This is a genomic window from Pseudoalteromonas marina (genome assembly GCF_000238335.3).
Lineage (GTDB): Bacteria > Pseudomonadota > Gammaproteobacteria > Enterobacterales > Alteromonadaceae > Pseudoalteromonas > Pseudoalteromonas marina.
The window spans coordinates 1,787,815-1,845,485 of record NZ_AHCB03000005.1; the positions used below are offsets into that span (position 1 = coordinate 1,787,815).

The 57,671-nt window shown below is 40.0% G+C and carries 45 protein-coding genes (2 of these 45 only partly in view); 28 read left to right on the forward strand and 17 right to left on the reverse strand.

Translation table 11 applies throughout. The features are described 5' to 3' along the window. Both PMAN_RS08260 and rluC read right to left on the reverse strand, forming a co-directional pair. Positions 1 to 648 carry the 5' portion of an HAD-IA family hydrolase gene (locus PMAN_RS08260; protein WP_010557309.1) on the reverse strand. It extends 3 nt beyond the left edge of the window, so only the first 648 of its 651 coding nucleotides appear in the window; it begins with the start codon at positions 646 to 648; its stop codon lies beyond the left edge, outside the window. A gap of 3 nt (positions 649 to 651) precedes the next feature. Then, positions 652 to 1,614, reverse strand: coding sequence for a 23S rRNA pseudouridine(955/2504/2580) synthase RluC (gene rluC / locus PMAN_RS08265; protein ID WP_006792311.1), 963 nt, complete (start codon positions 1,612 to 1,614; stop codon positions 652 to 654). A 778-nt stretch (positions 1,615 to 2,392) separates the two neighbouring features. On the opposite strand from rluC, the gene rne reads away from it, so the two are divergent. Continuing rightward, the gene (rne, locus tag PMAN_RS08270; protein ID WP_010557308.1) at positions 2,393 to 5,551 is read left to right on the forward strand and encodes a ribonuclease E; all 3,159 of its coding nucleotides are present in this window, start codon (positions 2,393 to 2,395) and stop codon (positions 5,549 to 5,551) included. Positions 5,552 to 6,386: 835 nt separating this feature from the next. Here the strand turns inward: rne and yejK are convergent. Next, positions 6,387 to 7,403, reverse strand: coding sequence for a nucleoid-associated protein YejK (yejK, locus tag PMAN_RS08275; RefSeq protein ID WP_010557306.1), 1,017 nt, complete (start codon positions 7,401 to 7,403; stop codon positions 6,387 to 6,389). 62 nt (positions 7,404 to 7,465) lie between these two features. On the opposite strand from yejK, the gene PMAN_RS08280 reads away from it, so the two are divergent. The 7 genes from PMAN_RS08280 to PMAN_RS08310 all read left to right on the forward strand — a co-directional run bounded on the left by PMAN_RS08280 (position 7,466) and on the right by PMAN_RS08310 (position 13,841). Further along, on the forward strand, positions 7,466 to 7,678 hold the full coding sequence (locus PMAN_RS08280; RefSeq protein ID WP_006794656.1) for a YejL family protein: 213 nt from the start codon (positions 7,466 to 7,468) through the stop codon (positions 7,676 to 7,678). Positions 7,679 to 7,682: 4 nt separating this feature from the next. After that, positions 7,683 to 9,176, forward strand: coding sequence for a DUF3413 domain-containing protein (locus PMAN_RS08285; RefSeq protein WP_010557305.1), 1,494 nt, complete (start codon positions 7,683 to 7,685; stop codon positions 9,174 to 9,176). 97 nt (positions 9,177 to 9,273) lie between these two features. Beyond that, complete coding sequence (locus PMAN_RS08290; RefSeq protein ID WP_010557304.1) at positions 9,274 to 9,759, forward strand: DUF4124 domain-containing protein; 486 nt, start codon at positions 9,274 to 9,276, stop codon at positions 9,757 to 9,759. Positions 9,760 to 9,900: 141 nt separating this feature from the next. Beyond that, positions 9,901 to 11,619, forward strand: coding sequence for a bifunctional isocitrate dehydrogenase kinase/phosphatase (gene aceK / locus PMAN_RS08295; RefSeq protein ID WP_010557303.1), 1,719 nt, complete (start codon positions 9,901 to 9,903; stop codon positions 11,617 to 11,619). 16 nt (positions 11,620 to 11,635) lie between these two features. Then, positions 11,636 to 12,574 carry a LysR family transcriptional regulator gene (locus PMAN_RS08300; RefSeq protein WP_006794660.1) on the forward strand — a complete coding sequence of 313 codons (939 nt, stop codon included), beginning with the start codon at positions 11,636 to 11,638 and terminating at the stop codon, positions 12,572 to 12,574. A gap of 175 nt (positions 12,575 to 12,749) precedes the next feature. Then, positions 12,750 to 13,193 carry a ferritin-like domain-containing protein gene (locus PMAN_RS08305; protein ID WP_008126367.1) on the forward strand — a complete coding sequence of 148 codons (444 nt, stop codon included), beginning with the start codon at positions 12,750 to 12,752 and terminating at the stop codon, positions 13,191 to 13,193. A 252-nt stretch (positions 13,194 to 13,445) separates the two neighbouring features. Next, positions 13,446 to 13,841 (forward strand): ExbD/TolR family protein, encoded by a 396-nt coding sequence (locus PMAN_RS08310; protein ID WP_006794662.1) that lies wholly within the window; start codon positions 13,446 to 13,448, stop codon positions 13,839 to 13,841. Between the two features lie 88 nt (positions 13,842 to 13,929). Here PMAN_RS08310 and PMAN_RS08315 read toward each other — a convergent pair whose 3' ends face one another. Genes PMAN_RS08315 through PMAN_RS08325 form a run of 3 tightly spaced genes read right to left on the reverse strand, consistent with a single transcriptional unit; the run spans position 13,930 to position 18,620 of the window. Next, complete coding sequence (locus tag PMAN_RS08315; RefSeq protein WP_010557302.1) at positions 13,930 to 16,965, reverse strand: TonB-dependent receptor plug domain-containing protein; 3,036 nt, start codon at positions 16,963 to 16,965, stop codon at positions 13,930 to 13,932. A gap of 9 nt (positions 16,966 to 16,974) precedes the next feature. After that, complete coding sequence (locus tag PMAN_RS08320) at positions 16,975 to 18,051, reverse strand: FecR family protein (RefSeq protein ID WP_010557301.1); 1,077 nt, start codon at positions 18,049 to 18,051, stop codon at positions 16,975 to 16,977. Further along, a complete protein-coding gene (locus PMAN_RS08325; RefSeq protein WP_006794666.1) occupies positions 18,048 to 18,620 on the reverse strand; it encodes an RNA polymerase sigma factor in 573 nt (190 codons plus the stop codon). Before PMAN_RS08325 ends, PMAN_RS08320 begins: the two co-directional genes overlap by 4 nt. A gap of 120 nt (positions 18,621 to 18,740) precedes the next feature. Between PMAN_RS08325 and PMAN_RS08330 the strand changes: the two genes are divergently transcribed. Further along, positions 18,741 to 19,256, forward strand: a complete 516-nt coding sequence (locus tag PMAN_RS08330) for a DUF2937 family protein (RefSeq protein WP_010557300.1) — start codon at positions 18,741 to 18,743, stop codon at positions 19,254 to 19,256. On the opposite strand, the gene PMAN_RS08335 is transcribed toward PMAN_RS08330, so the two are convergent. Beyond that, on the reverse strand, positions 19,236 to 20,123 hold the full coding sequence (locus tag PMAN_RS08335; RefSeq protein ID WP_010557299.1) for a LysR family transcriptional regulator: 888 nt from the start codon (positions 20,121 to 20,123) through the stop codon (positions 19,236 to 19,238). The two genes, PMAN_RS08330 and PMAN_RS08335, sit on opposite strands and share 21 nt — an antisense overlap. A 124-nt stretch (positions 20,124 to 20,247) precedes the next feature. Between PMAN_RS08335 and PMAN_RS08340 the strand changes: the two genes are divergently transcribed. The 8 genes from PMAN_RS08340 (at position 20,248) to PMAN_RS08375 (ending at position 29,114) form a co-directional block, all read left to right on the forward strand. Further along, the gene (locus PMAN_RS08340) at positions 20,248 to 20,898 is read left to right on the forward strand and encodes a peroxiredoxin-like family protein (RefSeq protein WP_010557298.1); all 651 of its coding nucleotides are present in this window, start codon (positions 20,248 to 20,250) and stop codon (positions 20,896 to 20,898) included. Then, complete coding sequence (locus PMAN_RS08345; protein WP_010557297.1) at positions 20,898 to 21,659, forward strand: haloacid dehalogenase type II; 762 nt, start codon at positions 20,898 to 20,900, stop codon at positions 21,657 to 21,659. Before PMAN_RS08340 ends, PMAN_RS08345 begins: the two co-directional genes overlap by 1 nt. Positions 21,660 to 21,826: 167 nt before the next feature. Then, complete coding sequence (locus tag PMAN_RS08350) at positions 21,827 to 22,432, forward strand: PilZ domain-containing protein (protein WP_010557296.1); 606 nt, start codon at positions 21,827 to 21,829, stop codon at positions 22,430 to 22,432. A gap of 106 nt (positions 22,433 to 22,538) precedes the next feature. Continuing rightward, positions 22,539 to 23,594 carry an agmatine deiminase family protein gene (locus tag PMAN_RS08355; protein ID WP_033035889.1) on the forward strand — a complete coding sequence of 352 codons (1,056 nt, stop codon included), beginning with the start codon at positions 22,539 to 22,541 and terminating at the stop codon, positions 23,592 to 23,594. Further along, positions 23,591 to 24,484: a carbon-nitrogen hydrolase gene (locus PMAN_RS08360; protein WP_010557294.1), complete on the forward strand. Its 894-nt coding sequence runs from the start codon at positions 23,591 to 23,593 to the stop codon at positions 24,482 to 24,484. The genes PMAN_RS08355 and PMAN_RS08360 overlap by 4 nt, the downstream gene beginning before the upstream one ends. A 49-nt stretch (positions 24,485 to 24,533) precedes the next feature. Continuing rightward, the gene (mfd, locus tag PMAN_RS08365; RefSeq protein WP_006794674.1) at positions 24,534 to 28,007 is read left to right on the forward strand and encodes a transcription-repair coupling factor; all 3,474 of its coding nucleotides are present in this window, start codon (positions 24,534 to 24,536) and stop codon (positions 28,005 to 28,007) included. Further along, positions 28,007 to 28,843, forward strand: a complete 837-nt coding sequence (locus PMAN_RS08370) for a peptidoglycan binding protein CsiV (protein WP_010557293.1) — start codon at positions 28,007 to 28,009, stop codon at positions 28,841 to 28,843. Before mfd ends, PMAN_RS08370 begins: the two co-directional genes overlap by 1 nt. Positions 28,844 to 28,862: 19 nt before the next feature. Further along, the gene (locus PMAN_RS08375; RefSeq protein ID WP_008126398.1) at positions 28,863 to 29,114 is read left to right on the forward strand and encodes a hypothetical protein; all 252 of its coding nucleotides are present in this window, start codon (positions 28,863 to 28,865) and stop codon (positions 29,112 to 29,114) included. Between the two features lie 48 nt (positions 29,115 to 29,162). On the opposite strand, the gene PMAN_RS08380 is transcribed toward PMAN_RS08375, so the two are convergent. From PMAN_RS08380 to PMAN_RS08390, 3 genes are all read right to left on the reverse strand, one after another. Continuing rightward, a complete protein-coding gene (locus PMAN_RS08380; protein ID WP_008126399.1) occupies positions 29,163 to 30,515 on the reverse strand; it encodes a hypothetical protein in 1,353 nt (450 codons plus the stop codon). Between the two features lie 133 nt (positions 30,516 to 30,648). Then, positions 30,649 to 33,093, reverse strand: coding sequence for a TonB-dependent receptor (locus PMAN_RS08385; protein ID WP_010557292.1), 2,445 nt, complete (start codon positions 33,091 to 33,093; stop codon positions 30,649 to 30,651). Positions 33,094 to 33,877: 784 nt separating this feature from the next. Further along, the gene (locus tag PMAN_RS08390) at positions 33,878 to 34,303 is read right to left on the reverse strand and encodes a hypothetical protein (protein ID WP_010557291.1); all 426 of its coding nucleotides are present in this window, start codon (positions 34,301 to 34,303) and stop codon (positions 33,878 to 33,880) included. A gap of 337 nt (positions 34,304 to 34,640) precedes the next feature. On the opposite strand from PMAN_RS08390, the gene ccoN reads away from it, so the two are divergent. The 11 genes from ccoN to ttcA all read left to right on the forward strand — a co-directional run bounded on the left by ccoN (position 34,641) and on the right by ttcA (position 44,669). Continuing rightward, positions 34,641 to 36,074: a cytochrome-c oxidase, cbb3-type subunit I gene (gene ccoN / locus PMAN_RS08395; RefSeq protein WP_006794295.1), complete on the forward strand. Its 1,434-nt coding sequence runs from the start codon at positions 34,641 to 34,643 to the stop codon at positions 36,072 to 36,074. Between the two features lie 12 nt (positions 36,075 to 36,086). Further along, the gene (gene ccoO / locus PMAN_RS08400) at positions 36,087 to 36,761 is read left to right on the forward strand and encodes a cytochrome-c oxidase, cbb3-type subunit II (RefSeq protein ID WP_010557290.1); all 675 of its coding nucleotides are present in this window, start codon (positions 36,087 to 36,089) and stop codon (positions 36,759 to 36,761) included. A 5-nt stretch (positions 36,762 to 36,766) separates the two neighbouring features. Next, a complete protein-coding gene (locus tag PMAN_RS08405; protein ID WP_006794297.1) occupies positions 36,767 to 36,952 on the forward strand; it encodes a CcoQ/FixQ family Cbb3-type cytochrome c oxidase assembly chaperone in 186 nt (61 codons plus the stop codon). Beyond that, complete coding sequence (locus PMAN_RS08410; RefSeq protein WP_010557289.1) at positions 36,949 to 37,983, forward strand: c-type cytochrome; 1,035 nt, start codon at positions 36,949 to 36,951, stop codon at positions 37,981 to 37,983. The genes PMAN_RS08405 and PMAN_RS08410 overlap by 4 nt, the downstream gene beginning before the upstream one ends. Before the next feature lie 149 nt (positions 37,984 to 38,132). Beyond that, entirely contained in the window at positions 38,133 to 38,624 is a 492-nt protein-coding gene (locus PMAN_RS08415) for a FixH family protein (protein ID WP_006794299.1), read from the forward strand. Between the two features lie 8 nt (positions 38,625 to 38,632). Beyond that, positions 38,633 to 41,008: a heavy metal translocating P-type ATPase gene (locus PMAN_RS08420; protein WP_010557288.1), complete on the forward strand. Its 2,376-nt coding sequence runs from the start codon at positions 38,633 to 38,635 to the stop codon at positions 41,006 to 41,008. Further along, positions 41,005 to 41,172, forward strand: a complete 168-nt coding sequence (gene ccoS, locus PMAN_RS08425) for a cbb3-type cytochrome oxidase assembly protein CcoS (RefSeq protein ID WP_006794301.1) — start codon at positions 41,005 to 41,007, stop codon at positions 41,170 to 41,172. The genes PMAN_RS08420 and ccoS overlap by 4 nt, the downstream gene beginning before the upstream one ends. Beyond that, positions 41,165 to 41,836, forward strand: a complete 672-nt coding sequence (locus tag PMAN_RS08430) for a sulfite exporter TauE/SafE family protein (RefSeq protein WP_010557287.1) — start codon at positions 41,165 to 41,167, stop codon at positions 41,834 to 41,836. Before ccoS ends, PMAN_RS08430 begins: the two co-directional genes overlap by 8 nt. A gap of 67 nt (positions 41,837 to 41,903) precedes the next feature. After that, complete coding sequence (locus tag PMAN_RS08435; RefSeq protein ID WP_006794303.1) at positions 41,904 to 42,635, forward strand: FNR family transcription factor; 732 nt, start codon at positions 41,904 to 41,906, stop codon at positions 42,633 to 42,635. Positions 42,636 to 42,735: 100 nt separating this feature from the next. Then, entirely contained in the window at positions 42,736 to 43,662 is a 927-nt protein-coding gene (uspE, locus tag PMAN_RS08440) for a universal stress protein UspE (RefSeq protein ID WP_010557286.1), read from the forward strand. 95 nt (positions 43,663 to 43,757) lie between these two features. Continuing rightward, positions 43,758 to 44,669 (forward strand): tRNA 2-thiocytidine(32) synthetase TtcA, encoded by a 912-nt coding sequence (ttcA, locus tag PMAN_RS08445; RefSeq protein ID WP_008126427.1) that lies wholly within the window; start codon positions 43,758 to 43,760, stop codon positions 44,667 to 44,669. A gap of 46 nt (positions 44,670 to 44,715) precedes the next feature. On the opposite strand, the gene PMAN_RS08450 is transcribed toward ttcA, so the two are convergent. The 7 genes from PMAN_RS08450 to recC form a co-directional block, all read right to left on the reverse strand. After that, positions 44,716 to 45,780: a hypothetical protein gene (locus PMAN_RS08450; RefSeq protein WP_010557285.1), complete on the reverse strand. Its 1,065-nt coding sequence runs from the start codon at positions 45,778 to 45,780 to the stop codon at positions 44,716 to 44,718. A gap of 54 nt (positions 45,781 to 45,834) precedes the next feature. Further along, positions 45,835 to 46,902 (reverse strand): hypothetical protein, encoded by a 1,068-nt coding sequence (locus PMAN_RS08455; protein ID WP_010557284.1) that lies wholly within the window; start codon positions 46,900 to 46,902, stop codon positions 45,835 to 45,837. Between the two features lie 403 nt (positions 46,903 to 47,305). Next, positions 47,306 to 48,628: a methyl-accepting chemotaxis protein gene (locus tag PMAN_RS19215; protein WP_010557283.1), complete on the reverse strand. Its 1,323-nt coding sequence runs from the start codon at positions 48,626 to 48,628 to the stop codon at positions 47,306 to 47,308. 243 nt (positions 48,629 to 48,871) lie between these two features. Next, positions 48,872 to 49,093 carry a hypothetical protein gene (locus PMAN_RS08465; RefSeq protein ID WP_010557282.1) on the reverse strand — a complete coding sequence of 74 codons (222 nt, stop codon included), beginning with the start codon at positions 49,091 to 49,093 and terminating at the stop codon, positions 48,872 to 48,874. A gap of 4 nt (positions 49,094 to 49,097) precedes the next feature. Next, a complete protein-coding gene (gene recD / locus PMAN_RS08470) occupies positions 49,098 to 51,113 on the reverse strand; it encodes an exodeoxyribonuclease V subunit alpha (protein WP_010557281.1) in 2,016 nt (671 codons plus the stop codon). After that, positions 51,110 to 54,676, reverse strand: a complete 3,567-nt coding sequence (gene recB, locus PMAN_RS08475; RefSeq protein WP_010557280.1) for an exodeoxyribonuclease V subunit beta — start codon at positions 54,674 to 54,676, stop codon at positions 51,110 to 51,112. The genes recD and recB overlap by 4 nt, the downstream gene beginning before the upstream one ends. Beyond that, positions 54,663 to 57,671, reverse strand: the 3' portion of a protein-coding gene (gene recC, locus PMAN_RS08480) for an exodeoxyribonuclease V subunit gamma (RefSeq protein ID WP_010557279.1). Its footprint extends 288 nt past the window's final position; the window shows 3,009 of its 3,297 coding nt (coding positions 289-3,297); the start codon falls outside the window, past its right edge — the gene reads right to left on this strand; its stop codon occupies positions 54,663 to 54,665. Before recC ends, recB begins: the two co-directional genes overlap by 14 nt.

The following is a 57,671-nucleotide window of genomic DNA, read 5'->3' on the forward strand; positions in this document are numbered from 1 at the left end:
GCCTATTAAAACCTGTTGCAACTGTTGGTAGCTATCGACTGTTGCAATTGGGTCATACTCACTTAATTGCTGTGCATTGTGTACACCCATAGTAACGCCTATTCGGTCCATGTTTGCTGCCCTACCCATTGCCATATCAATTTGTGTATCACCTATCATTACAGCTTCGTTGGCACTTACGCCAAGCTCCACTAATAATTGATAAAGCATATCGGGTGAGGGTTTAGACTGTGCGTCGTCACTTGTGCGGGTGGCACTAAAAAAATGCCTCAGCTGGCTTTGATCTAATAAGCGTTCTAAGCCGTCTCTTCCTTTACCTGTTGCAATAGCAAGTACTGCCCCGTTTTGTTTAAGGGCATTGAGGACGTTTGCTACATCATCAAATACAGGTGTAGGTGTTGGGTCAACTTTATAATGTGCCTTGTATGCATTAATTAGTGCGGTTTGCTTTGTTGGGTAACTGGGGAATAGCACCTCCATTGCCTTTTCAAGCGACAGCCCAATAATATTTTTTATTGCGGTGTCGCTTGGCGGTGCAATATTTAAAGATTGTGCACTGCATTTAATACAGTTAACTATTTTGCCAATTGAGTCCATGATGGTGCCGTCCCAATCAAAAATAACTAATTTGTATTGATTACTGGCCATACATTAAGACTCTTTAGCTGCGCGTAACTTTAATAAGCAATTGCTAAGGGCTTTATCAAGGGGTGCTTCTACACGCATAGTGGTTTCGTTTTTAGGGTGATAAAAACTTAAATCGTGCGCATGTAAAAATAAGCGATTTAAACCTACTTTGCGCATTCCTGCGTCAAACGCTTGGTCACCGTATTTATCGTCGCATGCAATTGGATGCCCTTTGCATTGGGTGTGTACACGAATTTGGTGTGTTCGCCCTGTTACTGGCGACGCTTGTACAAGTGAACATTCGTTGAAACGCTCTAGTACTTTAAAACGAGTATGCGACGGTTTGCCTTCAACATTATCTACACGTACAACGCGCTCGCCTGATTTAAGCGTGTTTTTGCGCAGGCCTTCGGTTACGTTTTTAGTTTTACCATCCCACTGGCCGTCAACTAACGCCCAATAGTTTTTTTCCATGGTTTTTTCACGAAGTTGCTCGTGTAACGATGTTAAAACTGAGCGGCGTTTTGAAATGAGTAAACACCCCGATGTATCGCGGTCTAGCCTGTGCACTAGCTCAAGGTTGCGCTCTTCTGGGCGAAGTACGCGCAGCGCTTCTATTAAGCCATAACTTAAACCACTGCCACCATGAACAGCCATGCCTGATGGTTTATTTATAACAATGAGGTATTTGTCTTCAAATAAAATATCGTCTTCAAGGCGCGTTACTTTATCTAGTTTTGAAGGCACAAACTCTTCGCGCTCTGCCACTTTTATAGGTGGGATACGAATGATGTCGTCTAACTGTAATTTATATACTGGCTTAATACGTTTTTTATTTACACGCACCTCGCCTTTACGAAGAATTTTGTAGATTGCGCTTTTAGGCACCCCTTTTAAATGGGTAATAAGAAAGTTATCAATTCGCTGACCTAAATGGTCTTCGTTGATTGTGACAAAAGATACTTGTAAGCCGGTTTTTTCTGACATTGCCTAATCACTGATTTAAGTAAAATAATTTAGTTGCTAACACTGTTATAATAGTGGGATAATCAGCAGCGCAAATATTTAGTATTTGCAAATAACAACGGTGCTTTTTAACTTAACACATTAAAACATTCGTGATGCACATTCTGGGTAGCCGATCATACAGATCCGAGTTAAGTTTTCCAAAGCTTTTATACATACCTAGTAAACACGTGCGGTCAACTAACAGCAATGCGCGTAATATATTGCAGGTTAAGTTTGAACATGAAGTGGTTTTTAATGCGATTGAAAAAGCAATGAACAGATAATTTGTCTGATAGTGACGGCGTAAAAAGCGCCGTTCAGCAACTGCTCAATTATTGTAGTACCGCAAAGCAGCTTATTTAGAACTAAAAAAATCTAATAAATAAGTATTCATTAACATCGGCAGCGAATTTTGCTCTTAAACCAGGATTTAGCGATACATCACACTGTATTGCTCACCCACTTAATGAGCCCTACGCGCCTAATATGAATGACATTTAATAAGATTGATATGACAGGCCGACTTCTGGGTAAAACTTGTAGACGTAGCTGAAAAGCCGACAGTTTTAACACCATTAAGAATTTAATAGCGTTTAGTACGCTATTGTTTGCCAGCATTTAAAAAATACTGCTTACGAAAATACAGAGCCGTTCCGTTAAAGACCCAGTCGTGAGGCTGCACATTCTAAAAATAGGAACAACTGAACAGGCGAGAAAACATCGTCATGTCAGCGACATAATTTAATAGAGTAACAATATGAAACGTATGCTAATCAATGCAACGCAGCAAGAAGAAATGCGCGTAGCACTGGTTGATGGCCAGCGCCTATATGATTTAGATATAGAAAGCCCAGGTCACGAACAGAAAAAAGCCAATATATATAAAGGCAAAATCACACGCATTGAACCATCTTTAGAAGCAGCATTTGTTGATTACGGTGCTGATCGTCATGGTTTCCTTCCTTTAAAAGAAATTGCCCGCACTTACTTCCCTGCTGGTTACACCTTTAATGGTCGTCCGAATATTCGTGACGTGATCAAAGAAGGCCAAGAAGTAATCATTCAGGTTGATAAAGAAGAACGTGGCCAAAAAGGCGCAGCGTTAACAACTTTTATTAGTGTTGCTGGTAGTTACTTGGTACTTATGCCTAACAACCCTCGTGCTGGCGGTATTTCTCGCCGTATTGAAGGTGATGAGCGTACCGAACTTAAAGAAGCACTCAGCCGTTTAGAACTACCTAAAGGTATGGGCTTAATTGTGCGTACTGCGGGTGTTGGTAAATCGTTTGAAGAATTAAATTACGATTTAAAAGCGTTATTAGTTCACTGGGAAGCTATTAGACAAGCTGCCGACAGTGCTAAAGCGCCGTTTTTAATTCACCAAGAAAGCAACGTAATTTTCCGTGCGATTCGTGATTATTTACGTCGTGATATTGGCGAAATTTTAATTGATAAGCCACGTGTTTTTGAAGAAGCTAAAGCTCACATTGAGCGTTTTCGTCCTGACTTTATGAGCCGCGTTAAGCTTTACCAAGGCGACACACCGTTATTTACGCATTACCAAATTGAAAGCCAAATTGAGTCTGCGTTCCAACGTGAAGTGCGTTTACCATCAGGCGGTTCAATTGTTATTGACCCTACTGAAGCACTTACGTCTATCGATATCAACTCGTCTAAAGCTACAAAAGGCGGCGATATTGAAGAAACAGCACTTAATACTAACCTTGAAGCAGCTGACGAAATTGCACGCCAATTACGTTTACGCGACTTAGGTGGTTTGATTGTTATAGATTTCATCGATATGACACCGCCACGTCACCAGCGTGAAGTAGAAAACCGCTTAAAAGACGCTGCGCGCCCAGATCGTGCTCGTGTACAAATTGGTAAAATTTCTCGCTTTGGTTTACTTGAAATGTCGCGTCAGCGCCTACGCCCTTCATTAGGTGAAGCAAGCCAAGGTGTGTGTCCTCGTTGTAGTGGCCAAGGTACGGTTCGTTCTAACGAGTCTATTGCTCTATCTATTCTTCGTTTAATTGAAGAAGAAGCAATTAAAGACAACACTTCTCAAGTAAATGCACAAGTACCTGTTGCTGTTGCCGCCTACTTGTTAAACGAACAACGTCGTAGTGTTCACCGTATTGAAAAGCATCACAAGTGTGACGTAGTGATTATTCCTAATCAACACATGGAAACACCACACTACGAAGTAATGCGCTTACGTAAAGACGAAACACTTGAAACGGTAAGTTACGAGCAAGTTGTTGCGCCTGAACCAGAAGCGTTTGAAATGTCAAAATCGCCTGCAGCACCTGTTCGTGAAGAGCCTATGCTAAAAGGTGTTGTTATGCCTTCAAGCCCTGCTCCACAAGCAGCGCCAGCTCCAGCAGCCAAGCCTGCAGCGGTAGCCGCTAAAGAAGAAGCGGGTTTATTTACTGCACTTGCTAACTGGTTTAAATCTATTTTTGCTAGCGAAACACCTGAGCAGAAAAAAGAAGCCGTTGAAAAGCAGCAAGAAGAAGCACGTAATAATAAGCGCCGTGGAAACGATAATCGCCGTCGTAATAACAATCAACGTCGTCGCAATAACCCACGCTCTAAACAACGCACAGACCGCAATACTGATGAAGTAGAAACAAAAACTAATTCACCGGTAGCAAACGAGAACCAAGAGAAGAACGAAAACCGCAACAAGCGTCGTCGTAATTCTAACTCTCGTAAGCGCCCTGAGCACAAAGCAGATAAAGATCAAGTTAAAGTGGCAGATGCGCCTGCAAAAGCAAATGCTGATACGAATGCTGCAGAAGCACCTAAAGAGCACAAGCCTAAGGTTCGTCGTCAACGTCGTAACGTTCGTAAGAAAGTACGTATTCAAGACGAAAATGCTGAGCAACTACAAGCAACTGAACAAACTCCTGTTGAAACAGCTGCAGTAGAAGAAAAGCCGCAGGTTCAAGCAAAGCCTGAAGCTCAAGAAAAGCCAGTAGCCGCTGAAAAGCCTACACCTGTAAAAGAAGAAAAAGTTGAGACTGTTGAGTCGAAAGATGAAACTGTAGCAACTGAAGAAGAGCAAACGCGTACACGTTCGCGTCGTTCTCCTCGCCATCTTCGTGCATCAGGTCAGCGTCGTCGCCGCCCTGAAGGTGAAAGTGCTGAAACTAAATCTGATGAAGCCCCTGCTTTTGTACCGGTTGCTGACCAAGCTGCTGCAGAGTACGAAGCAGAACTTAAAGCAAAATCGGAAGAAAAGGCTGTTGACGCTTCTGAACAGGTTGAACAAGCAGTTGCTGTTGAAGATTTAGCTAAAGTTGAAGTTGCTCAAGAGCAAGTAAAAGCTGAAGAACCAGTTAAAACTGAAGAACCAGTTAAAGCTGAAGAGCCAGTGCAAACTGAAGAGCCAGTGCAAACTGAAGAGCCAGTGCAAACTGAAGAGCCAGTGCAAACTGAAGAACCAGTAAAAGCTGAAGAACCAGTGCAAGCTGAAGAACTAGTGCAAGCTGAAGAGCCAGTGCAAACTGAAGAACCAGTGCAAGCTGAAGAACCAGTGCAAGCTGAAGAGCCAGTTAAAGCTGAAGAACCAGTGAAAGCTGAAGAATCAGTTAAAGCTGACGAACCAGCTTTAGAAGCTGAAGTGGTACCGGTTGAGACTACAGAGACGCCTGTAGAAGCTAAAGAAGCACCAGTAGTTGAAAAAGCGGCTGAGGCAACTTTAAATTCTAAAACAGTGATCACTAAAGGACACGCAAGTGCGCCAATGGCACAACCTGCTCCAGCAGCAGATAGTGAAGTAAAACATGTACCAGTGGCTATGGCTCACGATAAACGTGAACTTATCCCTGATAGTGGTTTACGCCCGGGTTCAATTAAACCTGCTGGTCGTGCAAGTTCTGCGATGACAAAAACATTAAGCGCTGATTAGTAAATAACGCTTAATTTAAAAGCCCCGCTATTTTAAATAGCGGGGCTTTTTTGTTTTAAGTGAAGGAGAAGCTAAGAAGAAGTGACTATCAAATTACTAACGTCTTCTCTGTGAAGCGCGAAGCGCCTCGGTGCTCTCGGTGGTCCTATTTTATTTATAAAAAATAAGAAACTTCGCTTATAACTTGAGAAAGCTCTTAGTCTACAAATAAATATCAAACTTTCCCCCTAGGCGGCTGCTTGCTGGCTTTAAATGCTAGATTTATATCCTTAAAAACAAATATGCACAAAGAGATTAAGAGACGCTGCGCTTTTAGAGAAGTGAAAATGCGGCTTAAATTTTTTTGTCTGCTCATTTTCTCCTCATTCACTTCTCTTTGTGCAATTAAGATCTTTAAAATTTGAAGCTGCGCTTCTAACGTGATCAAGTTCAACGTCTAAAAAATCAACTTACACTTTACCCTGTAGGCGTGAAGCTTGCTCACGCAAAATTTTTTAAAAAAAGTGATATTGTCACCACCGAGAAGTGAAGGAGAAGCCAAGGAGTAGTGATTTAAGGGTTATTGTCTTCTCTGTGAAGCGCGCAGCGGCTCAGTGTTCTTGGTGGTAATATTATATTTATAAGAAACTGCACTTAAGAAAAATGAAAAAAGGCTGAATTTTACTTGTCTGCTCATTTGCCCCTCATTCACTACTCTTTGACAATTAAGATCTTTAATCTATTTGTAGATACGAAATTAGCAGCTAGCTTTAAATTAACTATTGGCGTGACAGGCAATAAAAAAGCGCGATATAAATATCACGCTTTAAATCTCTTTATTGTGGGAACGCTTGGCTTATTCGCCTTCACTTTCCATAAAGCGTTGCAGTTGATCTTTAAGGTTTGGTGGAATACCTTTAATTACTAACGTATCTGTTGCTTCGTTGTAGGTTACACGCTCACCTAAATGCTTGCGCTCAAAGCTTACACTCACACCGCCGCCTAAGCCTGAAAATTTAACCATACTGGTCACGGTTTTTTTATCGACTGGGAACGTTTCTTCTAAATCGTAACTTTGGTCCTTGCAAAAGCTGTCAAACGGACTGTCATCGCCTTTTGAAATAGCCGCTGATAGTTCGGTTACGCTTGCTTCTTCACCTGTCGTTACACAATCGTTACAGTAATCAAAAACCTGCTTACGTAAATCGTCTTTTTCTGATTTATCAAACTGCTGCTCAGATAGGTAATCTTCTACTGCATTTAGCATAACTTGGCTTTGTTGTTTAGGATCAACACCTTCTTCACAGCCTAAAAAGTCTAAGAAAAAGTCAGCAACTTTTCGCCCTGCTCTGCCTTTAATAAACGAAATATAACGATTATCCTCAGGTTGTGTATCCCAAGCCGTTAAATCTATACGTGCTGCTAATTGCATACGAGAAATATCAAGATGACGCGATGCTGCTAAATCAAGTTCAGAGGTCATTGAGTAATGCTCTTTGATATTAATCATAGCAATTAACATGTAGTCCGTAGCCACGTACTGATAATGACAAAATACCAAGTAGCCTGTTTCGTTAAATGCGTATTTATCTAGCTCTTCTTTTAATACGGTAGATACTTGCTCAGTTAAATGCCAAAAGCCCAGCTCGTTATTGCGGTAACTTTGCATAGACGACGCAACAATACTGTTTTTCTCGCCACTAAAGGCACAGTAACCTTTACCTGGCTTGCCCGTGAATGCATGGTGTAATTGTTCGATAAAAACAGCGACTTTATCATTAATGATCATTTCGTCGTTGCGAAGGTGAATTTGCGTATCGTCATCTTTTTTGTCTACATAATGAACGACTAATTTTTTAACGTCTGTTGTCATCTTTGTTTTTCACGCCTCAAGTGTTAAAATACGGGAATATAACTATTTTATTGAACCAACTGATGCCAATCTTATCAAAATACTCTAATGAAGAAGTAGAACAAATCGTCGACCAGCTTATTGATGTGCTAACTCAACACAAAGCACCGGTTGATTTAAGTCTTATGTGTTTAGGAAATTCTATCACGCATATCCTAAAAGAGCATGTACCAACAGGGAAAAGACAAGCTGTAACTGAGAACTTTGCAAAAGCACTTTCACAGTCGGTTAAATAAACGCATGAATTTATCGCAGCACAATCAGTTTTCATCAAAAGCAAGTCAGTTGCTAAGTTGGGGGCATTGGTTTACCTTCGCCAACATAGGTTTAGCGCTACTAATTAGCTTAAGCTATTTATTTGCTGACTCGCCACCAACAAGCTTCATGGGCATTACATACATGCTAGTAACATGGCTTAGCCATACTAGCTTTATTGCCTTTTTGGCGTTTGTGCTGACGGTATTTCCTTTAAGTTTAGTGTTTCCTTACCCACGCCATATTCGTGGCATGGCCGCTGTTATTGCAACCTGTGGCGCGTCTTTATTAACGTTAGACGCCTATGTATATGTTAACTTGGGTTATCATTTAAACCCTTCAGCCCTGCCTGAAATTATTTCCTTACTTTGGAACCGCTTAACCACTTCTCCAGCGCTTACTACGTTTCTTGCGGGCGGTATTGTACTATTGATTTTAGGTTTTCAATTAGTGGTAAGCAATTATACTTGGCACCATTTGGCACGCTTAAAACAGTTTAAATTTGCTCGCTATGCAATTTCGTTTTTAGTGGTCTGTTTTGCTTTTAGCCACAGTATTCATATTTGGGCAGACGCTAACTTAAAATTTGATATTACCAAGCAAGACAATGTGTTGCCGCTTTCATACCCAACCACTGCGAAAAGCTTATTGGCTAAAAACGATTTACTAGATATAGAAACTTATAACCAAGCTCATAGCGTAAAAATTAATAACCAAAATATTAATTATCAGCCACCGGCTCCACTGGTAAAGTGTGATGACTTTACTCAGGCTAATGTAGACATATTTGTATTTGAAACTGATGCACAACTAGTTGAGTTTGCAAATAACCACAAAGAGCTTCATAAAACAGAACTGTTTTTACAGCCTACTAACCATGACGATACGCTGTTTGGTTTAGTGTATGGTTTACCTTCATTTTACAAAGCCGCTATTTTACAAGAACAAATACTGCCTGCATGGCAAAGCCAGCGCCGTAGTATTGAAGTTATGGGTATTGATAGCCTTAGCTTTATTAATGATCAAGCTCATACCAATAATACCATTAGAGTTATTAATGGTGCTGCCGCGCAAGCGCCACGTAACAACTCGCATGTTTTTGCCTTTAGTTTAGCAAGCGAGAACGCTGAAGTAGTCACTACATCTACCTTATATACCTCTGATAAGAATATTGCAGAAGTAAATGGGCTTATCCAACCTAGCGATTTAATTACAACAAGCGTTGGCAAATACTTAAATTGTAGCGCCATTGCTAAGCAAACAATGCTCGGTGTAAACTTATACAAGAAGAAAGACGACATGGGTGTTAACTACAGCCAAGGTGTTGTAATTGCATATAAAAAAGATCGAATCACTTTAATAGACTCAGATGGTAACTTTAAAAATATTTCTGCCGCTGAGGGGTTTTCTATTGAACAACGCTTAGATATCCCATTTTTAGTACAAAGTATTAAAAAGCTAAAAACCTTCTCTGAATAGTCATGATGTTAACCTAGCTTGCGATAATGCCAAGCTAGGTTATAGTTTTATAACACGTTAATTGCTTAGCAAAAAAATACGTTCATGGATGGCTATTATGACTAAACCTACTTACCTTTTTATTGTGCTTGGTACTCTTTTATTGAGTACACACAGCAACGCAACTACCTACTACAAATGCGTGACCGAAAAAGGCACAACCTTTTCTCAGTTCCCTTGCGATAACCAAGCGACAGCTTATAAAGTGACTACCGCTAATGTCACAGAGTCAGGGCCTGATGTTGATTATTCAAAACAATTAAATGCACTTGAACGAGAACAGCTTTTAAAAGGCTTAGAGGCAGAGCTACGCAGTAACAACCATAAGCTTGCTATTCTCGACAGAAACAAACAACGTAATGAATACAAGCAAAAGGAACGCCTAAATCATATTCTGGCTGACGACGATAAAAAGCGAATTGCAAAAGACATTACCAAAAAACTGAAGCTAATAAATAAAGAATATAAAAAAGAAGTATCTACAGTCACCAAACGCATTAAAAAGCTTGAGAAAAAAATCGAACGTTACAAAAAAAGTAATTAGAAACATATTACTTAACTTACAATTTGCACTTTTAGTTTATCGATTAATTTAGCCCTAATTAATTTAGCTTGGTTTTAAACTTAAAATAACATACCCTTAACAAAATAGAGTATAAACTCTAGTGTCAATTAAGGAGTGCTAATGCAGCCACGTAGTATTGCTGAATTAATTTTAACTGGCTTTAAAAAGCACTATCAGCTTTTTCAAAAAATAACCGCTCAAGCGCCCCTTGCCTTTGCCAAACAAGACTGGCAAGCAATTAATGATATTAGCCGTTTACGTATTAGTTATTACGATGAGCGCGTTAACGAAACAATACATACCTTAAAGCAAGACCATCCTTCGTACGAACTTGACGAAACCCTTTGGCTTGAAGTTAAAAAGTTATATCAAGGGTTCTTGTGCTTTCACCCTCAGGCTGAACTTGCTGAAACATTTTATAATTCGGTGTTTTGTAGGCTTTACCATAGACGCTATTTTCATAACGATTTTATATTTGTACAAGCCACCCTAAAAGATGCGCCATCGGTTCCTGTTGAGTCAGAATACCGAAGTTACTTTCCGGTTGTTGATGGTCTTAAACCCACAATTAAACGCATTATTAACCACTTTGACTTTAAAGCACCTTTTGTTGATTTAGAACGCGATATTCGTCTGCTAGTAAAAGCATTTTATAAGCAAGCCCCCGACACTCATCATCAACCCTGGAAAATGCGCTTTGATATTTTACATACCGCGTTTTATCGCAATAAAGCGGCTTACATAGTGGGACGGGTTGTGTCTGAAAGTGGTGTTCAGCCGTTTATAATTGCTGTTCTTCATCACGAAGATAAAGGCTTATATTTAGATGCCCTACTCACTAAGTCATCACAGATGCGTGTTATTTTTGGCTTTGCCCGCGCTTACTTTATGGTTGAAACCCATGCACCTTCTGCGCTGGTACGCTTTTTAAATGAACTTATGCCCAATAAAACTATGGCAGAACTCTATAACGCCATAGGCTTTCATAAGCAGGGAAAAACCGAGTTTTATCGAGAATTTTTAAATCATTTAGCACATTCGAATGACGAATTTACCATTGCACCAGGTACTCCAGGTATGGTGATGATGGTGTTTACCCTGCCTTCTTTTGGTTATGTATTTAAAGTCATTAAAGACAAATTTGGTGAGAGTAAACCATTTGGCCGCGATACAGTTTTGAAAAGGTATCAACTCGTAAAAAGCCATGACCGAGTTGGCAGAATGGCCGATACAATAGAATATTCAAACGTCGTATTTCCTTTGGCGCGCTTTGATAGTAATTTACTTGAGCAGCTGCACAAAACAATTGGCTCGTCGATGGTCATTGAAGGTGATTGGCTGATCATAAAACATTTGTATATTGAACGCCGTATGACGCCACTTAACTTATTTTTGGAAAATGCTGACGACGAAAGCGCTGCAGATGCAATAGAGGAATACGGCCAAGCCTTAAAAGAAATGATAGCGGTTAATATTTTTCCTGGTGATATGCTATTGAAAAACTTTGGCGTAAGTAAACATAAGCGCATTATTTTTTATGATTACGACGAAGTACAATATTTAACAGACATGAACTTTAGAGCTTTACCTAAAGCGAAAAGTTACGATGATTACTTAATGGATGAACAAACTTACTCTGTTGCCCCTCAAGACGTTTTTCCGGAGCAACTTTGCACATTTGTAACACCCAATCCAACATACAAACAGTTTTTAATAAGCACACACCCTGAACTGATTGATGTTAACTTTTGGAAGCAGGCCCAACAAAATATAAAAAATGGCCTAATAAATCATATTTACCCGTACCCGACAGCACAGCGTTTTATCCATCACTGGTAAGCGCAAGGACACACACATGAATATAAGCAAAATAGATTTAAATTTACTTGTATACCTCGATACACTTCTTCGAGAGTGCAACGTTACACGCGCAGCAAATCAACTTAGCATTACTCAACCGGCCATGAGTAACGGCCTAAAGCGCCTTCGAAACCTTTTTAATGACCCTATTTTAGTTCGTACCAGCGATGGTATGGTACCAACAGAGCGTGCCATAGAGTTACAGCCAGTTATTCGTGGCATACTTATGACACTTGAAGAAACACTTGCACCAAATAGAGAGTTTGAAGCCAGCCAAAGTAAACGTGTATTTAGGATAATGGCCAGTGACTATGCAGCAAGCACACTTGCACCAAAACTACTGAGCAAACTGCACGAAGAAGCCCCAGATACAACTTTAGATATACTTACGCCAAGTGACGTGACCTTTCATGATGTTGAAAATGGTAAAGTAGATATGGCAATCAACCGCTTTGAAAATCTTCCACAATCGTTTCACCACAAACGTATTTGGAAAGACAGCTTTTGCTGCCTTGTAAAAGCAGACAACCCAATTATTGAAAACTTCAGCCTTGATAGCTATCTTAAAGCACGCCATATATGGGTGAGTAAAACGGGGTTTGGTGTGGGCGTTGGTATGGACCCTAAAGATGTGCAAAAGCTAGGTTGGGTTGATGAAGCTCTTGCCCACTTTGGGAAACACCGAAATATTGCCACATTTACACGTAATTACCATGTAGCCATTCACTTAGCAAAAGAGCAAAATTTAGTGGCCACTTTGCCATCAAAAGCCGCTAATATTTATTTAGACGATGCCGGCCTTAAAATTTTAGAGCCACCATTTCCTATTCCTCCTTTTGAGTTAGACATGATCTGGAGCCCACTGCTACACAGGGATGCAAGCCATATTTGGCTTCGCCAAAAAGTCGCTGAAGTGGCTGATGAGCTAAAATAAACTTATTACACGGTTATTTGTAAGATTTGCTAGGCGTAATATTGTATTTTCGCCTAGCCATTTTTAATAAGCAAAATATACATATAAATATCAGCAACTTAAATTACCTTTTTAAAATGGAATGGCCCTTGCTTTAGTTATGATAAGTTTCATTCATAACATTAAAGAGGTCATTATGAACACCCTTCAAGGAACAGACGCTAATCATATTTCAGACATCATTCAAGTAATGAACAGCGGTATCGATTTTTACCAAAAAGCACAAGAAAATATTAAAGACCCTGCTATCGGAGCATTATTCCAGCGCATGATTGACGCACGCAGAGTCAGCGTTGAACGCCTGCAACCCTATGCTATTAACGAGCAAGGTGAGCGAGAAGAAGGCTCTTCATTTGCTGTAGAAGCGCGCAGAGCATACACCGCACTTCTTACTACATTTGGCTCAAACAACGACAGCACCTATGTAAGTGAGCTGGAAGAAGTTGAAGACAAAACACTAGCAGAAATTAAAGAAGCGATGGATAAGCCACAACCCGCAGATTGTGAAGCCGCGCTTGCTGCAACACTTCTTACAATGCAAAGCTGTCATGCTGAAATGAGCCGTATGCAAAAAAGCTAAATAACCTGAATTGTATTTTAGCTATTCAGTAAATTATTCCCCATACAAACCCAGCGATAGGCTGGGTTTTTTATTGCTTTAAAATCATTCAACCTGTTTGAGTAACATGTCAGAACATAGTTTATACAAATATTTAATGTTATTAGAATATTTATTTAACTGTATTATTTTTCAGCTGTGCTAGTTTTGTTAATAGGATCCTAAAAACCTCGCTGTGGCGCCGCAGCTTTAATTAAAATAGTAAGGTCCAATATGAAAAATAAAACAGCTAAACTGCAAAATAACGCCGACGTAGACATGACCCCAATGCTTGATATTGTGTTCATACTGCTCATATTTTTTATTGTTACTACCTCATTTGTTAAACCCGTCGCCATTGAATTAAATCGCCCATTAGACAAACCAAGTATTGAAAAACAAAGTAAAAATGCGGTTTTCAGTATTGATGCAAATAACGGCGTTTACTTTTCAGGGAGGTTAATTGACTTGGAGCAAGTGTCGAACAACTTAGCCATGTTTGCAGCTAAATATAAAATAAGCTCTGTGCTTATAAAAGCAGATGAAAACAGCAAGCACAACACACTGATGACTGTGATGAACAGCATTAAAGAGTACGACAACTACGCTATTAGCTTGGTTTCTGACTAAAACCTGTTAGCTAATTAGCCTTAAATATAAACCCAAAAAAAGGGCCTTGCGGCCCTTTGAGTTAAATAACGAAAGGGAGAGTTATTTATTAAAAACGGTACTCTGCGCCTACATAGTAGTACGCGCCGTTAAAGCCAAAAGGTGCTGAACGACGAGAGTATTCAAACACACCGTTACTACTTACAACGGTATTGCCGTTAGCATCTACAATTGTGCCTGTACGAGAGTTGCCAATTTCATTTTTATCTGGGTATACATCAAACAAATTATTAGCGCCTACATTCACAGATAGGTTTTCGTTAATGAAGTAATTAACTTTTACGTCTGTTAATATTTCGGCACCGTAAGTTTGACGGCCACCGTCTTCAACTGTGTATTCACCAAAGCGATTAAGCGACAGATTAACGGTCCAATCTTCGTTTTGGTAAAGCGCACTTAGGTTAATACGATCTTCTGGTTGCCACTCTTCAATAATCGAAATTTCTTGATCTGAAAACACACTTTCTACCGGCACAGTTTCAAGACCTGAGCCAGAAGGTGTGAATAACGAAACAACTTCAGTTTCTGTAAAGTTTGCAGCAAGGGTAAAATCAAGTGTGCCGCCAAACCCTTCAGTGTTATATGTTGCAACAAAATCTATACCGCTGGTTTCAGTGTCTGCGCCGTTTAAGAAAAACTGACCAGCACCTGCACCAGAGCTAACAAGCGCTGCGTCTAAACTAGTAGACAGCCCTTTACCTAAACGGTTACTAATAACAATTCGGTCATCAATGTCGATTGAGTAGTAATCTACCGTTACGTTAATGCTGTCTGTTACGTTATACACAATACCTAAGCTACGGTTTTGAGACTTTTCTTCTTTAAGTTTTGGAATACCTAAACTTTGCGCCAGTGTTGAATCGTTTCTAAACGTGCCCACTTCTTCGGCTACTAATGTGCCATTTGGACCTACAACAAACTGTGTACTAATGTTGTTAAAGTAAAGTTGTTGCATAGATGGCGCTCTAAAACCTGAGCTTAATGCGCCACGTAATGAAATATCGTCTGTAATTGCCCAGTTACCTGCTAACTTAAAGTTAACCGTATCACCAAAGCCTTTGTAGTTATCGTAACGAAGTGCGCCAGATAAAATAACGTCTTCAATAACATATGCTTCAGCGTCTAAGTAAAACGAAATTACATCGCGTGACTCATCTACTGAAGATGCAGGTGACGAACCACCAAAGCCTTGCGTGCCACCAGAAGCATTTTCGCTGCCAACACCGCCGCTTAAACCGCTGTAAATACTTACGCCATTATTTGTATCGTAGTCACGATATGCATACTCATTACCGGCTAAAATACGATACTCATCAGTACGCATCTCTGCACCCATCGCAAGTGAGTAGTCATCAAAGTTTTTAGTGAAATCTAAATTAATTGTTTGTAGCGATAGTTCCATACCGTATGCGTATGCTTCGCGCGGGATAGTAGTACGAATATCAGCAGCGCTTAAACCTTGTTCGTAACGCAAAAAGTTAGCGTATGACGCATTAATTGTATCGCTTGTTGTGTAGTCGATGCTGTTTTCACCGTAGGTGTACGATAAATCAAGGCTTGAATCGTTATCAAACTCTGTTTTGTAACCAAAGTTATAAGAAATATCATCAATGGTGGTGTTGATTTTTGGTAAGAAACCAAGTGGGATTGTTGCGTCGCCATCTTGCAATACTGGGTTACCACCCGCATTAGCATTATGACGGAAAAATGCGGCTGATTCGTTATCACGTGTTGAATACGTAATAAAACCATATAATTCGCCATCGCCTAACTCGTAGCCAGTATTTACCGTTAAGCCAAACTGTTGTGAATCAGCGTCACCGATTCTAAATGTGTTACGATCAGCTGTTAATTCACGCGGATCGCCGGCCAACATCGTACCATCGCTTAGTTCTTCACAGCCGTAAAACTGACATGAACCATGCAAGCCTGCACGATTAGTTGGCGCACGGTCACGGTAGTTAATCGTTGTGTTTAAGTAACCATTGTCACCTAGTGCAAACCCTTTGTTGAAGTCAACGTTAACTGTTTCGCCGTCACCTTCAGAGTATTCACCATAATTAATAGCTGCTTTGCCACCTTCACTACCATCTTTTAATACAATGTTGATAACACCAGCAATTGCATCAGACCCATATTGAGCAGCCGCACCGTCGCGAAGTACTTCAATACGCTTAATAGCAGATGCCGGTATAGCATTCATATCGGTACCGGCAGTACCACGACCAACCGAGGTATTAATATGGATAATACTAGCTTGATGGCGACGTTTACCGTTGATCAACACCAATGTTTGATCGGGACCTAAACCACGTAACGTTGCAGGTCTTAATGCATCGGTACCGTCACTAATAGATGAACTTGAAAAGTTAAATGAAGGCGCAATTGCTTGTAGCATACGGCCCACTTCAGTTTGCCCTGTATTTTCAAGTGCTTCAGCACTTAAAATATCGACCGGAACGGGTAAATCTTCAACCGAACGCCCTGCTACACGGCTACCGACAATTGCAATTTTTTCGATTTTGTCTTGAGCAACGTCTTCTGCTGCATTTACACCTTGAGAATTTACCGCCAGTAATGCCGGTAATACTGCTGCACTGACTGCTGAAAGCTTCATCATGTTGTTATCATTCCTGTTGATTTGTTTGAGTTTTATACTCAGTAATCCATTTTGATCAACAACCGCATCGAGCTCAGTCCCCACCAATAATGCCTCCAGCGCATCTAGTTGGGTATAGAATCCATAGACAGAATTTGCTTCATACTCTTTAGCTAACTCGTATGAAAACACCACGGTTTGCTTGGTTTGTTTAGCAAATTCAATTAAGGCTTTGTCTGCTCGCTGCGCTTTTATATCAAATTGCACCATTTGCCCGGTAGTTTGACTTGCGGCTTGCACATTTAGGCTAAACATAGCTGGTGCAAACACACATAAACCACTCAATAAATGCAATTGGTTACTGCGCACCGTATATAAACAGCTGGCAAACAAAAATCCTCTATGGTTTTGTTTCTTTTTTTTAATCTTTTTTTTACGTGCAGGATTTAAAGATGCAACTTTATCTAACATATGTCTGATTTGCATAGCTGCTTCTTATGATTTTGTATTTTGCGTAAGCGTAACTGTGTGTTTACCTTGGCGTTCATGATTAATAGAAAAGTTAGTGTGTAAACTTTCTAGCAACCCAGCCACATCACCTGCTTTGAAAACACCCGCAACTTTAATAGACGCAAGTTCTTCAGACGATAATTTAAAACGTGTAGAAGTATAACGGCTCACTTCGTTTAAGGCATCGCTAAGCGGCTCACCATTAAAAACAAGCATGCCATTTTGCCATGCTAAGTCACGTTCAACATCATCAATAGAGAGCTGGGTAATTGGTTTGGTGATGCTTTTTTCTATAACGGCTTTTTCGCCAGATGTAACTATATTGGCATTAATTTGGCGAATTTTATCTGCGTTTTTGTCAGCTGACTGGTAAGCTTTAAAGTCACTGGCATCCACCGCCACACTCGGATCGGTGATCATTACTTTGCCTTCGGTTACCACCAGTTCTAAATCTGAAGATGTATTACGCTGAACATTAAACACTGTACCCAATGCTGTAAAACTCTTATTGCCAGCCATTACACTAAATGGACGAGATGCATCTTTAGCAACGTTAAAACGCCCTTCTCCTCTGTTGAGCAATAGCTGTCTACGGCCTTTGCTGTAGGCAACTTCTAATAAACTATTTGTATTTAACTGCACAATAGTGCCGTCGGGTAATGCGTAAGTTGCTTGCTCACCCACTTTAGTTTTATAAATTTTAGTGTAATTAACTTTTGCTAATTGTTGGCTGTAACCATTTTCTAAGTTGATTAATAGATAACTACATACCATAAGTGCTGCAAATAAACTGGCTGCAATAGACGTTGAAACCAGCCATCTTTTTTTGGGTTGTTTACTATTACGATGAGGGAATAAATTACTGAGCTCGTTTAAAACAGATATTTCATCCCATAAGTGGGCTAGCTCGTAAAGCGCATCTTGGTGGGCGTTGCTCTGCATCATCCACAATGTAAACTGCTCTTTTTCATCTTTTGATAAGCCGCGGTCAATGGCGCTGATCCAGTTACAAGCTGTTTCTAATATTAAATCTTTTGAAGTAAATTGATGAACATTGCTCATTTTGCAACCCTCTTTACTGTTAACGGATGAAGAGAATTGTCGTGCTTAGTTTTTGCCACTTGGCTTTGATCGTGTTCGCGCATGTAAAGCATGGTTTTTAATAACCCTTTAGCAATGTGTTTTTCAACAGTACTCTGACTAAGCTGCATCTCGCTTGCGATCTCTTTTTGGCTCATGCCATATACTTTCTTTAGTATAAAACATTTACGGGTTGATGGGCTTAACTGCTCTGTTGCTTTACAAAACAGTAAAAAACGTTCTTTTGACGTGTATTCATCTTCGAGCTGCATTGACTTTAGCAACACAGGTAATTCACTGTCGTCGTCTAGCGAATCGTTAAATTTGTTGTCCCACTTAGCAACATGGTTTAATGCTAAATGTTTAGCGGTTTTTAACATGTAACTACGGGTATATTGAATATCTTGTTTTAAATCAGCCTCGTAGCTTTTTATAAATGTTTCTTGCACAATGTCGTCTACATCATCGGGCTGTACTATTCTTGAAACAAAGCGTTTAAGTTGGCTTGAAATATCAACAAATGTTGACGCAAATTTATTCTTTTTGGTCATCCTTAGTAAACACCTGTTGTTATTATTCTTAGCGTAAGATTACGAGTTTTGAATATAAAAAACTAGTTAAATGTAAATTTTTAGTTGTATAAATGTCATATTTTTTTATTAGGAGAATTAATGGGTAAAATTTTAGACTATATCCGACTGAGTTTTTTTGCTTGCGGGCTACTTTTAGGCGTACAAATACCCGCGTTTGTGAGTGATTTTGGCCAAGCACTAAACGCACAATTAGTGGAGGCAAATAATGCAATAGCGCCTTTTCAAAAAGACGCTAAAAAATACTTTAATAACGACCTTGCTAAGTTAATAAAGCACTATGAAAATTTAGGCGATGAAATTGTGGGAGAAGGTGCCAATCATATTCAAACTCTCAGCCAGCGTCAGCAAACTTTGGCGAGGGCTGTTGATGAATTTTCAAACTCGCCTTATCTGTTTACACTGCGTAGCGAGCTTCACACTATAAAACAGCAAGTATGGCAACGTTTTGAAGGGCAAATAATTTTAAAAACAGACTCAATTACCGCAGCAATTATCACCGCAATAATCATTGCGTTTATTGCAGAGCTTACAGGCTTTTTGTTTATGGTTTTAATTAAACGCGTTTATCTGCGATTAATCAGTGCGTGCGAATAACGATTTCATAAAGTCAAAAAACACATCTGTTTTTCGGGTTGTTAAGCTATTTTGTGGCCGTAAAAACCATACAGGGGCATCGCTTTGTGCAAGTACGTTAGGCATCACCTCTACCAATGTGCCATTTTTTAGCTCATCGTTTATTGCAAGCCTAGACTTTATAGCAATGCCGTGGCCCGCAATGGCAGCTTGCGTCATGTTGTCTGAATTTGAAATGGTAAAGCGCGTTTGTGCATTAAACGTGTGAATTTTTTGTTGGGCATCATAAAGCTTTAATTGGCGTTGCCATGGCAGACAGACCCAAAAATGTTTTTCTAACTCAGTGATGGTTGTTGGCATTGAATGCTTTTTTATATAACTAGGCGCTGCACATAATACACGACTGTTATTGACTATTTTACGAGAAAGCAATCCTGAATCATTTAATTGCCCTACACGAATAGCGACATCTTGCGCATCATCAACTACGTTTACAAACTGATCGGTTATTAAAAAGTCTAGTTTTAGATCTGGAAAAGCATGCTCAAATTCATTAAGCCTAGGCATTACATATTTAGAGAAAACCCAAGGTGGCATAGTTACTCTTAACAACCCACTTACCGATGAACTACGTGCGCCAATACTGTGCTCTGCATCACGTAATGCTTCAATTATGGCACCTATGCGGGTGTAAAATACTTCTCCCGCGGGTGATAAACGCACTCTTCTGCTATCTCTAAACACAAGCACTGTAGCGAGCTCTCGCTCTAATTTACTTAAGCGATGACTGACTGTTGCAGGTGATAAACGCTGTTCACGAGCGGCTGCCAGCACCCCTTTATTTTCAACCACGGCAATAAACGTTTCTAGGTCACTTAAACTGTACATAAAAACCCACAATGTCTTTTCAATGTTTAATATTTTCGAATGAAGCTTTCAGTTTTGCAATGTTTATTTAAATATTTAAAACCATATACTTTTGACCAAGTTTAATAATTGATGAGACTAAGCCATGAGTTTAAAGGCACAAATAGATGCATTTAATGTTCAAAAAGAAGCTAATTTACCCGCAGACGTTTTAGCATTAATGAATACAACAAACGAAGAATTAATTGCTCAGCACATCCGAAATAACGCCTTACAGGTTGGCGATAAAATAGAAAACTTTATTTTGGCAAACCACCTAGGCAAAAATATAGAATTGGCCGATTTATTAAATAAAGGCCCTGTCGTTGTTAGTTTTTACCGTGGCGCATGGTGCCCTTATTGTAATTTAGAATTAAAAGCACTGAACGATTTTTTACCTCAGTTTAAAACTAAGAGCGCTCAATTGGTGGCAATTTCTCCTCAGCTACCGGATCAAACCTTAACGACTGCCCAAAAAAATGAGCTAGAGTTTGATGTGCTCTCAGATGTTGGTAATAAGGTTGCACAGCAATTTGGCTTATTATTTACACTCGATAAACGTATTCAAGAATTATACACCGGGTTTGGTATTGATTTTGAACACACTTACGGCGATAAAACATACCAACTTCCCCTACCTGCCACTTACGTGATTAACCAAGAAGGTGTAATCACTTATGCATTTTTAAACGAAGACTACACACTTCGCGCTGAGCCAAGTGATGTAATGACCGCACTCGATGGAGAAAATAAATAATGCCTTTATTAAAATCATTAAAGCTAATAAGTCTTACACTTGCCCTTGGCGCAAGCTTATTGAGTAGCTCAGTGAACGCTGAAGAAAGTAAAGAAAAACCAAAAGTACTTATTTTTGATGTAAACGAGACCCTGCTTGACCTAACAAGTATGCGCGCCTCGATTGGTAAAGCGCTGGGTGGCAGAGAAGATTTACTGCCTCTTTGGTTTTCAACCATGTTACATAACTCGTTAGTAGATACAGTGACCGGTGATTATCACGATTTTGGCCAAATTGGTGTGGCCTCGCTTGCTATGGTGGCAAATAATAACAATATTAAAATTACCAACGAGCAAGCTAAAACGGCTATTGTTACACCGCTTTTATCATTACCTCCACATAGAGATGTGAAAGACGGACTGGCAAAACTAAAAGCGCAGGGCTATAAGTTAGTAAGCTTAACTAATTCGTCAAATAAAGGCGTTAAAACTCAATTTGAAAACGCAGGTTTATTGTCATATTTTGACGCGCGTTACAGCATTGAAGATATAAAAATATATAAACCTGATTTACGTGCCTACGAATGGGTACTTAAAAAGTTAAACGTCGCGCCGAACGAGGCTATGATGATTGCTGCACATGGTTGGGATGTAGCGGGCGCTAAACAAGCGGGCTTACAAACAACTTTTATTGCACGCCCAGGGAAAGCGTTATATCCGCTTGCGAAAAAACCTGATCACGTTGTGAAAGATTTACATGAATTAGCCGCTCTACTTAAATAACGAGCGAAAATTATAAAATCAATACCCAAGCGGCCATTCTCAGGAAGAGTTTGACCGCTTTTTTATTGCTAAAAACCGCGTGTAAATAATGTATTTAGCCCTTTTAACTGCTAGCAATTTACCCCTCACAACGCTACTATTTAAAATAACACGTCGTGGAGATAATTATGAATAGTCAAAGATTAAGCGAGTTTGAAGAGTATTTTCAAATAAACGAGAGCATTAGGGTTAATTTGTTTGCTGTATCTAATGAGCAAGTACCTAAATCTCAGCTAGCACTTGACGATGATATCCCGCCTCTTTTTAGATTAGCTAATGAAGTGAGTGAGCTTGAACAAAGCTCGTTACGTCCACTTCGAAACTTAGGCGATGTAGCCCAAGAACTTGCTGCATTTTTGCAGGCACAATCGCGAAAAATAGATTTAATCATGAGCCATATTTTGGCCTCAGAACAAACACAAGAAAATGCTATACACTGCGATAGCTATGGCGGCGGAGGTATTAAGTTTACGTCGTCTAATGTGTATTCTATTGGCCAATCGTTTAGGACAAAACTTTTTTTGCATCATGAGGCATCGGCTGTTTACTGCTACACTGAAGTGGTTGCCATAGAAAAACAAGATAACGACCACTACCAATACACTGTGCTTTTTACATCTATAAGAAACACTGATCAAGAATTAATAGTAAGAGCAAGTTTACATGCGCAAACGCGCCAACTAAAAAAACGCCAAGAACTAGAGCAACCATTAGACGATTCAAGCTCTGAATAATTGGTTTTACAATACAGTTTATATGGCAAAGCAAACCTATTTTTCAAGTGACTTGGAAGTAGCACAACTGCTAAACTAGCAATATCTCTATTTGTATAAAAATGCCATGAACTTTAGACTTTTACCTGAATGGGCTGAGCAAGACGCTGTAATGCTAACTTGGCCACATAAACATACCGATTGGGCCGATAATCTAGCCCGTGTTGAGCCTGTCTATGTTGAGCTTGCAAAGCATATAACACACTACCAATTTTTAGTTGTTGTTGCTCACGACGAAGCCTTAAAAGCACATATCACTGCACTACTTAACCAAGCCAATATTAATTTAGAGCGTGTTCATTTTGTTGTAACACCCACTAATGACACCTGGGCGCGCGATCATGGCCCACTAACATGTGCAAATATTAATGATGAGACCAAATTAAAGGTCTATGATTTTACATTTAATGGTTGGGGCAACAAATTTGAAAGCGCACTCGACAACCAAATTAATAAAGCGGTTGTTGAAAAGCTAAGCCATGCAAACAATGATTACCAAGCCCTAGATATGGTGCTTGAAGGTGGCGGTATTGAAATAAACGAGCACGGCGTATTGCTAACAACAAGCGAATGTTTGCTTAACAAAAACCGTAACCCTGACTTATCGAGCCAAGACATAGAAACCTTATTAAAAACGTATTTAGGTGCCACCGATTTTTTATGGGTCGATCACGGTTATTTAGCCGGCGACGATACCGACAGCCACATTGATACCCTAGTACGATTTGCACCAAACAATACGCTTGTATACGTACAATGTGATGATGAAAATGACGAGCATTTCACCGCACTAAAAGCAATGGAAAACCAATTAAAAAGCTTTAAAACAGCAGGTAACACCCCATATACTTTAGTTGAACTACCGTGGCCTAAGGCAGCGTATGACGATGAAAATTCACGCTTACCTGCAACCTATGCCAATTACTTAATTATTAACAATGCAGTGCTTGTGCCTACATACAACGATGTAAACGACGACCGTGCATTAGCACAGGTTCAAATAGCGTATCCGCAGCACACTATTATTGGCGTGAATTGCCAGCCTATAATTGAGCAATTTGGTAGCCTTCACTGTATTACAATGCAATTACCGCGTGGATTTTTAGCTGGAGCAGCACAATGACAAGCCCTGCAAAATTAACCGTTGCTTTAGTGCAACAAAGCAACAACGATAACGCCGATGAAAACATGGCTAAATCAATAAAAGCTATTCGTGAAGCTGCTCAAAAAGGGGCTCAGCTTGTTGTTTTACAAGAGCTTCATCGTAGCCTTTATTTTTGCCAAACCGAAGACGTTGATGTCTTTGACCTGGCAGAAACCATACCTGGGCCAAGCAGTAACACCTTAGGTGAACTCGCAAAAGAGCTCAATATTGTGGTTGTGGCGTCACTGTTTGAGAAGCGCGCAACAGGCTTGTACCATAATACTGCAGTGGTGCTTGAAAAAGACGGTAGTATTGCAGGTAAATATCGCAAAATGCACATACCTGATGACCCTGGTTTTTACGAAAAGTTTTACTTTACCCCAGGCGACTTAGGCTTTGAGCCTATTCAAACATCGGTAGGTAAATTAGGCGTGTTGGTATGCTGGGATCAGTGGTTTCCAGAAGCCGCGCGTTTGATGGCTATGGCTGGTGCTGAGCTATTAATTTACCCAACCGCTATTGGCTGGGATCCCAATGACGACCAAAATGAACAAACACGCCAAAAAGATGCATGGGTTATTAGTCAACGTGCCCATGCGGTCGCAAATGGAGTACCGGTGATTAGCTGTAATCGTGTTGGCCACGAGAGCGACCCAAGCGGACATAGCAGCGGCATTCAGTTTTGGGGTAACTCTTTTATTGCGGGTCCTCAGGGTGAGATTTTAGCGCAAGCCAACAACATCGATGAACAAATATTAGTGGTAGAAGTTGATCAAAAACGCTCAGAAAACGTAAGACGTATCTGGCCGTTTTTGCGTGATCGCCGAATTGATCACTACAGCGACCTTACAAAAATATACCGCGACTAACTAAAAGAATGGCTCTTACTTGTTAAGGGCCAATCAAATGGAGTAATAAATGGCGTTTGAGCAATGGGCAGCCTTGCCTTGGGTAAAATCTCAAAAAGATAAAATTCAGTGGGGGCAGCTAAGCGGAAGTGGTTTAAGTATTGCCATTGCCGAAGGTGTTAAACAGCAAGAGAACTTAGTATTAATTGTTACACCCGACACCCCCAGCGCGCTGCGCCTTGAAACAGAACTAGAATATTTATTACCTAATAATCCGGTAATGGTATTTCCTGATTGGGAAACCTTGCCTTACGATCATTTTTCTCCTCATCAAGATATTATTTCTGCGCGTTTAGCTACATTAAATACCCTAAAAAAAGAACAGCAAAGCGTATTAATTGTGCCTGTGTCTACGCTTATGCTGCGAACCGCTCCGGCCTCGTTTATTTATGGTTCGACAATAAACTTTAAAGTAGGCGATAAACTCGACACACATAATTTTAGGCAAAACTTAGAGCAAGCCGGTTACCTAAACGTGCAGCAAGTTATGGAACATGGTGAGTACGCAATTCGTGGCTCAATCGTCGATTTATACCCTATGGGTAGTCCGCATCCATTTAGGCTCGACTTTTTTGATGACGAATTAGACACCATTCGTCTATTTGATGTGGAAACGCAGCGCTCTGATGAAAAAGTAGATAAAATTGAACTGCTGCCAGCGCATGAATTTCCAACAAATGAGTCAGATATTGAGCGTTTCAGGATTGGTTACCGTGAAAAATTTGGTGCAAGTTCGGAGCAAGACTCTGTTTACATGCAAGTAAGTAAAGGAAACTGGCCAGCTGGTATTGAATACTACATGCCGTTATTTTTTGAAAGCCTAGCCACTATTTTTGACTACCTGCCTGATAATACAACCGTTATGCAGTTAGGCGATTTAGAACACGCTGCGGATAATTTTTGGCACGATGTTAATGTTCGCTACGAAAACCGTAAAGTGGACCCTCTGCGCCCACTACTTGAACCAAATGCCTTATATCAGCCAATTGAAGAGCTGTTTTCTAACTTAGGGCAATTTGCGCGTATTCGTTTATCGCTTGCCAAGCTGGGCACAAAAGCGGGTAATAAAAATTTATCCGTATGTGAATTACCTGCAATAAGAATAGATCATAAACAACACGAGCCCTATGCGGCGTTCATAGACTACGTTACAGCACAAAAGAAGAAAAAAAGTCGCATATTACTGAGCGTTGAGTCGGATGGTCGACGTGAATCTTTACTCAATATTTTGAAACCCAGCGGTTTAAAGTTTAAAGAGTTTGATACCTTTGAACAATTTACCCAAAGCGATAGTGATGTAGGCTTAATTGTAAGTCCGCTTGAACAAAGCGTTGTGCTTGGCTCTAAACCTTCATTATCAATTATTACCGAACAAGAGCTGCTAGGTATTAAAGTCTCGCAGCGCAGACGCCGTAAACATAAGTACGAAGCAAGCCAAGACGCCCTAATTCGTAACTTAGCCGAGCTTAAAGAAGGTCAGCCTGTTGTGCATCTTGACCACGGTGTTGGCCGCTATCAAGGTTTACAAACTATTGATGCAGCAGGTGTAATTACAGAATTTGTGACCATAATATACGCCGGTGAATCTAAATTGTATGTGCCTGTGTCGGCACTACATATGCTTAGCCGTTACTCAGGCGGCGAAGAAAGCAGTGCACCACTGCATAAGCTCGGCTCTGATGCGTGGGAAAAGGCAAAAAAACGTGCTGCAGAAAAAGTTCGTGATGTAGCCGCAGAGTTACTTGATATATACGCACAGCGCCAAGCTAAACCAGGCAATAAATTTACCCTAGACGGACAAGCCTATCGCCAGTTTAGTGAAAGCTTTCCGTTTGAAGAAACCGACGACCAGCGTAATGCAATTGAAGCAGTATTAGGCGACATGCAATCAAAACAAGCGATGGATCGTTTAGTGTGTGGTGATGTAGGCTTTGGTAAAACCGAGGTCGCTATGCGTGCAGCTTTTGTTGCTGTTAACGATGGTAAACAAGTTGCCATTTTAGTGCCCACTACCCTGCTTGCGCAGCAACACTATGAGAATTTTAAAGACCGTTTTGCTGACTTTCCTATCGAAGTGGGTGTGCTTTCTCGTTTTAACTCAACCAAAGAGCAAAAAGACACGCTAGAAAATATGGCGAATGGCAAGCTAGACATTGTTATTGGTACCCACAAACTTATTCAGCAAGACATTAAATTTAACGATTTAGGGCTACTCATCGTAGATGAAGAGCATCGATTTGGGGTACGCCAAAAAGAAAAAATTAAAGCGCTACGTGCAGATGTCGATATTTTAACGCTTACCGCAACGCCTATTCCTCGAACGCTCAATATGGCAATGAGCGGCATGCGCGACTTATCTATTATTGCGACCCCACCGGCCAAACGCTTGGCGGTTAAAACATTTGTTCGCCAACGTGATGTGGAGCTTATTCGCGAAGCCATTTTGCGTGAAATTAAACGTGGTGGCCAAGTGTACTTTTTGCACAATAACGTTGAAACAATTGAACGCGTGGCGCAAGAATTAAGTGAATGGGTACCTGAAGCAAATGTAATTACCGCTCATGGGCAAATGCGCGAGCAAGAGCTTGAGCAAATAATGACCCAATTTTATCACCAAAAATACAATGTAATTGTGTGTACAACCATTATCGAAACCGGTATTGACGTACCCACGGCAAATACCATTATTATGGATAGAGCCGACAAACTAGGCTTAGCACAATTACACCAATTGCGTGGGCGTGTAGGCCGAAGCCACCATCAGGCATATGCCTATTTACTTACAGGCGACCCTAAAGCATTATCAAAAGATGCCAGCAAACGTCTACAAGCAATTGAATCATTAGAAGATTTAGGCGCTGGTTTTGCACTTGCTACACACGATTTAGAAATTCGTGGTGCAGGTGAGTTATTGGGTGACGATCAATCTGGGCAAATGCAAACTATTGGCTTTAGCTTGTATATGGAAATGCTTGAGCAAGCAGTAAATGCACTGCGTGAAGGTAAAGAACCTACTCTTGAAAACCTCTTACAAAAACAAACCGAAGTTGACTTAAAACTTCCTGCATTACTGCCTGATGATTATATACATGACGTAAATGCACGATTAGGTATGTACAAGCGTGTAGCTAGTTGTGCTAACCTAGGCGACATTGATGAGTTACAGGTAGAACTAATAGACCGATTTGGTTTATTACCTGATGCAGCTAAAAACTTATTTAGTTTGCAACAACTTAAAATGCAAGCCAGTAATTTAGGGATAACAAAAATAGAGGCAAACCCTAAAGGCGGCTACTTTGAATTTAGCCAAAATACCAAGGTTAATCCTAGCTTCATTATTGGGCTGATACAAAGTGCACCGCATATTTATAAAATGGAAGGCGCAAATAAATTGCGCTTCGCGATTAGTGAGGCAAATGCCCGCGAACGCTTAAAAATGGTCACTGCTATGATTGCAGATTTCGAAAAAAAGGTTAGCCATTAATGTTGCTAAAAAAATCGCTGGTAGTTTTATGTTGCTTATTTAGCAGCACTGCAGTTGCAGAGCGTTGGTTTGAAGCTGAGGTGCTGATATTTAAACAGCGCCCAGCCCCCTATTTACAAGAAGACTTTAGTTTAAAACACGAGGCTATTGAAGATAAAAACACGCTGGATTTATTAACGCCACTTTATACCGAGCAAGCCATGCAAGCCTGTATTGATGGCGATACACGTTTTCAAAAGCGTTCATTTACAGATTCGCTCGTTAACGACAATCCACGCTCGGGTGTTTGCGATGCAAGCACCGACTATGTTCAAAGTTACGATGAATTACCTGTTACACCTGTGGCGCCGACACTTGATACCATGGAGCGACCCTACTTACTTGCCCCAGAGCAGTTACAATTTAAAACGCAGTTTGAGCAACTAGACCGTAAAGGCTTAACGCCTATTTTACATACTGGTTGGCGTTTTGAAGCAAAAAGTAAATCACGTGCGCCAAGCATGCACTTATTTGCCGGTGAGCTTATCAAAACACGCGTTTTTGATGTGCCGCGCTATTCATATCCAGACTTTGTTAGTTTATTAGAGCCGCAGCCTAGCTTATTTAACGACCCCGATGAATCAACTAATAAATGGGAATTAGAAGGGTTATTTAAAATTCACTTGCGTCACTATTTATTTATCACTGCAGATTTTGATATTAGCCAAAAACTACAAAGTGGTGATGTAGAGTCATCACGGTTTTCACAATTTAAACGTGTAATAAGTGGTGAAATTCATTACTTTGACCACCCTCGCATGGGCATGATTGTCCAAATTAGAAAATTTAAACATTAATACTTAATAGGATACAACAATGAAAAAACTCCTAATTATTGCAGCTACACTAAGCCTGGCTGCATGCTCTAAAGTAACGGTAGAAAACTACGAAAAAATTAAGATTGGTATGGATAAAGCTGAAGTAGAGGCTGTATTAGGTAGCGCTGACAACTGCGTAGAAAAAACACTTCATACTAACTGTGTTTGGGGCGACGAGTCTAAAAATATAGAGATTACACTCGTTTCAGACAAAGTGACTTTATACAGTAAGCACGGCTTAACTCAATAAAGTCGTGTATAAAAAAGGGGGGATAGACTGTGGTCTATCCCCCCTTTTTTATTTTTTAGAATAAATGAGCTCAATGTTGACTATTTTACTGCGATTTAAGGTAATTTTATAACGCTGATAAAGTGTTTTATCACCTTCTGTGTGCACCAATACCATGTTTAATTGATAACGTCGCTCAACGGCTTGTTTTGATATTTTATTGCTATCTAAATGGTAAAGCTTACCTTCACCACGTTTTAAATAACGGGCAAATGGCGCTAGGTTAAATTGCAGTGTTTGCTGCAACGTATCGTATCCAGGTAAAAACTCTTTGGCCGACACGCGCGTTTCACTCGCAAAGTGCAGCCATTGCGCAGCCTGTTTGTTTTGCTGGCGACGTTTTGAAAAAATGGTTTGAACTTCTTTCGGTATTTTTTTAAAACGCGTGTACTCAAGCCAAATGAACTGGCTGGCTATTTTGTCTTTGGTAATACTATTTTTAAAGGTAAATCGCCATTTTGGCCGCCCTTGAACTATTGCGCGCCAAATTACACGGGTGATATCTTCTTTAAAAATTTCACGCAAACCATAAATTACACCCAGTATCAAAATGAGAGTCGCTGTTACCTCTGTAAAACTGGAACGTGCATTAAGAATTACCAGCATCACAAACGCCATAATAACCGCCGTTACCGTCCCCTTTACCAAGCGCTTTAGGTAACTATTTAAAAAGCGAGTATTGCGCTGAAGTATTACTCCATGCTCAATTAAGCGTTGCAATAAACGCATTTTATTTGTGATTCGATTGGCGTCTTGAAGGGTGGTTTCAGAGTTATAGTTTTTATCTGCTCTGTACACGTTTTCGCTTTTACAAAATTGCAAAAGGTCGTTCCGCTCTTTAGCAAAATCGCTACTGCGCGGGCCTTCATCTAGTAATTTTAAAAATGATTGTTCAACGTGCCAACTCAGATAGTTATCTGCGTTTGTATAAAACGGCAGTAACTTTTCATCATCGGGCGTATAACGGCGTAGCTTTTTTAATAGGCCTTCACTTTGCTCAAATAATTCATTTGCACGATTATAAAACTCTTCTGCCTCGCTTAACTTAAGCGCATCCTTAATATCAGCATCGAGCGCTAAACGCACTTGGTAACAAAATAAGTTTAGATTTTGCCTGTAGTCTTGCTGTTCGCCTTTGTTTTTACTTACAAAACGGCTTCGTACTAATGGCAAGTGAATATTGTTAGCGTTGTAAGCTAAGTGAGATTTAAACTGATTGTTGAAGTAAGATTCTTCGCTCAGTGTTTTAGGGTTTATTCCCATTTCGTTAGGAATAGAAAAGTACAGATCAATACGCTGCTCTGAACGCGCATTTAACTCGGGCTCAATGACAAAAGATAAATTTTCGTCTTGTTTTAACAATCAACTCTCCTTTTTCTATTCGTTTTAGTTTACTTGCCTCCAGTAATTTGTTCAATAAAAAAGGCCCCGTAAACACGGAGCCTTACTCGTTTAAATATTTAACTTAAACACTGGTTAAAGTATTTGTTTGCAGTTAAAACTTATAGTTAATACTTGCGAATACTCGTGAACCAATTACGTCGTAAATCTCAGGTACGGTGCCCATGTCATTTCCGCCAAGTACTTCTTCTGGCTCTTTATCAAAAATATTATTCATACCACCTGTCACTTTCAGTGACTCATTTAGGTTATACGTCATTGAAATATCGTGATAAATAACATTATCTGTGCTGAACGACTCGCCGTAGTAGTCGCCACTCATGCCACGAATAAAGCGTGCGTTATAAAGCACACTAAACGCATCAGACAAATCGTAGTTTACAGATAAGTTAGATTTGATTTTAGAGTAACCACCAATGTTACCGTCAATAGTCCCCGTATAATCAATATCATCTTGCTCAAATTCAACCAAGTAGGTTGTATCTAAGTTAATACGGTAGTTATCGGCGGTGTAACCAATGTTCCAATCAATACCTGACGTTTTTTGAGAGCCAACATTGGTTAATGCTGAGCTTAAATTTGATAAATCACCCGCTGGGGTAATATTTACCGAATCACACGATTGCGTGTCGCCCGCAAAACAGTTGTTCATTTCGTTTTGTACATCTAAACGCGTGATGGCGTTTGTAATGTCAAACTTCCAGTAGTCAAGTGTTGTAGATAAACCATCAACTACTTCCCATACCATACCAAATGTAAACGAACGGCTTTCTTCTGCTTGTAAGTCTGCATCACTGGTGTAATTTACCAAAATTTGTGCGTCTTGCTCGTTGCCCCATGGATCGGCTAGGTAATCGTAAGAGCCCGAGTTGCCACCAAATAGTTCAGCAACATTTGGCGCTCTAAAGCCGGTAGCTAGTACAGAACGAACCATAAATGAATCTGTTACATCCCATGTAGCACCCAGTTTCCACGTTGTTTCACCACCAAAGGTAGAGTAATTATCGTAACGTGCAGCCCCTTCAAGTGTCACGACTTCTAATACCGGCATCGATGTTTCAAAGTAGATAGACTGTACCGAATAGTCACCTTCAGTAGGGTCTTGCTGTGCTGCTGTACTTTGGCCCAATTGTGTAATTAAATCGGGTGTATAAAAACCACTTTCAAAACGGTTCTCTATACCTATTGCGTAACCAATATCGTTATCGGTTAGTGCGCTGTAACCTGCAGATAAGATAAACTGCTCATTTCCACCTTCATTACTTTCAGTGTAAATAGAATCGTTAGCAGTTAAAAAGTCACGGCTAAGTGCATCACCACTAAACCAAACCGCTTGGTTTGCGTAAATACTTTGCTCTACTTGGCTTGCATTGATTGAGTTTTGTACTTTATCTTTAGAGTCGTTTCTGCCGTATGTAGCACTTACATCCCAGCTTGCATCGTTATCTAAGACGCCTTGTAATGCCACTGATGCACGGTATGTGTCTGTTGTTTGCTCGTATATTCGCGGCCCAGCATCAACCATTCTTCTGCGATACTCTAGCGAATCGGCAAGCTCACCGTCGACAATAAACGCATTGGTGTATTCGTTATCAAGGTTTGCTGTAAGTAAATCTACACTGGCTGGTTGAGGTGCCAATTGCTGTGATGAATCACGGCGTGTATACATAAGGTCAACATTGAATGTGGTATCAGCGTCTAGCTCTTTATCAAAGCTTGTAAATAAACTGTACAGATCGTTTGGTGTTTGTGCATAACTCGATGTAGTAAAGTCGTACGACGTTGTTCTATCTGCAAACTCACCATTACCTTCGTATGTTTTACCGCCTAGCGTACCTTGTGGAATAAACGAAGACTGCCCTGCAGGCACAAAGCTACGATCTGATTGAATCACCTCGCCACGGCTTGAAAACTGTGCACCAACAACTAAGTTACCATCGGCAACCTGCATGCCGTGTAATAAGCTAGTACCGTAGTTGTTACCATCACCCTTAGTTGTGCGACTTCCTTCAACATTAAGCTCAGTACCTTCAAAATCTTTTTTGGTGATAATGTTAACAACACCAGCAATTGCATCAGACCCATACACCGCTGATGCACCATCTTTTAAGATTTCAATTGATTTGATCATTGCAACAGGAATGGTATTTAAATCAACTGAAGAGTCTGCACCGGTTCCAGAAGAAACCATACGACGACCATTTAATAACACTAGGGTACGTTGTGATCCCATGCCACGTAAGTTAACAGTTGCAGAACCACCTGAACCATTATTACTTGAAGCACCAAGGCTTATACCCGCAGCAGATGGCTGAGTTGAGAGAATATCGGCAACAGAAGTGAAACCACTTTTTGCAATAAAGTCATCGCCAATAACGGTAATTGGGCTGGCTGTTTCTATATCAGTACGGTTGATACGTGAACCCGTGACCTGAATTTTTTCGATTGAATTTGCAGCTTCGTCTGCTGCTAGTACATGTACACTTGAAAACATTGGGATGGCTGCTATTACAGCTAGACCAAGAGTCGATTTAGTCATGAAAGAATCCTACTTGTTGGAATTTACCAAGATTGGTAATGCTCATTTGTTATAAGAAGAATGAGTCGGCAGGCAACTTAAGCGCACTTAACTGAACGAAAACTTAACGCTTGAGTGGTTTTTGACAAAGACAAAAAAGACCAACCTAGAAAAGGTACAAAGGTTACTACTTGTTTCATTGTTAATATAAAAATACAATTTAAAATTAATAAGTTAAAATAATTTTTATACAATTAAAGTACAGATGAAATCAAACACCTCTACTTTGTAATCAAATGTAATTACACCCGTTGTTTAGCAATAATTCAGGTATTAACAACTTAATCACACCCCATTATTAAAAAGGTAAAAGCACCTGAAAGTTGCTAACTCATAAGAAAAGCTTTTGCTTCATAGTGAATAATAAGTTCGCTTATTTTGCGTGGGCATAACTGCTCATAATTTGGTCTACACTATATGAATAACGTGAGATTTTGATATTAACTATGGTTATAAATCAAATTAGCTGGCTGGAATAAATACGGCATTTAAGAACGCTTAACTTTGTGACTACGCACTTTTGACAGGACTAATTACAAAATTAGTTTTAGATGTATTTTTTGAAATTTTAGCACTAATGACTAAAGGGTTAGTGCATTTAATTAATTACGTTTTGCTGGGCATTGGCATTACAGGTTCAAGTTTGAACCTATCAAAAAGAAAAGTTTATAAGCTTAGGTAAACAACAAATTTGGGATAAAACGTGATCGGTTAACTGGTTAATTCGTAATATTATTAAAGCTCGTTAGTAGGTAACATAAAAGTAATAGTTAAGGGTATCTTCGGTTGAAGTGATTGTATTTATAACAGTTAATTCAAGGGTCCAAAGCATATTGTTTTCTGAGCAAATGCCAACCATTGTTTCGCTTTGCCACAAATCCCCTCGCTGTACAAACTGCTGCGGGATAAATCCCATGTACATAGTTATGCCTTTCAATTTTGCTTGGCTGATTTTTGTATTGTTGGGTAATTTGCTGAAAATTGTAAAAGGTGTTTCAGGTGAAAGAGATTGATCACTGAGCCACACTTTCACTTTATTTGGGAAGGTACATTCTTGGTTAGGTTCGCAGTTTGAATTTTTATGTATGCTTGCGTCTTTTTGATTATCAAAATCACAGGCGGTCAACAATAAAAGTAGCAAAAACACATAACATAATTGGGTTGCTTTCATAAAAATTCGCTCCGAATAAAAGCAGATACTAATAATCAAGCTTATAAATGACAAGCATGGCCCACTAAATAATCAAATTTAGGCACTCAGCTAATCAAAAAATAGACAACAAAGCCACAAAGTTTGATTGATGTCATAATATTACGTAATTGACCTATCTTTTTTAGGCCAAAAATTTTATTATTTCCCTCGCAAAAATTAGGGTTTCTCGAGTTTGTTTTCTGAAGCATTCATGCTTTGAACGTTTTAGGTAACATGCTTGTGAAGTAATAGTAGGCCCCACTTTTTAAGTGGGTAATTCATTTCTAAACGCATTTATTGCAGCGGAAGCCAGAAAATGAGCCAAACAGTAGCATCACAAACTGAGTATAACTATAAAGTTGTACGCCAATTCGCTATTATGACAGTGATTTGGGGCATCGTTGGCATGAGTATTGGGGTTCTGATTGCTGCCCAATTAGCTTGGCCAGCACTTAACTTTGATACACCATGGTTAACTTACTCTCGACTACGTCCGTTACACACGAACGCAGTAATTTTCGCATTTGGTACAAGTGCACTTTTTGCGACGTCTTATTACGTCGTGCAACGTACTTGTCAAACGCGCCTTTTCTCAGACAAACTTGCCGCAATTTCATTTTGGGGCTGGCAGCTAGTTATTGTATTAGCAGTAATTACCTTACCATTAGGTATTACAAGCTCTAAAGAATACGCTGAACTAGAATGGCCAATCGATATTTTAATCGCTGTTGTTTGGATTATTTATGCAGTTGTATTTTTTGGTACTTTAATTAAACGTAAAGTATCGCATATCTATGTTGCTAACTGGTTCTATGCTGGCTTTATCATCACTGTTGCAGTACTGCACATTGTGAACAGCATGGCAGTGCCTGTATCGTTAACTAAATCATACTCTATCTACGCAGGTGCAGTAGATGCGATGGTTCAATGGTGGTACGGTCATAACGCTGTAGGTTTCTTATTAACAGCTGGTTTCTTAGGTATGATGTACTACTTTGTACCTAAACAAGCAGGTCGCCCTGTATACTCTTACCGTTTATCGGTCGTTCACTTTTGGGCGCTTGTATCTCTATACATTTGGGCTGGTCCTCATCACCTTCACTACACTGCACTTCCAGATTGGACGCAAAGTTTAGGTATGGTTATGTCAATTATCTTATTCGTTCCATCTTGGGGCGGTATGATTAACGGTATAATGACCTTATCGGGTGCGTGGCATAAACTGCGAACTGACCCAGTACTTCGTTTCTTAGTTGTATCACTCTCTTTCTACGGTATGTCTACGTTTGAAGGCCCAATGATGGCAATTAAATCTGTGAACGCGTTATCTCATTACACAGATTGGACTGTAGGCCACGTTCACTCAGGTGCACTTGGTTGGGTAGCTATGATTTCTATTGGTGCTATTTATCACCTTATCCCTGCACTATTTGCACAAGGTCGTATGTACAGCATTAAGCTTGTTAACACACACTTCTGGTTACACACTGTTGGTGTTGTTTTATACATTGTTGCAATGTGGATTTCAGGTGTAATGCAAGGTCTTATGTGGCGTGCAGTAAATGCTGACGGTACATTAATGTATAGCTTTGTTCAGTCTTTAGAAGCATCACATCCTTTCTACATAATGCGTTTTGTTGGCGGTGTATTCATCGTAACAGGTATGTTAGTTATGGCTTATAACGTTTTCCGTACAATTTCAGCTGAAAAAGAATCACTGAAGTTAGACGCGCAAGCACAATTAGCATAACGGAGTGAGATGATGAGCAATAAAAATTCACAAAACAAACATGAAATAGTAGAAAAAAACGTTGGCCTTATGGCCATACTGACTGTTTTTGCTATTAGCTTTGGTGCATTAGTTGAAATTACTCCACTTATGTTCCAAGACGACACAACAAAACCAGTAGATGGCTTACGTCCTCTAAATGCATTAGAAATGGAAGGCCGCGATATTTACGTGCGTGAAGGTTGTTATAACTGTCATTCACAAATGATCCGTCCTTTTCGTGACGAAGTTGAACGTTACGGCCACTACTCTGTAGCAGGCGAGTCAGTATGGGATCACCCTTTCCAATGGGGTTCTAAACGTACTGGACCTGACCTTGCTCGTGTTGGTAAACGTTACTCGGACGATTGGCATTATGCTCACTTAGTGAACCCGCGTGATGTGGTTCCTGAGTCTAATATGCCAGGTTTCCCTTGGTTAGCAGAGAACACAGTTGATACCAGCTTAACTCTGAAAAAACTACAAATTTTCCGTGATACATTCGCTATTAACCCAGAAAACCCAAAACATCCGGGGTTAGGTTACGGTAGCAATGAAGAACTAATAGCTGACGTTGCCAAAGTTGATGCAATGAATGACGGTAAAGGTGCAACAGAAATGCAAGCCCTTATCGCTTATTTGCAACAGCTTGGCACGCACTTGAAGTAATTATTATGGATTACGGAACATACAGAGGCATTTTAACTCTGGTAATTTTAGTATTGTTTATTGTGATTGTTGTATGGGCATACAGCAAGCGTACCAAAAATCGTTTTGACGACGCCGCTAATGCCATTTTTGAAGATGAAAAAAAACATAACAACACACTCTCTAACGAGGAAAAGGAGTCTGAAAAATGACTAGCTTTTGGAGTATTTGGGTTATTGTTTTAACCCTAGCATGCTTAATTATTATCTTTGGCCTATTAGTGTGGAACTTAAAAAACTACGCTGGTGTTGAAGAAGGTGAAGATTGTGGGCATGAGTATGACGGTATTACCGAACTGAACAATCCGCTACCTAAGTGGTGGACTTACATGTTCTTCGCAACGTTTATTTGGTCTGTTTATTACCTAGCAGCATACCCAGGTTTAGGTAACTGGGAAGGGTTAGGTAAATGGACAAGCTCTAATCAGGGTATTACCTCTTTAGCGGAATCGAAAGAAGCCGTTAAGTTAGCAGCTGAAGAAGGCCGTTTTGTAAAACTTGATAAAGAGTATGAAGCAGCAGAAGAGCGTTTTGGTCCTATTTTTAACCGACTTGCAAAAGTACCTGTTTTAGATTTAGTTCAATCTAAAATTGATGGTGATGCAGCGCAGCAGCTAGCTCTTGAAAATGGCACAGAGCATGAGCAAACAGATGGTCAATTAGCGCTAGAAATTGGCCAGCGTTTATTCTCTCAAAACTGTGCACAATGTCACGGCTCTGACGCGCGTGGTGGTATTGGCTTCCCTAACCTAACTGATAAAGACTGGTTATATGGTGGCACACCAGACAAAATTAGAGAAACACTCCTAATTGGTCGTGTTGCAGCTATGCCTCCTTGGGGTGCAGCATTAGGTGAGCAAGGTATAAAAGAAATGACAGCACACGTGTTGAGCCTTTCTGGTCGTACAGTAAACCAAAAAGATGCAGCCGCTGGTGCAGCTAAGTTTGCTATGTGTGCAGCGTGTCACGGTGCAGACGGCAAAGGGTCAGTTGCTCATAACCTACCGTTTGGCGCACCAAACTTAACCGACAACATATGGTTATACGGTGGTTCTCAACGTGCCGTTGAAGAAACACTGCTTAACGGTCGTGCCGGTGTAATGCCAGCGTGGAAAGACATTTTAGGTGAAGATAAAATCCACCTTTTAACTGCGTACGTTTACAACTTATCGCAAGATAAATAAGCACGCTGTTAATAGAATGTTTATAAATTAATTTATTAAATTCAATAGATTAATCCAGATCAAAAAAGCCTCCACTTGGAGGCTTTTTTTTAGTCTTTTACGTACAATTACTATAAAATAACCTCTTCGAAACTAATATTAGAGTCACTATGCAACCTACTCCGTGGTATAAAAACTTTTGGCCTTGGTTTTTAATTTTTTTCCCGCTAGCAGCTATTGTTGGCTGTATTACTTTACTAATAACGGCAATTGGCAATGGCCCAGATATGGTCGTTGATGATTACTATAAAAAAGGTAAAGCAATTAATTTAGAGCTCAGTAAGTTCGAGAAAGCAAAAGCACTTTACTTACATGGTGAATTAGCCGTAACTAACGACCGAGTGAGTTTTAAATTTACCAAAGGCGATAGCAGTAATGTATCTGCTTTAAAAGTGTCGTTTTACCACCGTACAATCAAAGCGCACGACTTTGAAGCGACACTTACAGCGAATGCAAACAAAGAATTCACCGCACTTCTTGAAAATTACACTGAAGGTGCCTATTCCATTTTTGTTGAACCTATCGATAAAACATGGAAACTAAAAGAAAACATTACCCTACCTACGGTTGAAACCGTTTTAGTTACGCCAAACTATAAGTAGTTATTATTATGTCTAATTCTTGCTTTCATTGCCTTGAAAGTGTGCCAAAGGGATTTAGCGCCACAGTAACAATAGACGATACCCCTCAGCCAATGTGTTGCATTGGCTGCCAGGCCGTAGCGCAAAATATTGTTGAGCAAGGAATGACTGATTACTACAAATACCGCACAGTCAGTGCGGGTAAAGTAGAGCAACTTGTTCCTGAGCAATTGGCGTTTATTAAAAGTTACGACAACGAAGATATTCAAGATGAATTTATAGCCACAAGCAACAATATTTCAGAGGTATTACTGAGTGTTGAAGGCATTACGTGCGCCGCATGTGCGTGGCTTATAGAAAAGCAATTATTGAGTTTAAACACTGTAAAACGGGTAGATGTAAATACCTCAACTAACCGTGCAATGATCCAGTGGGACAAAACAGCGACCCCACTGAGTGATGTTATTACCGCCTTAGCTAAAATAGGCTACAAAGCATATCCATTTCAGGCCGATACCGAAGCACAACAAAAACAACAAACTGCTAAAGCGTATATTCGCCGCTTGGGTGTGGCAGGCCTAATGACAATGCAAGTAATGATGTTTGCATTTGCCATGTATTTTGGCATGTTTTCAGGTATGGATAGTAATTTTGAACAGTACTTTAGATGGATAAGCCTTGTATTAGCTTCTCCTGTTATTTTGTATAGTGCGCTGCCCTTCTTAACCAACGCAATTAACGGCTTAAAAGCTAAACAGCTTAATATGGATTTACCTGTTTCTTTAGCAATTTTTGGCGCCTACGGAGCCAGTTGTTATGCAACAGTTATGCAAGTTGGTGAGGTATATTTTGAATCTATTTGCATGTTTACCTTTTTATTATTATTAGGTAAATATTTAGAATTTAGAGCGCGTTTAAAAGCGAGTGAATACACAGCAAACCTTCAAAAGTTACTACCATTAACGGCTCGCACACTTACAGATAGTGGTGAAGAGCTAATTATTGCGGCTAAAAAGCTTAAACTTAATGATGTTGTGCTTATTAAAGCAGGTGAAACCATTCCCGCCGACGGCGAACTCATTAAAGGTAAAACGACGGTTGATGAATCAATGATGACTGGCGAGCACCAACCGGTTAACAAGTTCATAGGCCATAATGTGTATGCCGGCTGTGTAAACCACGATGGTGTTATTGAAATTAAAATAAATAAAATAGGCCAAAACACCCTTTTAAATCAAATTATTCGTCTGCAACACAATGCGCTCACAAAGCGGCCTAAGCTGGTCGAAATAACCGATAAAGTAGCACAAGGGTTTGTAGCTTGCTTATTGGTATTTGCCTCGTTGACCGCCATTGGTTGGTATCAAATTGATCCGGAACACGCTTTTTGGATTACTATTTCAGTATTAGTCGCAACCTGCCCTTGCGCTTTAAGCCTAGCAATACCGACAGCCCTAACCTGTGCAATTGCCAGCCTAACCAAAAAGGGGATTTTAATTAAACAAGCCCATGTACTTGAAACCCTCTCGAAACTAACTTTATTTGCATTTGATAAAACAGGCACACTCACACAAGGTAAATTTAGCCTTGATGAAGTAGATATTATCGATAACAGCTACTCAAAAGATGATGTAATGGCTATTGCAGCAATTTTGGAGCGCTTTTCTGAGCACCCGATTGCAAGTGCATTTGACGGCTACACTCCAGCAAAACATAGCCTTCATAACATTGAAGTGCACGCAGGTTTAGGGATTAGCGCACAAGATGAAACCACCCACTACGCTATAGGTAAAAGTGGTTGGTTTGACAGTAAAAAAACAAACGCGCAAGCCAGTTTGTATATAAACAAACACGTTGTGGCACGTTTTTATTTTGTAGATAAAGTAAAGCACGATGCTCAAAGTTTAATTAAATCGTTACATGCGCAGCAATTAACTTGCCACATGCTTACTGGCGATGCGTCAGATGCGGGCAAAAAAGTAGCTAAGCAATTGAACTTAGACAGCGTGCAATCTGGTTGCTCACCACAGGATAAACAAACAGCCGTAGAGGCATTTTCATCTCAAAATGAAGTGGTCGCTATGGTGGGTGATGGCATAAACGATAGCCCAGTATTTGCAAGCGCCCATTTGTCTATTGCAATGGAAACTGGCGCTGATATATCAAAAAACAGCGCCGATGTTGTACTGCTAAATAGCGATTTAGCGTCTATTGATCACTTACTCAATATAGCTAAACAGACCCGGCGTATTATTAAACAAAACCTAACATTGTCTTTATTATATAATGGTTCAATATTACCGCTTGCAGCGCTCGGGTTAGTCGCTCCATGGATGGCTGTCATTGGCATGTCTGCCAGCTCAATTATTGTGATTTGTAATTCACTAAGGCTATTAAAGTTATGAGCATAATTTATATTTTGATCCCCATTGCCATATTGTTTGTGCTTATTGCCATTGGTGTATTTTTTTGGGCTGTAAGAAGCGAGCAGTTTTCTGATTTGAACAAACAAGGCCACAGTATTTTGTTTGAAGATGACAAAGAGCAGCATAATAAAAGTAATGATTGACCCTTTATACATTAGCGCATTTTTAATGGGTTTGATTGGCAGCGGCCACTGCATAGCAATGTGTGGAGGGATTGCCAGCTCGTTACAATTAGCCAGCGACAAACGTAAAACACTTACCTATTCATTTGCTTATAATACAGGGCGAGCAATAAGTTACATGCTTGCAGGCTCACTCGTTGCGGGTATAAGCAGCCAATTTGCTAAACAAAACACATCATTCTCTGTAACGCTTTCATTTATTGCAGCAATTTTTATGCTGTTAGTAGGCGTTTACATAATGCGCTTAGGACCTACACTTCAATGGCTTGAAAAAGTGGGTAAAACACTTATTTGGCAGCATATTATTAAGCTTAACAAATATTTAATGCCGGTTGACTCAACAGTAAAAGCCATAGGCTATGGGGCTTTATGGGGCTGGCTTCCGTGCGGTTTGGTTTATTCAGCGCTAACCTGGGCAATGACGAGCCCAACAGCATTTGATGGCGCAATGGTTATGCTATGTTTTGCACTAGGTACATTTCCTGCCATGATCACAGTAGGGATCACTGCGCAAAAACTCAATAGTATAATAAATCATCCTTGGACCCGAATAGCATTAGGCAGTGTTATAATTTGGTATGGTATCTACTTATTGATTATTGCAACCGACAAGTTAGTACATTAATGTTAATATGTATTAACCTTTTCAGGTTTATTTGCCCCTATATATAAAAACTAAAACGGATAAAATTATGGATTTCACTCAAAGTCGCGCTAAAGGTAATTGTGCTATTAGCTGTAATAACTGCAGCATAAGCCAGTTGTGTTTACCGTTTTCGTTAAATGGCCAAGAAATGGATAAGCTTGACGAAATTATTGAGCGAAAAAAACCATTACACAAAGGTGACTATTTATTTGAATCGGGTGCACCATTAAAAGCGATTTATGCTGTACGCTCTGGCTCATTTAAATCATACACCTTGTCTGAGCAAGGTGATGAGCAAATTACAGGCTTTCATTTAGCAGGTGACTTAGTTGGTTTTGATGCCATTAGTAAAATGGCACATCAGAGCTTTTCTCAAGCCCTAGAAACCTCAATGATTTGCGAAATTCCCTTCGACACTCTTGACGAGCTTGCAGGTAAATTACCTAAACTACGCCAGCAGATAATGCGTTTAATGAGCAGTGAAATTACCTACGATCAAGAAATGCTTTTACTGCTTAACAAAAAATCGGCAGAAGAACGCCTAGCTAGTTTTATTTATAACTTGTCTGAGCGATTTGGTGAGCGTGGTTTTTCGCGTAAAGAGTTTAGGTTTACTATGACCCGTGGTGAAATAGGTAATTACTTAGGCCTTACAGTAGAAACCATTAGCCGTTTATTGAGTCGCTTTCAAAAAGCCGATTTAATTAAAGTAGAAGGCAAGTTTATTACTATTTTAGATAATGATGCACTCGCTAAGGCAGCAGCCATTGTTAAATAGGTATACATTGATATAGAACAACAATTTATGTGCTAAGCCTTTAACTGTTTTGTATTTGAGTTACACTAAAAGTACACCAGTTAGATAAATGGAGTAGCACATGAACACAATTAAACGCATTCTCGCGGTTATTGACCCTACCAAAGACGATCAACATGGTTTAGCGCGCTCAGTCGAACTGGCAAAAAAATCTGGCGCAACAATTACAGCATTCATGACGGTCTATGACTTCTCTTATGAAATGACAACGATGCTTTCAGGCGATGAGCGTGAAGCGATGCGCGAAGCCGTTTTAAAAGACCGCGAGCTCTGGCTCAACGATTTAGTTTCACCTTACAATAACTTAAATATTGAAACATTAGTTGTTTGGCATAACCGCCCTTACGAAGCCATTATTGATACAGTTATCGATCAAAATTACGATTTAGTCATTAAAAGTACTCATCAACATGGCGCACTAAAATCGGTAATATTTACCCCTACAGATTGGCATTTGGTGCGTAAATGCCCTACTCCAGTATTATTTGTAAAAGAAATGGCATGGCCTGAAAATGGCAATATTTTAGCTGCTGTTAACGCAGTGAGCGAAAATGATCAGCATATAGCGTTAAACAAACGAATAATTAAAGACGCGCAATTTTTATGTGAGCTTGCTAATGCAAAACTTAACTTAGTCAATGCATATCCTGCCACCCCTATTAATATAGCTATTGAAATACCAGAGTTTAATCCAAGTCTTTACAACGAATCAGTTAAAAAACACCATATAGAATCAACTAATGCACTGGCTACTGAATTTACATTAACTACTGAGCAATGCTTTATTGAAGAAGGCTTACCAGAAGATGTAATTCCTGATATTGCAAATCGTTTGAATAGTGAATTAGTGGTTATTGGAACTGTTGGCCGTACTGGGTTAAGTGCTGCGCTAGTTGGCAATACTGCAGAGCATGTAATAGATAGCCTAGACTGCGATGTATTAGCACTAAAACCAGACGGCTACGTTAGCCCACTGGCAAAAGATTAGTAAATTTTGCTGTAGCTCCCGATATGCTAATAACATATAATACGCCCCTTTATTTCTAGCAAGTAATTTGCTGCATTGTTTACTAAGGGGGCGTAGTGTCTAACTCAGCTCAAGCCAAAGCTCAATATAACTTTAATAAGTTACAAAAGCGTTTACGCCGTTTAACTGGCCAAGCCGTTATGGACTTTAACATGATTGAAGAAGGTGACCGTATAATGGTTTGCCTCTCTGGTGGTAAAGATAGCTATACAATGCTTGAAATGCTGCAGCACCTTAAACGTGTTGCCCCCATTAAATTTGATCTTGTAGTTGTTAATTTAGACCAAAAGCAGCCCGGCTTCCCTGAACATGTATTGCCAGAGTACCTAGATAAACTCGATGTAGAGTACAAAATTGTAGAAGAAGATACCTACAGTATTGTAACCGACATAATTCCTGAAGGTAAAACCACCTGCTCGCTGTGTTCTCGCTTACGCCGTGGTATTTTATACCGCACAGCTAAAGAGCTTGGTGCAACTAAAATTGCTCTTGGTCATCACCGTGACGACATGATTGAAACACTGTTTTTAAACATGTTTTATGGTGGAAAACTAAAAAGTATGCCTGCTAAATTAATGAGCGACAACGGCGAGCATATGGTTATCCGCCCGCTTGCCTACTGTAAAGAAGCAGACATTAGCAAATACGCGTTTACTCAAGGCTATCCTATCATTCCGTGTAACTTGTGTGGTTCTCAAGAAAACTTGCAGCGTAAACATACAAAAAACATGTTAGCGCAATGGAATAAAGATCATCCGGGTCGCATTGAGAGTATTTTTACAGCCATGCAAAATGTTGTGCCTTCTCATTTAGCCGATGCTGAATTATTTGATTTTGAAAACCTAAAAACGGGTGAAGTGATTGATGGCGGCGATATTGCACTCGACAAGCCAGATATTCCTAAAGTACCTGTCAACAGCGATACAGACGAAGAAAACGCTGGCGTTGTTACAATTAACTTAAGCTAACTAAGTTATATTTTTGGGTTTGCATTAAAGCAAACCCAAAACTAGTTTAACCGTCGGCTAATCCTCTTAAAAACTCCAAGCTTAATTTTTCTTGCTCATTAGGTTGGTATGGCAGCTGTTGTAAACTGTCAAAAGGAAAGTCATTTATATCAAAGTGGCTAATTTCACTATTACCAAAACTGTTTCGCTCGCCAGGACTTGGCGACATCCTTTCAATTACAAATCCACTCAAACGCATATCAGCCATGCCTTGCGGCAAAATTGACCAGTGCGCTTTTAAATCAATAGTTTGGCTTCCTTCACTTAAACGTTGTTTACTCACCAAGTGCGCAAGTGGTGTGTCGCCAGTAAAAAGGTTCGCCCGAATACGGTACAAGCCCTTTTTTACTACTTTTAAATTGGCGGGTATAAGCATGTTTTCGCTTTGTGGGTATGCCGACTCAAAACCAATAAGTGTCGCACTCGGTGGCATATATTGAATTTGCGCCACTACAGGGATTTGTTTTCCATCAACATTTGCTTCAACAAATATTTGTAAATTTCGCGGATAGTCTTCCTCAGCTTTAAAAATAACATTGGCTTCGCCATCTTGTGCATTACTTTTATAGGTTGTTACAGTCTCTTTTGTATCTGTATTGGCAAGCTCTACATTCACATTTTTAAGGCCACCTGCGCTGACTTTTAATGTTATTTCTTCTGGATACACAAACCTATATTTACTAAGGCTGACTGTAACCGCATTTCCTTTGTCGTCTATTGGACTTTCAACAGGGTAAAATTGATTAGGTTTTAAACGGTCTTCATCAAATTCAGACAATGGTTGTGAATATGGCGGATATTTAAGCGCACGCTCGTATTGAGTAGCTACCTGCTCTGCTGCTTTTGCTAAGTTGCTATTATAATCTGTTGTTACTTTTTGTTTTGGTGGTGATTTAGCGGGTAAGTTTGCAGTGGTTGCGTGTATGTTTAATTTACTCTCAGCGGGCAAAGGCTGTTTTATCTTAACAACAGCGACTTCAACTTTAGCCTCTTCTTGAGAGGGCCAAACTAATAAAGCCAGTAAAGCCAGTAAAGCCATTACCGAAACGACTACTAGGATTTGTTTTATCATTAATAGCTCAATCCTTATAAAAAGTGCAGCTTAATTAAGCTGCACATTTAACGTTTATGGGATCACATTATAAATTAATGCAGAAGCACTCGTTGTGTTTGAGTTTTTAATATAACGGTAGTTCTTTTTCCAAAACCACGACCCTGTTGTTTGATCAAATGTATTAAAGCCAACATTTTGTCCGTCGACATTAATGTTATTCATAGCAATGGTTACATTACCTTTACGCTGAGCATTATGAATTTCATTATGGCTGTAGCTGTCACTCATCATCATAGGGTAATGGTTAGGCATAAAACTATTTACCGCATCACTTTGTGATTTTAATCGACCATCAGTATCAATACTGCTGCTACAGCTACCAAATGACCGTGCAGAGCTTGCACCACATGATGAGTGCGACGCAACAACCGAATCATCATTACCTTTTAAAAATGCGCCAGTGATCCCTAAGTATTCATTACCGTCGGCAACAAAACGTAAACGAGGTGTACGCGCATCTGGGAATGGAGATATTTTACGCGCATTATTTACTTTTAAATCGTGTAAAACGCCAACCGCTTCGGTAACATCGCTTCCTAGCCACCATCTAAGTGCAGCATCTATAGCAAAATTCCACGATGCACCTGTAAGTGCGCTTACAGCAACATCAGCAAGTTCACTACCGCCACCAGCACCGGCTAAATCAAATGTAGCAACAATATTGAGTGGAGAAAGCCCTGCGTTTTCTAACCAGTTTGCTTGGTTATCAATAATATGGCGAGCAATTAAATCCCCTGTAGAGTGTGTCACTAATACACAGCCATCAGCACATAAGTTTGAGCGAGATAACTGCTTTAATTTAGGCCAAACCCAATCTGTTGCTATTTTACCTTCAACACGCTCGTAGGCAGGCCAATCAATTCGTTCATCTGCTCTGTTATTCCAATACGACTGCCAATATGTTTCGCCATCATTTACAACGTCGCTACCTGATTTATTGGTTATTTGAGATACCTGCAAACCATGAATTAATATTATTTTGTGATCTTTACTTGCAGCTGAAAAACTCATTAGCATAGCAAGGCATGCGCCCACTATATGCTGAGGTTTTATCCACTTGTGTGTGTGTGTGTTGTTCATAAAATTCCTTAATGTGTGTGTTAAATATTATTAGTTAAGGTATTCATTATTAATGTCTTTTATTACTGATCTTCAATATTAATTAAGCATTACAGGGAATAACCTGACTCTAGTATCAGCGAGTTATAACTCTATTTTACCTGCCTTTAGTAATGTACTTAGTTAAGCAAATTAGTCTGACTGATCAGTCCAGACAATGACCAGTATTAGGAACAAAGAACAAAAATGCAACAATTTATTATCATTTATATAGGATCAAAACAAAATTTATTTTTAATCAACAACTTAAAAATTGTCTTTTTTGGAATTATATGGTGGGTTTGTGAAAAATATAGCTGAGGAGTGCAATCTATTTTGCCAAGCCTAAACGTGGTTTAGGCTTGGCAAAAATTTTTAACTGACTTTATTGACCTTTAAGTTCGCTTGTAAATTGCCCTATAGCATTTACAACTTCTTGAGCACCATTTTGTATTTCACTCATAACATTGCCCGACTCTTTAGATAAAGCTAAGCCTTGCTCTGCTTTTTCTTTCCCTTTTTCGATTACATCAACCGTGTTTTGGGTTTGCGATTGGTTACGCTGTACAACTTCAACAATTTCCTCTGTTGCTTTAGATGTACGTGATGCGAGTAAACGAACCTCGTCTGCTACAACGGCAAACCCCCGACCTTGCTCACCAGCACGGGCGGCCTCAATAGCTGCATTGAGTGCAAGTAAATTAGTTTGCTCAGCAATACTGCTAATGCTTTGCACAATGCTCGCTATTTGTTGAGATTGTTGATCCAATGCAGAGATTTCGCTGGCCGCTTGCTCCATATTTATAGCAAGCTCTGTCATAACAGCCACTGTGTCTTTAATTACTTCAGCGCCTTGTTCTGCTTTTTTATCTGTTTGTGTTGAGGTGCTGTAGGCAATTTCGGCGGCTTGAGAAATCGCAATTTCTCGGTTTACTTGCTCCGTAATGACAGTCGCAAACTTCATTACTTTATAAAGCTTTCCGGCATCATTAGAAATAGGATTGTAAGAGGCCTCTAACCAGACAATGTTCCCATGTTTATCAACACGTTTAAATCGAGACGCTATAAACTGTCCTTGCCTGAGTTTTGACCAAAAGGCCTGATACTCTTGTGATTCTGACTCTTCGCGCTCACAAAAAATACGGTGATGTTGGCCTAATATTTCTTTTTCTTTGTAGCCCATTGCATCTAAAAATTGCTGATTAGCCTTTAATGCATGTCCTTCTAAATCAAATTCAATAACCGCCATTGATCGGTAAATCGCCTTGATTGTGTCACTTTGCTCACGCGATGCTGAAATTGTTTTGGTTAATACAGTACAAAAAATAGAAAAATATAAAAGCTGATCTTGTTCTCCTTTTACAGGGTGAACAATTAAACGTAACCACTCAACTTGACCATCTTGGCGAATAAATTGTAACGCGCCCCCCCAATGGCCCTCTTTTTTAATCGCTTTTTGTAAGCTTTTGTACTCGTCAGAGTGCTGGGAATGTTCAGAAATAATATCTACAAGCGGAGTATTAATAATATGATTTTCTCGATAGCCCAGCATATTAAGGAGCTGCTCGTTTGCGTGGGAAATTCGTCCGTCATAAAGAATATTAATTACTAGCATTTCACGATTAAGGCCTTCCCATACTTGTTGTAGTGGGTAAAGCTCTGCTTTTAAAGATGCTATTTCGTTTTGTTTACTATTAGAAAAAAACATTAATATCCTTACTAATACTCAAGGTATGAAATTTATAAATGCAGAGGCTAATTTATCTACGTGATAAATGAAATTTGCCCTAGCGTTAAATAATTTGCTTAAAGTTCAACCAAAACCAAGACTTTTACATGGTAAAGTAAATACTTAACACACATTTGGGACCATTTATTACTTTAATATAGCCTCCATATAAGTCAAACTTTACAACGGGCTATTTTACTAAAATCACTGTTTAAGCCCCATTTACGCTTTTAAATGCAGTAATAGTGCAGGTAATAACGTTTCTATGCACTGGGCGTTTTCTTCATATTGGTGACTTACACGTACCCAACCGTCTGTTCCCATTATTTGTAGCGAGGTTATTTCTACGCTATCGATGTTTTCGTATTGGGTGCACCACAGCCCTTTTACTCTAAATATGCCAGAACTTGTAGTAATGCGATTTATTGTAAATGAGGTTTTCATAAGGTTATTTCACTTGTAACCGCTCATATAAACCAGATGAGCGCGATACAGTTTTATTCATTGCTAACTGCAGTACCTTTTTATCGGCAACTAACTCAAAAGTATGTTTAGCACGGGTAATTCCGGTATAAACAAGCTGGCGATTAACCCCAACACTTGCCTGCTGTAATGGCGGTAAAACCATTGCGGTATAGCTAAATTCTGACCCTTGAGACTTATGTATTGTCATTGCAAACACTTTGTCGTGTGCGGGTAAACGAGCCGGTGAAAATGCACGTTTGCTGCCCTGCTCGTCGATAAATATAGCCTTAAGCTGCCCAGCTTCATCATTCATTAAAATACCAATATCGCCATTAAAGAGCTTTAATTGGTAATCGTTTTGGCTCACCATTATGGGCATACCACTATAGTGGCGCTGGTTTGGGGTTACGTTTATTAAACCCTGTTGCTGCAGGGTGCGTTCGATGCGTTGATTCAAATTATTAACGCCGTAGTCGCCCTCTTTTACTGCGGCCAGTAATTGATAACCTGCAAACGCAGCATGCACTTTGGCTACACTCTCACCTTGGGCAATTAAATTTAAATAGTGTGCATAATGTTTGGCTGCTCGATTTACTAGGTTTTCTATTGGTTTACCTATAAAGTCGTAATCCAAAATAACATCACTAAAACGCCCTTCAACACTTTCCTGCTCTACATAATTTAATAAGCCACTATTATTTGTATTAACTGCCAATGCTAGTTGCCCTATGCCACTTTTAGCGTCAAAGCGGTAACTGCGTTGTAAAAAGGCAATGCAATCGGCTAGTTTAAATAGGCTATTTCCCTGCGATATTAATGTAGGCTGATCATCAAAACAAAGCGCATTTAGTTCATCACACCGCTGCTTTGAGTAGTTTGGTGTGCGCCCAAGTGCAAGCCCTTGGCACAAATCGCTCATAACGCTGCCTGTATCAACCGAGGCAAGCTGGTCTTTATCACCAAGCAATATTAATCGAGCATGAGCAGGCAAAGCTTCTATTAATTTCGCCATTAGCGATAAATCCACCATGCTTGCTTCATCAATAATTAACACATCTAAGTGCAGAGGATTGCTTTGAGTGTGTCTAAATTTATTAGTAAAAGGTTTTACCCCCAATAAGCGATGAATAGTTTGCGCGGTGTCAGGGATTAGCGCTTTTATATCGTCGGGTATACTACTTAGCTGATTTTTAGCCCCTAAAATAGACTCACTTAGCCTTGCCGCAGCTTTACCCGTCGGTGCCACCAGCTTTATGCTTAATGTCGCTGCTTTGTAAAGCGATTGCAATATAGCCAGCAACTTAGTTACTGTGGTTGTTTTACCTGTTCCTGGCCCACCGGTTATTACACTAAACCCTTTAGTTGCTGCAATGGCGCACGCCACTTTTTGCCAGTCAACGTCGGCCACGGGTGGCTCTGGGAAATAATGTTGCAATAAAGCAGTAAGAGTTTGACTATCAATATTAAGCGCTCGCTCACTCATGGCTAATAGCCGCTCTGCAAGTATGTGCTCGTAAGCTGCCAAACGCGAAAAATAAAGGCGTTGGTCAAATAACTGAAGTGGTTTGGCATCCCCAACGCTTTGATGATTTTGTAAGTAGGTTAACGCGGTTTGTTGGTTAAACCCTTGCAAAAATGGGCTATACGTAGTGGGAATATTTCCTTCAACTTTATTAAAGTCGCTCTGGCGTAAATTAAATGGATTGGACCAATCTATGGTGTTTAATGTTAAGCAACTGTGCTGGCTTTGTTGGGCTATACATAACAATAATACAATATAAAACAGCTCATTATGTGTTCTTTCATCCGTATTTGAGAGTAACTGCGCAAGTTTTACATCAACGACGCGTATTCTATTTTCGCCCAGTAAATAATCCAGTAACGGCACTTCGGTAACCACACTATTAGATATTGCCTGTTGCTCATGCGCTAAAGGCGCCTGTTCAACGTCGTCTTCTAGCGCGTCAAATAAACCCGGCTGTTGATTTAACTCACTCATAGCATGGCTCCTTGGCTAAATAAGCCATCTAAGATAGTTACTTGCTCTAGTGTTAATTGATTAAAGAAAACACCTTGCCCTGCTGGCATGCCACGTAAAAAGGTGTAATACACGCCCCCTAAGTGACGCTCAATTGAGTAGTCACTAATGCGTTGCTTTAATAGCCTATGCAGCGCTACGGTATATATTAAATACTGTAAATGGTATTGATGGCTGCTCATGGCTTGCTCTAGCTGCTCGGGTTCATAATCTTTAGGCGTATTACCTAAGTAATTAGATTTATAATCTAAAATATAATATTTCCCTTGGTAGCAAAATATTAAATCCACAAAGCCTTTTAAAAGCCCTTTAACATGAGAAAAATCCAGCTTACTTTGTACAAAGCCAAAATGTTTAATTAGCATTTCGTTAAGCTTGGGGGCACTTAAACTGGTCAGCGGTAAATTAAACTCCATTTCGACTAAGCAGTCACTGGGCGCTAGCTTACTTAAACTTAAATCAGTTTGAGCATTCAATGGGCAATTAAGTACATCGAGCACCCACTGCTGGGCAATTGGCTGCCATGTGTCGCTAATGTGATATTTTTCAAAGGCCCGTTTAATTACCTGTGACAAATTTTGCTCGCTGTTTGTAGGGTGAACAACTGGACTTGTAAAATCAATTTGTTCAAAAATTTCGTGTAAACAGCTTCCTGGTTTTGCCCCTTTAGGAAAACTAAAAGGTGAAGGGAGTTCGTCTTGTTGAACGGCAAACTCGTCTTTCTCGTGATCTTCATCGCTTCGCCCTGGGGCTAATTCATCGCTGTGCTTTTTAAAACTCAATGCACTAAAGCTGGTTGCACGCCAATCTCGTTCTATGTGCGCCTTACTATTTTTTACACTCAGAATTTGCTGAGCAGCCTCGGTATTAGCAAACTGTAAGGTTCCCTGTTGGCGTAATTCTTCAGAGGTAAATTGTTGATAACACATAAATGTGTGCTTGTCGCAAAACTCACTTAAATGTGTTCGCCATATTTGGCTGCTTGAAATTTCGAGCTCTGAGAACAGCACATGCCCAAGCGCACTACTTTGAATTGCTAACCGACTACTTTGCCCTTGCCCTATGTTATAAACACCCAGCGCACAAAAATGCACTGCGCGCGTAAGCGCTACATACAATAAACGTAAATCTTCGGCTAAGCGCTCTTTTTCAGCCTGCTGGAGTGCGTCTTCATTCTTACTTAAATCATAAATAAGTTTGCCATTTTTATGATAAAGCGCTTCTTTAGTTTCACGATAACCACTGGCAAACGGCATAAATACCAATGGATATTCGAGCCCTTTTGAAGCATGCATTGTCACAATCTTAACTAAGTTTGCATCACTTTCTAAACGCACCTGTACGGTTTCGCCATCTTGTTGACTCACCTTTTGCGCAAACCAGCGCAGTAGGCGTAATGTGCCTTCAAGCTCAATTTGTTTTTGCTGTAATATTTCACCAAGGTGTCTAAAGTCGGTAAGCCACCGCTCCACGTTGTAGCCTAAACCTTGCCATTTAGCACTTAACTGATTATGACTTAGTAATCGCTCAAGCATGGCCATTGCCCCTTGCTTATGCCAAATATGGCTAAGCTGAGCAAAAAAGTTTAAGTGCTCTTGCCAAGCGTTTTCGTTATCGGCAAGTGCGTATACATCGTTATAACTTAAACAAAATAACGGTCCTGCGAGCACACCACGAAGTAATGACTCGTCATATTGACCATGTAATGCAGTTAAAAAATTAAGTAAATGATGGCTTAACTCTTGGCTAAACACGCTGTCGCGGGATAGATACACACTGGCAATTTTAGCCTCGCTCAAAGCCTTTTTCATTATTTGCGCTTCAACGCGGTCACGCACCAAAATACATATGTCTGCCGCACTTATTGGCGTTTTACCTATGCACGCTGTGCCTTGTTTAGCGCGTTCTAACAAAGTGACTATTTTATTCGCAAAGTAAGTGGCTAGGTGTGCTTGCCCTAATCCTTTACTGGTGGGTTTATTTTTTTCATCGGCGGCTTCATCTACAAACACATTAAATTCAAAGGCGTTGGCCGGTTTACCATCAATTAAAAACGATTCATCTGCTTTTTTACCCTTAGCGCTCACTTTGTTAAACGGGATAACATCGTTATAAATAAAACTGTTGTCGTGTTTGCTAAATAAACTATTTACGCTGTTTACTATATCGCTGCTTGAGCGAAAATTTGTGCCCAGTGTAAATTGTTGAGGCTCGTCTACCGCCTTTTTTGCGCCTATATACGTAAATATATCTGCGCCTCTAAAACCGTAAATAGCTTGTTTAGGATCGCCTATCATGGCAAGTGTAGTATTGGCTTGGCCATAAATGTGACTAAAAATACCATACTGAATCGGATCGGTGTCTTGAAACTCATCTATCATAGCAACCGGAAATAACTGCGCAATCTTTTGCGCAAGCACATCACCTTGCTCATTATTAAGTGCAGTGTATAAATTAGTGAGTAAGTCGTCGGGGGTGATCACACTTTGCTCTTGCTTGCGCTTAACAATGGCTGATTTTACCCAGCGTGCAGCTTCTTGTACCAACGCTATTTTTAAACCTTGGTTCATGGTGTTGTTAAGCGCTGATAAGGTGTCAAACTGACTTAATAATGGATGCGTAAACAAAGGCTGATTTTTTTTATAGTTAGTGGTGTCACTTAAGTTCTCGGTACTCCATATTTCAAACGAATACTTATTGGTACCAAACTCAAAAAACACGTCACCGCTTGCACAAAATGCATCAAGCGCTGCAAGGCTTGCTTTGCGAGCGGGGGTTTTAGCACCACTTAGGCCGGAGCCTTTAATAGCATCAGTAAATGCGTGTTCTTGGCAATCTTTTTTAAACTGTGGGATGAGAGCTAGGTATTCATCACGAGCTTGCCATACATCATCTAAGTTTATTTGCGGTGTTATGTGCGCATTGGCTTTATTTAAAATACTGGCTACTTGTGAAAATAAAGACTCGGGTGCTGCAAATACATCTAAAATAGCATCGGTTCTGTCTTCACTCAGTGGATAAACAAACGAACGCCAGAAGTCTTTTATTGTTTCGAGCAGTATGTCGCGCTCGTCTAAAATAAACTCTAAATTAAATGCCACACCTGATTCAAACGCATGTTGCTTTAACATTCGCTGACAAAAGCCATGAATCGTAAATATAGCGGCTTCATCCATCGATTTTGCGGCAGCGTCCAGTAAATCAAAGGCTCTATGTTTGTCATCTACTGCGGCAATTACGCCTTCAATTAACTCATCGTTTGGGGTTTGCCCAAGTAATGCATCTCTGGCTGCAATAATACGGTTACGCACACGGTCTTTGATTTCTTGAGTAGCAGCGTCGGTAAACGTTACTACCAAAATCTGTTCTACACTTAAAGGAGCATTAAGCTCACCCGGTATTTGCATGCCAAGTAAATAGCGTAAATATAACCCGGTAATAGTATACGTTTTACCCGTACCGGCACTGGCTTCTATTAAACTTTGCCCTTTGAGTGGCATAGTAAGTGGATTAAGCGCTTGCATGGTCGCTCTCCTTAGCATGCTCATATAACGGCGCGAGTAGCTTTTCGCTCCAGCTAATAAACTCGTCTTGGCAGTCGTTAAGTGATTGCACCGTTAATCTAATGTAGGGGTTTTCACCTTCACCTCGGCCTATGTATTGCGGACTAAATTTATTCATCGCTTTTGCCATATCGCCACCCGTTTTTATGTATTCGTATCCACTTACCGGATAAAACGCCACAGGCTCTTTACGCAGTGCTTTATATAATTCAAACCAATCTGCCAAAATTAAATCAGCGTCTGCTTTGCCCATAGGCGCAAAGCTAATTTGTTTATCAAGCCCAAGTAATAACGTTTCGAGGTTATGCCCCAAACTTTGTGCCACAAGGTGATAAATAAAGCCTCTAATCATGTCTTTGGCTTTAATACTGGCGCTGCGGTAAAACACCTGCTTTTGCATAAAAATATGGTTAAGCCAGCCCTGGATTTGTGTTCCTTGAATATTAAACGACACCTCTATAGGCTCACTTTTACCCGCTTTTATTTGCTCTTTCACCTGCCCTGCAAGCGCGTCAACGCGGTGTTGCATGCTTTGTAAAACTAAATTTCCCACATTCGCTTGCGGTAACTCGCCGCGTTGCAAAATTTGCTCAGTACTCATTGGCGTATCGTTAATTGTGGCTTCTAATATTTCGTCTAAATAAAAGTAACGGCGCAGCGCATCAATACTAAATGGCTCTTCATCTTTTGCTACTTCGTTAAATTGCGGCAAGCGTAAACCCAAGGTTTGATTGTAAAAACTTTCTTGTGCGCTGCAAACACTGCGTATAAATACATCAAGCTCTAACTGTTCAGGTGGTTTTACATCAAGTGCGCTAACTGGCTCTGGTAATATGGGCTCATTTGGCAACCAAATTGGGTTATAACTGTGATCATTAAGCACGGTACTATTTTTATTATCTTGGTAGTAGTGGCTATTAAACGGTTGCAAGTGTTGCTGGCTAATCAAACATGCAGGTAATGCTTTAGATGAGTCGTCACCCAGCGTAAAACTACGCCCTATGTATTCTAATAACTCGCTCACTAGGGTTGATGGCATACGAGGTTGGTTATCAAAACAGGAACGGCCAATATAGCTCATGTAAAGATTTTCACGGGCGCTAAGTAGCGCCTCTAAAAATAGGTAACGGTCATCTAATTTTCGTGATCGGTCACCTTTTTGTTTTTTAGAGTGTGGTACTAAATCAAACCCAATAGGCTGCACATTACGTGGGTAGTCAGCGTCGTTTAAACCTAGCATGCACACTACTTTAAATGGCACGGCGCGCATGGGCATAAGCGTACAAAAATTTACTTGCCCCACTAAAAACCGCTGACCGACGCCTTTTTCTTGTATACCCTGTTTTATTAAATAGCTAACTATGCGCTGCGACACCGCTTGATTGTAGTCGCCGTTATCGTGATGCTTTTGAATATCTTCAAGCACTTTTTGCAGCACTAATAAATCCCAACTGTCGTCGCTTTCACTCTCGTAAACAGCGCCAAGTAGCTCGCTTAAAATTTGCGCCTTATTAGTGAGGGTGTCGTCGGGGGTAAGCTTGGCTTTAAAGTTTTGAAGCACATCGATAAAGTCTACCAGTTTATTAAGCGTATCAAGCGCCATTCCTTCTACTTCGTCGGCGCTGTAAATACCATTAAATGGGCATTGCTCGTCGCGCATGGCAATACCCAGTAATAAACGGTTTAAACCATGCTGCCATGTATTTAGTTCAATGGCGGGTAAATCAAAACTGTGTTTATGTTCGGCATTGATGCCCCATTTAACACCTACGCGTTCAAGCCAGTATTGTATTTGTTCGTACTCGTGCGCTTCAAGGCCAAACTTTTCAGCTATTTGAGTTACTTGGAGTAAATCTAAAATATCTGATACGCCAAACCGCGAGAACGGTAAGTTAGCTAAGCTGGCAAACGAGCTTAGTACTGGTTTTTCTTGCTCTATGGCTAAATCAGCTAACGCGTAGGGAATATAGCGGCTGCCTTGCGCACCACCAAATACAGCTTCTATATAGGGGCTGTATGTGCCTACATCGGGCATCATTACAATAATGTCTTTTGGGGTAAGCGCAGGGTTTTGGTTAAACAAATTAAGTAAGTAGTCGTGTAATCGCTCAACTTCTCTAAGCGGTGTATGGCAGTCACTAAGGGTAATACTGATATCGTTTGCACTTACTGGTAATTTACCTTCATCGTTTATAAACCATTCTTTGTTATCGGTAAGCGACTCCCCTTTAAACGCAAGCTGATAAATTTCGCTTTGCACTTGCCCAAGTAATGTAGTGTCAAAAGCATCTATAAAGCCATCAATCCAACGGGCATCAAGTTGCACTAGCTGTTCAAAATAATCGCGACCTAACTTCCCCCACGACGATAAAAGTGGGTTACCTATAAAGTAATAGTCTTCATCTGGGTTAGATTGTTTTTTTTGCTGCGCTTCCACCAGCGGCATTTTGGCGTATTTAGCGTTTATTTTAGCCGCTGTTTTTTCGTCAATTATGTCACCCCAGTAATGCTCACTCGGGTTAAAAAAGAATAAAAACACCTCTGTTTTTTTGCTCAATGCTTCAAACACATCAAGCTGAGAATTGGCAATGGCTGATATACCAAATAAACTAATGCGTTTGGGTAATAAGCTGTTGTCCATATTTTCCAACGCAGCAAGTAATTGCCCCTGCATATTTGCGCGGTGAAATTGGCTTTGGCCGAGCGCTTTGCTTAATTTTACAATTCGGCGCCATAAATCAGGCTGCCATGGTGCAATGGTGACATCTACGTCATCGAGTTCATCATTGCCGCTATCCCAAGTTGCTATCCAATGCGGTCGATACATTAGGTATTGATCGTACACATCGGCTATTTTTTCACATAGAGCAAAGGTTTTTTGGCCATCAATATCGCCCTCTAAGTAGGTTTTTAGGGGTAAATAAAGCGGTTCGTCAATACAAGTGGGTAAAATTGA

Excerpts from the sequence above, each read along its gene's own strand:
- rluC (WP_006792311.1), bottom strand. The coding sequence starts at position 1,614 with ATGTCAGAAAAAACCGGCTTACAAGTATCTTTTGTCACAATCAACGAA.
- rne (WP_010557308.1), top strand. The coding sequence starts at position 2,393 with ATGAAACGTATGCTAATCAATGCAACGCAGCAAGAAGAAATGCGCGTA.
- yejK (WP_010557306.1), bottom strand. The coding sequence starts at position 7,403 with ATGACAACAGACGTTAAAAAATTAGTCGTTCATTATGTAGACAAAAAA.
- PMAN_RS08280 (WP_006794656.1), top strand. The coding sequence starts at position 7,466 with ATGCCAATCTTATCAAAATACTCTAATGAAGAAGTAGAACAAATCGTC.
- PMAN_RS08285 (WP_010557305.1), top strand. The coding sequence starts at position 7,683 with ATGAATTTATCGCAGCACAATCAGTTTTCATCAAAAGCAAGTCAGTTG.
- PMAN_RS08290 (WP_010557304.1), top strand. The coding sequence starts at position 9,274 with ATGACTAAACCTACTTACCTTTTTATTGTGCTTGGTACTCTTTTATTG.
- aceK (WP_010557303.1), top strand. The coding sequence starts at position 9,901 with ATGCAGCCACGTAGTATTGCTGAATTAATTTTAACTGGCTTTAAAAAG.
- PMAN_RS08300 (WP_006794660.1), top strand. The coding sequence starts at position 11,636 with ATGAATATAAGCAAAATAGATTTAAATTTACTTGTATACCTCGATACA.
- PMAN_RS08305 (WP_008126367.1), top strand. The coding sequence starts at position 12,750 with ATGAACACCCTTCAAGGAACAGACGCTAATCATATTTCAGACATCATT.
- PMAN_RS08310 (WP_006794662.1), top strand. The coding sequence starts at position 13,446 with ATGAAAAATAAAACAGCTAAACTGCAAAATAACGCCGACGTAGACATG.
- PMAN_RS08315 (WP_010557302.1), bottom strand. The coding sequence starts at position 16,965 with ATGCAAATCAGACATATGTTAGATAAAGTTGCATCTTTAAATCCTGCA.
- PMAN_RS08320 (WP_010557301.1), bottom strand. The coding sequence starts at position 18,051 with ATGAGCAATGTTCATCAATTTACTTCAAAAGATTTAATATTAGAAACA.
- PMAN_RS08325 (WP_006794666.1), bottom strand. The coding sequence starts at position 18,620 with ATGACCAAAAAGAATAAATTTGCGTCAACATTTGTTGATATTTCAAGC.
- PMAN_RS08330 (WP_010557300.1), top strand. The coding sequence starts at position 18,741 with ATGGGTAAAATTTTAGACTATATCCGACTGAGTTTTTTTGCTTGCGGG.
- PMAN_RS08335 (WP_010557299.1), bottom strand. The coding sequence starts at position 20,123 with ATGTACAGTTTAAGTGACCTAGAAACGTTTATTGCCGTGGTTGAAAAT.
- PMAN_RS08340 (WP_010557298.1), top strand. The coding sequence starts at position 20,248 with ATGAGTTTAAAGGCACAAATAGATGCATTTAATGTTCAAAAAGAAGCT.
- PMAN_RS08345 (WP_010557297.1), top strand. The coding sequence starts at position 20,898 with ATGCCTTTATTAAAATCATTAAAGCTAATAAGTCTTACACTTGCCCTT.
- PMAN_RS08350 (WP_010557296.1), top strand. The coding sequence starts at position 21,827 with ATGAATAGTCAAAGATTAAGCGAGTTTGAAGAGTATTTTCAAATAAAC.
- PMAN_RS08355 (WP_033035889.1), top strand. The coding sequence starts at position 22,539 with ATGAACTTTAGACTTTTACCTGAATGGGCTGAGCAAGACGCTGTAATG.
- PMAN_RS08360 (WP_010557294.1), top strand. The coding sequence starts at position 23,591 with ATGACAAGCCCTGCAAAATTAACCGTTGCTTTAGTGCAACAAAGCAAC.
- mfd (WP_006794674.1), top strand. The coding sequence starts at position 24,534 with ATGGCGTTTGAGCAATGGGCAGCCTTGCCTTGGGTAAAATCTCAAAAA.
- PMAN_RS08370 (WP_010557293.1), top strand. The coding sequence starts at position 28,007 with ATGTTGCTAAAAAAATCGCTGGTAGTTTTATGTTGCTTATTTAGCAGC.
- PMAN_RS08375 (WP_008126398.1), top strand. The coding sequence starts at position 28,863 with ATGAAAAAACTCCTAATTATTGCAGCTACACTAAGCCTGGCTGCATGC.
- PMAN_RS08385 (WP_010557292.1), bottom strand. The coding sequence starts at position 33,093 with ATGACTAAATCGACTCTTGGTCTAGCTGTAATAGCAGCCATCCCAATG.
- PMAN_RS08390 (WP_010557291.1), bottom strand. The coding sequence starts at position 34,303 with ATGAAAGCAACCCAATTATGTTATGTGTTTTTGCTACTTTTATTGTTG.
- ccoN (WP_006794295.1), top strand. The coding sequence starts at position 34,641 with ATGAGCCAAACAGTAGCATCACAAACTGAGTATAACTATAAAGTTGTA.
- ccoO (WP_010557290.1), top strand. The coding sequence starts at position 36,087 with ATGAGCAATAAAAATTCACAAAACAAACATGAAATAGTAGAAAAAAAC.
- PMAN_RS08405 (WP_006794297.1), top strand. The coding sequence starts at position 36,767 with ATGGATTACGGAACATACAGAGGCATTTTAACTCTGGTAATTTTAGTA.
- PMAN_RS08410 (WP_010557289.1), top strand. The coding sequence starts at position 36,949 with ATGACTAGCTTTTGGAGTATTTGGGTTATTGTTTTAACCCTAGCATGC.
- PMAN_RS08415 (WP_006794299.1), top strand. The coding sequence starts at position 38,133 with ATGCAACCTACTCCGTGGTATAAAAACTTTTGGCCTTGGTTTTTAATT.
- PMAN_RS08420 (WP_010557288.1), top strand. The coding sequence starts at position 38,633 with ATGTCTAATTCTTGCTTTCATTGCCTTGAAAGTGTGCCAAAGGGATTT.
- ccoS (WP_006794301.1), top strand. The coding sequence starts at position 41,005 with ATGAGCATAATTTATATTTTGATCCCCATTGCCATATTGTTTGTGCTT.
- PMAN_RS08430 (WP_010557287.1), top strand. The coding sequence starts at position 41,165 with ATGATTGACCCTTTATACATTAGCGCATTTTTAATGGGTTTGATTGGC.
- PMAN_RS08435 (WP_006794303.1), top strand. The coding sequence starts at position 41,904 with ATGGATTTCACTCAAAGTCGCGCTAAAGGTAATTGTGCTATTAGCTGT.
- uspE (WP_010557286.1), top strand. The coding sequence starts at position 42,736 with ATGAACACAATTAAACGCATTCTCGCGGTTATTGACCCTACCAAAGAC.
- PMAN_RS08450 (WP_010557285.1), bottom strand. The coding sequence starts at position 45,780 with ATGATAAAACAAATCCTAGTAGTCGTTTCGGTAATGGCTTTACTGGCT.
- PMAN_RS08455 (WP_010557284.1), bottom strand. The coding sequence starts at position 46,902 with ATGAACAACACACACACACACAAGTGGATAAAACCTCAGCATATAGTG.
- PMAN_RS19215 (WP_010557283.1), bottom strand. The coding sequence starts at position 48,628 with ATGTTTTTTTCTAATAGTAAACAAAACGAAATAGCATCTTTAAAAGCA.
- PMAN_RS08465 (WP_010557282.1), bottom strand. The coding sequence starts at position 49,093 with ATGAAAACCTCATTTACAATAAATCGCATTACTACAAGTTCTGGCATA.
- recD (WP_010557281.1), bottom strand. The coding sequence starts at position 51,113 with ATGAGTGAGTTAAATCAACAGCCGGGTTTATTTGACGCGCTAGAAGAC.
- recB (WP_010557280.1), bottom strand. The coding sequence starts at position 54,676 with ATGCAAGCGCTTAATCCACTTACTATGCCACTCAAAGGGCAAAGTTTA.